This window comes from Pseudomonas sp. O230, assembly GCF_045447035.1.
Classification (GTDB): Bacteria; Pseudomonadota; Gammaproteobacteria; order Pseudomonadales; family Pseudomonadaceae; genus Aquipseudomonas.
Window position 1 is genome coordinate 283,694 of sequence record NZ_JBJGXN010000011.1, and the last position, 55,785, is coordinate 339,478.

At 59.8% G+C, this 55,785-nt stretch carries 53 protein-coding genes, 4 tRNA genes and 1 pseudogene (2 of these 58 only partly in view); 23 read left to right on the plus strand and 35 right to left on the minus strand.

Features of this window, described 5'->3' with window-relative positions:
* The 3 genes from ACI77H_RS24695 to ACI77H_RS24705 form a co-directional block, all read right to left on the minus strand.
* Positions 1-290: the 5' portion of a sensor histidine kinase gene (locus ACI77H_RS24695; protein ID WP_407014308.1), read on the minus strand. Its footprint begins 1,300 nt before the window's first position; only the first 290 of its 1,590 coding nucleotides appear in the window; it begins with the start codon at positions 288-290; the stop codon falls past the left edge of the window.
* Positions 280-513 carry a PP0621 family protein gene (locus tag ACI77H_RS24700; RefSeq protein ID WP_407014250.1) on the minus strand — a complete coding sequence of 78 codons (234 nt, stop codon included), beginning with the start codon at positions 511-513 and terminating at the stop codon, positions 280-282. The genes ACI77H_RS24695 and ACI77H_RS24700 overlap by 11 nt, the downstream gene beginning before the upstream one ends.
* A 135-nt stretch (positions 514-648) precedes the next feature.
* A complete protein-coding gene (locus tag ACI77H_RS24705; RefSeq protein ID WP_407014251.1) occupies positions 649-1,671 on the minus strand; it encodes an outer membrane protein assembly factor BamD in 1,023 nt (340 codons plus the stop codon).
* Positions 1,672-1,822: 151 nt separating this feature from the next.
* On the opposite strand from ACI77H_RS24705, the gene rluD reads away from it, so the two are divergent.
* The 8 genes from rluD to ACI77H_RS24745 all read left to right on the plus strand — a co-directional run bounded on the left by rluD (position 1,823) and on the right by ACI77H_RS24745 (position 8,691).
* Positions 1,823-2,785, plus strand: coding sequence for a 23S rRNA pseudouridine(1911/1915/1917) synthase RluD (gene rluD / locus ACI77H_RS24710; protein WP_007942311.1), 963 nt, complete (start codon positions 1,823-1,825; stop codon positions 2,783-2,785).
* Entirely contained in the window at positions 2,782-3,507 is a 726-nt protein-coding gene (pgeF, locus tag ACI77H_RS24715) for a peptidoglycan editing factor PgeF (RefSeq protein ID WP_407014252.1), read from the plus strand. The genes rluD and pgeF overlap by 4 nt, the downstream gene beginning before the upstream one ends.
* A gap of 130 nt (positions 3,508-3,637) precedes the next feature.
* Positions 3,638-6,202, plus strand: coding sequence for an ATP-dependent chaperone ClpB (gene clpB, locus ACI77H_RS24720; protein WP_407014253.1), 2,565 nt, complete (start codon positions 3,638-3,640; stop codon positions 6,200-6,202).
* A gap of 298 nt (positions 6,203-6,500) precedes the next feature.
* Positions 6,501-6,576, plus strand: a tRNA-Asn gene (locus tag ACI77H_RS24725).
* A gap of 9 nt (positions 6,577-6,585) precedes the next feature.
* Positions 6,586-6,662 (plus strand) — tRNA-Pro (locus ACI77H_RS24730).
* 5 nt (positions 6,663-6,667) lie between these two features.
* Positions 6,668-6,743, plus strand: a tRNA-Lys gene (locus ACI77H_RS24735).
* 94 nt (positions 6,744-6,837) lie between these two features.
* Positions 6,838-6,914 (plus strand) — tRNA-Pro (locus ACI77H_RS24740).
* A 151-nt stretch (positions 6,915-7,065) separates the two neighbouring features.
* A complete protein-coding gene (locus ACI77H_RS24745) occupies positions 7,066-8,691 on the plus strand; it encodes a methyl-accepting chemotaxis protein (protein ID WP_407014254.1) in 1,626 nt (541 codons plus the stop codon).
* 61 nt (positions 8,692-8,752) lie between these two features.
* Here ACI77H_RS24745 and ACI77H_RS24750 read toward each other — a convergent pair whose 3' ends face one another.
* The 5 genes from ACI77H_RS24750 to ACI77H_RS24770 form a co-directional block, all read right to left on the minus strand.
* On the minus strand, positions 8,753-9,151 hold the full coding sequence (locus ACI77H_RS24750; RefSeq protein ID WP_150654468.1) for an EF-hand domain-containing protein: 399 nt from the start codon (positions 9,149-9,151) through the stop codon (positions 8,753-8,755).
* 316 nt (positions 9,152-9,467) lie between these two features.
* Positions 9,468-10,766 carry an NAD(P)/FAD-dependent oxidoreductase gene (locus tag ACI77H_RS24755; protein WP_407014255.1) on the minus strand — a complete coding sequence of 433 codons (1,299 nt, stop codon included), beginning with the start codon at positions 10,764-10,766 and terminating at the stop codon, positions 9,468-9,470.
* A gap of 60 nt (positions 10,767-10,826) precedes the next feature.
* A complete protein-coding gene (locus tag ACI77H_RS24760; protein WP_008028730.1) occupies positions 10,827-11,000 on the minus strand; it encodes a DUF3094 domain-containing protein in 174 nt (57 codons plus the stop codon).
* A gap of 54 nt (positions 11,001-11,054) precedes the next feature.
* A complete protein-coding gene (locus tag ACI77H_RS24765; protein ID WP_407014256.1) occupies positions 11,055-11,582 on the minus strand; it encodes an MOSC domain-containing protein in 528 nt (175 codons plus the stop codon).
* Positions 11,579-12,205: a DUF1780 domain-containing protein gene (locus ACI77H_RS24770; protein ID WP_407014257.1), complete on the minus strand. Its 627-nt coding sequence runs from the start codon at positions 12,203-12,205 to the stop codon at positions 11,579-11,581. Before ACI77H_RS24770 ends, ACI77H_RS24765 begins: the two co-directional genes overlap by 4 nt.
* 195 nt (positions 12,206-12,400) lie before the next feature.
* Between ACI77H_RS24770 and ACI77H_RS24775 the strand changes: the two genes are divergently transcribed.
* From ACI77H_RS24775 to ACI77H_RS24795, 5 genes and pseudogenes are all read left to right on the plus strand, one after another.
* Positions 12,401-12,868, plus strand: coding sequence for an FAD/FMN-containing dehydrogenase (locus ACI77H_RS24775; protein WP_407014258.1), 468 nt, complete (start codon positions 12,401-12,403; stop codon positions 12,866-12,868).
* Between the two features lie 310 nt (positions 12,869-13,178).
* The gene (locus tag ACI77H_RS24780) at positions 13,179-14,546 is read left to right on the plus strand and encodes an MFS transporter (RefSeq protein WP_407014259.1); all 1,368 of its coding nucleotides are present in this window, start codon (positions 13,179-13,181) and stop codon (positions 14,544-14,546) included.
* Positions 14,543-15,748, plus strand: coding sequence for a benzoate/H(+) symporter BenE family transporter (locus ACI77H_RS24785; RefSeq protein WP_407014260.1), 1,206 nt, complete (start codon positions 14,543-14,545; stop codon positions 15,746-15,748). Before ACI77H_RS24780 ends, ACI77H_RS24785 begins: the two co-directional genes overlap by 4 nt.
* 17 nt (positions 15,749-15,765) lie before the next feature.
* Positions 15,766-17,034, plus strand: coding sequence for an OprD family porin (locus ACI77H_RS24790; protein ID WP_407014261.1), 1,269 nt, complete (start codon positions 15,766-15,768; stop codon positions 17,032-17,034).
* 266 nt (positions 17,035-17,300) lie between these two features.
* Positions 17,301-17,678: pseudogene (locus tag ACI77H_RS24795) on the plus strand (methyl-accepting chemotaxis protein); the annotation flags it as partial.
* A gap of 18 nt (positions 17,679-17,696) precedes the next feature.
* Here the strand turns inward: ACI77H_RS24795 and ACI77H_RS24800 are convergent.
* On the minus strand, positions 17,697-17,939 hold the full coding sequence (locus ACI77H_RS24800; RefSeq protein WP_407014262.1) for a DUF2790 domain-containing protein: 243 nt from the start codon (positions 17,937-17,939) through the stop codon (positions 17,697-17,699).
* Between the two features lie 197 nt (positions 17,940-18,136).
* On the opposite strand from ACI77H_RS24800, the gene ACI77H_RS24805 reads away from it, so the two are divergent.
* Entirely contained in the window at positions 18,137-18,826 is a 690-nt protein-coding gene (locus ACI77H_RS24805; protein WP_407014263.1) for an energy-coupling factor ABC transporter permease, read from the plus strand.
* A gap of 63 nt (positions 18,827-18,889) precedes the next feature.
* The gene (locus ACI77H_RS24810; protein WP_008033212.1) at positions 18,890-19,105 is read left to right on the plus strand and encodes a hypothetical protein; all 216 of its coding nucleotides are present in this window, start codon (positions 18,890-18,892) and stop codon (positions 19,103-19,105) included.
* A gap of 9 nt (positions 19,106-19,114) precedes the next feature.
* Here ACI77H_RS24810 and yacG read toward each other — a convergent pair whose 3' ends face one another.
* The 5 genes from yacG to pilB are packed head-to-tail and all read right to left on the minus strand — an operon-like array spanning position 19,115 to position 23,726.
* Positions 19,115-19,315, minus strand: a complete 201-nt coding sequence (yacG, locus tag ACI77H_RS24815; protein ID WP_407014264.1) for a DNA gyrase inhibitor YacG — start codon at positions 19,313-19,315, stop codon at positions 19,115-19,117.
* Positions 19,312-19,935 (minus strand): dephospho-CoA kinase, encoded by a 624-nt coding sequence (gene coaE / locus ACI77H_RS24820; protein WP_407014265.1) that lies wholly within the window; start codon positions 19,933-19,935, stop codon positions 19,312-19,314. Before coaE ends, yacG begins: the two co-directional genes overlap by 4 nt.
* Positions 19,932-20,804, minus strand: coding sequence for a prepilin peptidase (locus tag ACI77H_RS24825; protein WP_407014266.1), 873 nt, complete (start codon positions 20,802-20,804; stop codon positions 19,932-19,934). The genes coaE and ACI77H_RS24825 overlap by 4 nt, the downstream gene beginning before the upstream one ends.
* 1 nt (position 20,805) lies before the next feature.
* Positions 20,806-22,023 carry a type II secretion system F family protein gene (locus ACI77H_RS24830; RefSeq protein ID WP_407014267.1) on the minus strand — a complete coding sequence of 406 codons (1,218 nt, stop codon included), beginning with the start codon at positions 22,021-22,023 and terminating at the stop codon, positions 20,806-20,808.
* A 2-nt stretch (positions 22,024-22,025) separates the two neighbouring features.
* Positions 22,026-23,726, minus strand: coding sequence for a type IV-A pilus assembly ATPase PilB (gene pilB, locus ACI77H_RS24835; RefSeq protein ID WP_407014268.1), 1,701 nt, complete (start codon positions 23,724-23,726; stop codon positions 22,026-22,028).
* 225 nt (positions 23,727-23,951) lie between these two features.
* On the opposite strand from pilB, the gene ACI77H_RS24840 reads away from it, so the two are divergent.
* Entirely contained in the window at positions 23,952-24,362 is a 411-nt protein-coding gene (locus ACI77H_RS24840) for a pilin (RefSeq protein WP_201185584.1), read from the plus strand.
* 309 nt (positions 24,363-24,671) lie between these two features.
* Entirely contained in the window at positions 24,672-25,025 is a 354-nt protein-coding gene (locus ACI77H_RS24845; RefSeq protein WP_392891427.1) for a BON domain-containing protein, read from the plus strand.
* Between the two features lie 181 nt (positions 25,026-25,206).
* Here the strand turns inward: ACI77H_RS24845 and ACI77H_RS24850 are convergent, their stop codons facing one another.
* From ACI77H_RS24850 to dksA, 16 genes are all read right to left on the minus strand, one after another.
* Positions 25,207-25,503, minus strand: coding sequence for a DUF2845 domain-containing protein (locus ACI77H_RS24850; protein WP_407014269.1), 297 nt, complete (start codon positions 25,501-25,503; stop codon positions 25,207-25,209).
* Positions 25,503-28,451, minus strand: a complete 2,949-nt coding sequence (locus ACI77H_RS24855) for a DUF748 domain-containing protein (protein ID WP_407014270.1) — start codon at positions 28,449-28,451, stop codon at positions 25,503-25,505. Before ACI77H_RS24855 ends, ACI77H_RS24850 begins: the two co-directional genes overlap by 1 nt.
* Positions 28,452-28,544: 93 nt before the next feature.
* On the minus strand, positions 28,545-29,561 hold the full coding sequence (locus ACI77H_RS24860) for a class I SAM-dependent rRNA methyltransferase (RefSeq protein ID WP_407014271.1): 1,017 nt from the start codon (positions 29,559-29,561) through the stop codon (positions 28,545-28,547).
* Between the two features lie 169 nt (positions 29,562-29,730).
* Positions 29,731-30,603, minus strand: a complete 873-nt coding sequence (locus ACI77H_RS24865) for an oxygenase MpaB family protein (RefSeq protein ID WP_407014272.1) — start codon at positions 30,601-30,603, stop codon at positions 29,731-29,733.
* Positions 30,604-30,723: 120 nt separating this feature from the next.
* Positions 30,724-32,661, minus strand: coding sequence for an acetate--CoA ligase (gene acs, locus ACI77H_RS24870; protein ID WP_407014273.1), 1,938 nt, complete (start codon positions 32,659-32,661; stop codon positions 30,724-30,726).
* Between the two features lie 192 nt (positions 32,662-32,853).
* Positions 32,854-34,518, minus strand: a complete 1,665-nt coding sequence (gene pgi, locus ACI77H_RS24875) for a glucose-6-phosphate isomerase (protein ID WP_407014274.1) — start codon at positions 34,516-34,518, stop codon at positions 32,854-32,856.
* Between the two features lie 220 nt (positions 34,519-34,738).
* Entirely contained in the window at positions 34,739-35,119 is a 381-nt protein-coding gene (gene panD / locus ACI77H_RS24880) for an aspartate 1-decarboxylase (protein ID WP_003228271.1), read from the minus strand.
* 189 nt (positions 35,120-35,308) lie between these two features.
* Entirely contained in the window at positions 35,309-36,169 is an 861-nt protein-coding gene (gene panC, locus ACI77H_RS24885; protein ID WP_407014275.1) for a pantoate--beta-alanine ligase, read from the minus strand.
* Positions 36,166-36,966, minus strand: coding sequence for a 3-methyl-2-oxobutanoate hydroxymethyltransferase (gene panB / locus ACI77H_RS24890; RefSeq protein WP_407014276.1), 801 nt, complete (start codon positions 36,964-36,966; stop codon positions 36,166-36,168). The genes panC and panB overlap by 4 nt, the downstream gene beginning before the upstream one ends.
* Positions 36,967-37,316: 350 nt before the next feature.
* Complete coding sequence (gene folK, locus ACI77H_RS24895) at positions 37,317-37,802, minus strand: 2-amino-4-hydroxy-6-hydroxymethyldihydropteridine diphosphokinase (RefSeq protein WP_407014277.1); 486 nt, start codon at positions 37,800-37,802, stop codon at positions 37,317-37,319.
* 2 nt (positions 37,803-37,804) lie between these two features.
* Entirely contained in the window at positions 37,805-39,208 is a 1,404-nt protein-coding gene (locus ACI77H_RS24900; protein WP_407014278.1) for a polynucleotide adenylyltransferase PcnB, read from the minus strand.
* A gap of 690 nt (positions 39,209-39,898) precedes the next feature.
* Positions 39,899-41,335: a sigma-54-dependent transcriptional regulator gene (locus ACI77H_RS24905; protein WP_407014279.1), complete on the minus strand. Its 1,437-nt coding sequence runs from the start codon at positions 41,333-41,335 to the stop codon at positions 39,899-39,901.
* Between the two features lie 22 nt (positions 41,336-41,357).
* Complete coding sequence (locus ACI77H_RS24910) at positions 41,358-44,312, minus strand: sensor histidine kinase (RefSeq protein WP_162556248.1); 2,955 nt, start codon at positions 44,310-44,312, stop codon at positions 41,358-41,360.
* The gene (locus tag ACI77H_RS24915) at positions 44,296-44,472 is read right to left on the minus strand and encodes a hypothetical protein (protein ID WP_003176118.1); all 177 of its coding nucleotides are present in this window, start codon (positions 44,470-44,472) and stop codon (positions 44,296-44,298) included. The genes ACI77H_RS24910 and ACI77H_RS24915 overlap by 17 nt, the downstream gene beginning before the upstream one ends.
* A gap of 77 nt (positions 44,473-44,549) precedes the next feature.
* On the minus strand, positions 44,550-45,437 hold the full coding sequence (gene gluQRS, locus ACI77H_RS24920) for a tRNA glutamyl-Q(34) synthetase GluQRS (RefSeq protein WP_407014280.1): 888 nt from the start codon (positions 45,435-45,437) through the stop codon (positions 44,550-44,552).
* Between the two features lie 183 nt (positions 45,438-45,620).
* On the minus strand, positions 45,621-46,061 hold the full coding sequence (gene dksA / locus ACI77H_RS24925; protein ID WP_007902025.1) for an RNA polymerase-binding protein DksA: 441 nt from the start codon (positions 46,059-46,061) through the stop codon (positions 45,621-45,623).
* A 335-nt stretch (positions 46,062-46,396) separates the two neighbouring features.
* Between dksA and ACI77H_RS24930 the strand changes: the two genes are divergently transcribed.
* Entirely contained in the window at positions 46,397-47,569 is a 1,173-nt protein-coding gene (locus ACI77H_RS24930; RefSeq protein ID WP_407014281.1) for a pyridoxal phosphate-dependent aminotransferase, read from the plus strand.
* A complete protein-coding gene (gene sfsA / locus ACI77H_RS24935) occupies positions 47,569-48,282 on the plus strand; it encodes a DNA/RNA nuclease SfsA (RefSeq protein WP_407014282.1) in 714 nt (237 codons plus the stop codon). Before ACI77H_RS24930 ends, sfsA begins: the two co-directional genes overlap by 1 nt.
* On the opposite strand, the gene ACI77H_RS24940 is transcribed toward sfsA, so the two are convergent.
* Positions 48,279-48,596: a Rieske (2Fe-2S) protein gene (locus tag ACI77H_RS24940; protein WP_407014283.1), complete on the minus strand. Its 318-nt coding sequence runs from the start codon at positions 48,594-48,596 to the stop codon at positions 48,279-48,281. The genes sfsA and ACI77H_RS24940 overlap by 4 nt on opposite strands.
* A gap of 166 nt (positions 48,597-48,762) precedes the next feature.
* Between ACI77H_RS24940 and ACI77H_RS24945 the strand changes: the two genes are divergently transcribed.
* From ACI77H_RS24945 to ACI77H_RS24960, 4 genes are read left to right on the plus strand one after another with little or no spacing between them, the layout of a single operon-like run.
* Entirely contained in the window at positions 48,763-49,635 is an 873-nt protein-coding gene (locus ACI77H_RS24945; RefSeq protein ID WP_407014284.1) for a hemin ABC transporter substrate-binding protein, read from the plus strand.
* Positions 49,636-49,685: 50 nt separating this feature from the next.
* Complete coding sequence (locus tag ACI77H_RS24950; RefSeq protein WP_407014309.1) at positions 49,686-50,669, plus strand: FecCD family ABC transporter permease; 984 nt, start codon at positions 49,686-49,688, stop codon at positions 50,667-50,669.
* The gene (locus ACI77H_RS24955; RefSeq protein WP_407014285.1) at positions 50,669-51,436 is read left to right on the plus strand and encodes a heme ABC transporter ATP-binding protein; all 768 of its coding nucleotides are present in this window, start codon (positions 50,669-50,671) and stop codon (positions 51,434-51,436) included. Before ACI77H_RS24950 ends, ACI77H_RS24955 begins: the two co-directional genes overlap by 1 nt.
* A gap of 22 nt (positions 51,437-51,458) precedes the next feature.
* Positions 51,459-52,307: a ChaN family lipoprotein gene (locus ACI77H_RS24960; protein WP_407014286.1), complete on the plus strand. Its 849-nt coding sequence runs from the start codon at positions 51,459-51,461 to the stop codon at positions 52,305-52,307.
* A 223-nt stretch (positions 52,308-52,530) separates the two neighbouring features.
* On the opposite strand, the gene ACI77H_RS24965 is transcribed toward ACI77H_RS24960, so the two are convergent.
* From ACI77H_RS24965 to ACI77H_RS24980, 4 genes are all read right to left on the minus strand, one after another.
* A complete protein-coding gene (locus ACI77H_RS24965) occupies positions 52,531-53,340 on the minus strand; it encodes a Crp/Fnr family transcriptional regulator (RefSeq protein ID WP_407014287.1) in 810 nt (269 codons plus the stop codon).
* Between the two features lie 15 nt (positions 53,341-53,355).
* Complete coding sequence (locus ACI77H_RS24970) at positions 53,356-53,628, minus strand: TfoX/Sxy family protein (RefSeq protein WP_007971093.1); 273 nt, start codon at positions 53,626-53,628, stop codon at positions 53,356-53,358.
* Positions 53,629-53,872: 244 nt separating this feature from the next.
* Positions 53,873-54,217 carry a pentapeptide repeat-containing protein gene (locus tag ACI77H_RS24975; protein ID WP_407014288.1) on the minus strand — a complete coding sequence of 115 codons (345 nt, stop codon included), beginning with the start codon at positions 54,215-54,217 and terminating at the stop codon, positions 53,873-53,875.
* A 91-nt stretch (positions 54,218-54,308) separates the two neighbouring features.
* A protein-coding gene (locus tag ACI77H_RS24980; RefSeq protein ID WP_407014289.1) for an AAA family ATPase crosses the window boundary here: on the minus strand, positions 54,309-55,785 show its 3' portion. It continues 80 nt past the right edge of the window; the window shows 1,477 of its 1,557 coding nt (coding positions 81-1,557); its start codon lies beyond the right edge, outside the window; it ends in the stop codon at positions 54,309-54,311.

Genomic DNA, 55,785 nt, shown 5'->3' on the forward strand with positions numbered 1-55,785 from the left:
GCAGCGTAGAACAGGCCACATAGCAGCAACACATCAATCAGCGCCAGACTGAACAGTTGCGCCGGGCGGTGGGTGTTCTCGAAGAAGACCACCAGCAAAATGTTCAGCACCAGGTACAACCAGCTGCCACTGCGCAACAGGTTGTCATTGGCGAATGTCAGCAACTGGTTGTCCAGGTTGCTGGAGATCAGCAGCACCAGGGTGATGCCAACACTTAGACGGTAGAGGTGATAAAGGCGCAGCAGTCGCTGGGCCTGTTTGCTGCTGGAGCTGGACGCTTCAGCGATCACTGGAGCCCGGGCCTTGCTCAAGGTGAGCCTGGCTGCAATACCACTGTTGTTGAAGGCCCAGGGCGCGGTCGCGGGGCAGGTGTACGCCGCAATGGGCGCAACGGACCATGGGTGCTGCCTCCAGCTCGGCAGAGGACCTGGGCGCAGAAGCCTGGCCCTTGAACTTGCGCCAGAACCATACTGCGGCGGCAATCAGGGCGATCCAGAACAGTAAACGAAGCATGGTGAGCTGCTTTATGACGAGTGATTCAGCAGTTTAGCCAAGGACATGACAGGCGCACAGCCTATTAGCGCTGCAATAAGATCCGGCCATAAAAAAAGGAGCCTCGAAAGGCTCCTTCTTGTACCACCGGTCGTATCAGTCAAACACGCCGAAGGTCATGTAGCTGAACCACGAGCGGTCGCTGTTGTTGCCTTCCGCTTCGTGTTCCTCTTCTTCGATCACGTCGCCATTTTCATCTTTAGGCTTGAGATCGTTCGGGATCGCGTCCTTGGCGTCCTGGAACTGCTTCTGCACGTCCTGGTTGGCGCGGGTTTCACCCGGTGGCAACGGTGGACGGGATTCGATAAGGCCGAGAGTGGCCTTGCTCAACCACGAACGGTTGTCGGCTTCGGCGACCGATGGCTCGAACTGACCGTCCACCAGGGTTGGATGGTTCGGGTAGTTGAGCTTCAGGGTTTCGAGGCTGGTGGCCGCGAGGTCGTCCAGGTGCAGACGCTGGTAGGCTTCGGTCATCACTGCCAGGCCGTCGCCGACCGATGGGGTTTCCTGGAAGTTTTCCACCACATAGCGACCACGGTTCGCGGCGGCGACATAGGCCTGACGGGTCAGGTAGTAGTCGGCAACGTGAATTTCGTAGGCCGCCAGCAGGTTGCGCAGATAAATCATGCGCTGCTTGGCGTCCGGCGAGTAGCGGCTGTTCGGGAACCGGCTGGTCAGCTGGGCGAACTCGTTGTAGGAGTCGCGGGCAGCGCCCGGGTCACGCTTGGTCATGTCCAGCGGCAGAAAACGCGAGAGCAGGCCGACGTCCTGGTCGAACGACGTCAGGCCCTTGAGGTAATAGGCGTAATCCACGTTCGGATGCTGAGGGTGCAAACGAATGAAGCGCTCGGCAGCAGACTTCGCAGCCTCAGGCTCGGTGTTCTTGTAGTTGGCGTAGATGAGATCGAGTTGAGCCTGATCGGCGTAGCGACCGAACGGATAACGCGACTCCAGCGCCTTCAGCTTGGCTGTGGCGGCGGTGTAGCTATTGTTGTCCAGGTCGGTCTGAGCCTGCTGGTACAGCTCGACTTCGCTAAGGTTTTCGTCTACGACTTCCTTCGATGAGCAAGCAGCGGTCAATGCGAGGATGGCGATCAGCAGCAGGTGTTTCACTTGCATGGCGGCTTGCGTCCCTATGACGGCCGCTGTCTTGGGCGGGGCCGTCCTGTTATGATGAGCGCCCCGTTGAATAGCCTCGGGGCAAAAGACGCCGTATTTAACCACAAGCGCGCAGCCGAAACCAAAGGCTGTGCCGACGCCTAGTCTGAGCATGTCCGATAAAATTGAACTTCGCGCAGAGGTGCCGTCCGAATTGGGCGGCCAACGCCTCGATCAAGTCGCCGCACAATTATTCGCTGAGCACTCGCGCTCGCGCCTTTCCGCCTGGATCAAAGACGGCCGCCTGACTGTGGATGGGGCGGTTATCCGCCCGCGAGACATCGTTCACGGTGGCGCCATTCTTGAGTTGACTGCCGAGCAGGAAGCTCAGGGCGAATGGATCGCTCAGGACATCGAGCTGGACATCGTCTATGAAGATGACGACATCCTGGTGATCAACAAGCCTGCGGGCCTGGTGGTGCATCCGGCTGCCGGTCACGCTGATGGCACCTTGCTCAACGCGTTGCTGCACCACGTGCCGGACATTATCAATGTGCCCCGCGCCGGTATCGTGCATCGCCTGGACAAGGACACCACCGGTCTGATGGTGGTGGCCAAGACCATTCAAGCGCAGACGCAGCTGGTTACACAGTTGCAGAGCCGCAGCGTCAGCCGCATCTATGAGTGCATCGTGATCGGTGTGGTGACGGCGGGCGGCAAGATCAACGCGCCGATCGGTCGTCACGGCCAGCAACGCCAGCGCATGGCCGTGATGGAAGGTGGCAAGCAAGCCGTCAGCCATTACCGCGTGCTCGAGCGTTTCCGCTCCCACACTCACGTGCGGGTGAAGCTGGAAACCGGTCGTACGCACCAGATTCGCGTGCACATGGCCCACATCAATTACCCGTTGGTCGGAGATCCAGCCTACGGCGGTCGTTTCCGTATTCCGCCGGCAGCCAGTGTGACCATGGTCGAATCGTTGAAGGCTTTTCCGCGTCAGGCGCTGCATGCGCGGTTCCTCGAGCTGGATCACCCGACCACCGGTAAGCGCATGAGCTGGGAATCGCCACTGCCGGACGACTTTGTCTGGTTGCTGACCCTGCTCAAGCAAGACCGCGAGGCATTCATCGGATGAGTGACTGGCTGATTCCCGACTGGCCTGCGCCTGCCGGGGTGAAAGCCTGCGTGACCACCCGTGCGGGCGGCGTCAGTCTGGCGCCGTTCGACAGCCTCAATCTAGGCGATCACGTCGACGACAGCCCCGAAGCTGTTGCCGAAAACCGCCGTTGTCTCACCGATCACTTTTCTATTCAGCCGGCCTGGTTAAAGCAGGTTCACGGCATCACCGTGGCCCTCGCGGAACCAAGCCTTGTGGCCACCGCCGACGCCAGCTGGACGGCAACGCCCGGTATCGCGTGTGCGGCGATGACGGCCGATTGCCTTCCGGTGCTGTTTTGCGACCGTGCCGGCACTCGCGTCGCGGCGGCTCATGCCGGTTGGCGCGGGTTGGCGGCGGGTGTGCTCGAAGCGACGCTCGACGCGCTGGCCTTGCCACCGGAAGACGTGCTGGTCTGGCTCGGCCCTGCGATTGGCCCGCAAGCCTTTGAAGTTGGCCCGGAAGTGCGCGAAACTTTCATCGAGCAACTGCCTGAAGCCGACAAAGCCTTTGTGCCAAGTGCAAATGCCGGCAAGTTCATGGCCGATATCTACGAGCTGGCGCGCTTGCGTCTGGCTGTTCGCGGCGTTACCGCTGTTTATGGTGGCGGTTTCTGTACCGTGACCGATCCACGCTTCTTTTCTTACCGCCGTAGTCCTCGCACCGGTCGGTTTGCCTCCCTGATCTGGCTCGAACGCTAGACTTCGCTGATCTACATCAACTGTACGACGCTTGAAACTCCCAGAATCGACCGCATCTATAACGGTATCCGGCAGGTTTCTTCATTCAGGATGTTTTATAGGTCCGGCCTGCTCAAAAGGAAGGTGACCCATGCGTATCGATCGTTTAACCAGCAAATTGCAGTTAGCACTCTCCGACGCCCAATCGCTGGCCGTCGGTCTTGACCATTCCGGCATTGAACCGGCGCACTTGATGCAAGCCATGCTTGAGCAGCAGGGTGGTTCGATCAAGCCCCTGCTGATGCAGGTCGGTTTTGACGTCAACAGCCTGCGTAAAGAGCTGACCAAAGAGCTCGACCAGCTGCCAAAAATCCAGAACCCGACTGGCGACGTCAACATGTCGCAGGACTTGGCGCGTCTGCTCAACCAGGCGGATCGTCTGGCGCAGCAGAAGGGTGATCAGTTCATTTCCAGTGAGCTGGTGCTGCTCGCCGCCATGGACGAGAACAGCAAGCTCGGCAAATTGTTGCTCGGTCAGGGAGTCAGCAAAAAAGCCCTGGAAAACGCGATCAACAACCTGCGTGGCGGCGAAGCGGTCAATGACGCCAACCATGAAGAGTCGCGTCAGGCGCTGGATAAATACACCGTCGACCTGACCAAGCGCGCCGAAGAGGGCAAGCTCGATCCGGTGATCGGCCGTGACGACGAAATTCGCCGAACCATTCAGGTGCTGCAACGCCGCACCAAAAACAACCCGGTGCTGATCGGTGAGCCTGGCGTGGGTAAAACCGCCATTGCCGAAGGCCTCGCTCAGCGGATCATCAACGGCGAAGTGCCGGATGGCCTGAAAGGCAAACGCCTGCTGTCCCTCGACATGGGCGCGCTGATTGCCGGTGCCAAGTACCGTGGCGAGTTCGAAGAGCGCCTGAAATCCCTGCTCAACGAATTGTCGAAGCAGGAGGGGCAGATCATTCTGTTCATCGACGAACTGCACACCATGGTCGGTGCCGGTAAAGGCGAAGGCTCGATGGATGCGGGCAACATGCTCAAACCTGCGTTGGCCCGTGGCGAGTTGCATTGCGTCGGCGCAACCACGCTCAACGAATATCGCCAATATATAGAGAAGGACGCGGCTCTTGAGCGGCGCTTCCAGAAAGTATTGGTGGACGAGCCGAGCGAAGAAGACACCATCGCCATTCTGCGTGGCCTGAAAGAGCGTTATGAAGTTCACCACAAAGTGGCGATCACCGACGGCGCGATCATCGCTGCGGCCAAGCTCAGCCATCGCTACATTACCGATCGGCAGTTGCCGGACAAGGCCATCGACCTGATCGACGAAGCCGCCAGCCGCATTCGCATGGAGATCGACTCCAAGCCGGAAGTGCTGGACCGTCTGGAGCGTCGCCTGATTCAGCTGAAGGTGGAATCCCAGGCGCTGAAGAAAGAGAGCGACGAAGCGGCGATCAAACGCCTGGAAAAACTCCAGGAAGAAATCGTTCGTCTTGAGCGTGAGTATTCGGACCTCGAAGAAATCTGGAACTCGGAAAAAGCCGAAGTCCAGGGCTCTGCGCAGATCCAGCAGAAAATCGAACAGTCCCGTCAGGAACTGGAAGCCGCGCGCCGTAAAGGCGACCTGAATCGCATGGCCGAGTTGCAGTACGGGGTGATCCCGGACCTGGAGCGCAGTCTGCAAATGGTCGACCAGCATGGCAAAAGCGAAAACCAGTTGCTGCGCAGCAAGGTGACCGAGGAAGAAATCGCCGAAGTCGTGTCGAAGTGGACCGGTATTCCGGTGTCGAAAATGCTCGAGGGCGAGCGCGACAAGTTGATGAAGATGGAAAGCCTGTTGCACCAGCGTGTGATTGGTCAGGACGAAGCGGTGATCGCGGTTTCCAACGCGGTGCGTCGTTCGCGGGCCGGGTTGTCCGACCCGAATCGTCCGAGCGGTTCGTTCATGTTCCTCGGCCCGACCGGTGTCGGTAAAACCGAGCTGTGCAAGGCGTTGGCCGAATTCCTCTTTGATACTGAAGAGGCGATGATTCGCATCGATATGTCCGAGTTCATGGAGAAACATTCCGTGGCCCGGTTGATCGGTGCGCCACCAGGCTACGTAGGCTATGAAGAGGGCGGTTACCTGACCGAGGCGGTGCGCCGCAAGCCTTATTCGGTGATCTTGCTGGATGAGGTCGAGAAGGCCCACCCGGACGTCTTCAACATCTTGCTGCAAGTGCTCGAAGATGGCCGACTGACTGACAGTCATGGTCGCACGGTGGATTTCAAAAACACGGTGATCGTCATGACCTCTAACCTGGGGTCGGTGCAGATCCAGGAATTGGTCGGTGATCGTGAAGCGCAACGTGCGGCGGTGATGGATGCGATTTCCACGCACTTCCGTCCGGAGTTCATCAACCGGGTCGACGAAGTGGTGATCTTCGAGCCATTGGCGCGGGATCAGATCGCGGGCATTACCGAGATTCAGTTGAGTCGTCTGCGCAGCCGTTTGACTGAGCGCGAACTGAAACTGGAACTCAGCCCTGAGGCCATGGACAAGCTGATCGCGGTCGGCTACGACCCGGTATACGGCGCACGGCCGCTGAAACGAGCGATCCAGCGCTGGATCGAAAACCCGCTGGCACAGCTGATTTTGTCGGGTCGTTTCATGCCCGGCGATACCGCCAAGGGTGTGGTGGAAAACGACGAAATCGTCTTTGCCTGATCCACGTCGGCAGTAAAAGTGAAGAGGCCTCGCATTGCGAGGCCTTTTTTTCGTCAGGTTGTTGAACTGAAAGGAAAAGGCTTGTAAAGTGCGCCCCGCAGTAAGTCACCCGGAAGGGTTTCTGCTCCCCAAGCAGGAATCTGAAATAAGTTGCAAATCATTAACTTGAATGCAATTTAAGGGGTTGACAGAGGTGCTTAAGATTGTAGAATAGCGCGCCTCAGACACACGAACGCAGCGATGCGAACGGGTCGAAGAGGTGAAGAAAGCTTCACAGTTGTAAATTGAAATATGTAGTTCCGTGATAGCTCAGTCGGTAGAGCAAATGACTGTTAATCATTGGGTCCCAGGTTCGAGTCCTGGTCACGGAGCCAATTTCAAACCGGGGTATAGCGCAGTCCGGTAGCGCGCCTGCTTTGGGAGCAGGATGTCAGGAGTTCGAATCCCCTTACCCCGACCATTTTTGGGTCGTTAGCTCAGTTGGTAGAGCAGTTGGCTTTTAACCAATTGGTCGTAGGTTCGAATCCCACACGACCCACCATTTTTGAAACCAGTTAACGCTGGGATCAGATCTTAAGATCAGAGGCCAAAAGCACTGATCGAAGAAGGCGACTTGTAAAGGTCGCCTTTTTTTCCGGGGTATAGCGCAGTCCGGTAGCGCGCCTGCTTTGGGAGCAGGATGTCAGGAGTTCGAATCCCCTTACCCCGACCATATTAAAAATCCTCGTATCGAAAGATACGGGGATTTTTTTTGCCTTCGACAAAGTGAATCACTTCAAGTCATCGTACAACTTGCCGATAACGAGCTGTCGGGGCGCAGACGCCGCCTCCCATTCAAGCCAGCAATAAGAAAGGCGCTCGTTATGTTTCTTCGTCAGCTGAATATTGCCCCTCGTGCTGCGCTGGGTTTTGCCTTGATCGCCGTACTGGTGGCGTTGCTCGGAATCTTTTCCCTGGGACAAATGTCGAGCATTCGTGAGAGTGAAGTGGCGGTGGAGAAGCAGTGGCTGCCGAGCATTCGCGGAGGCGACGAGATCCGCGAACTCATGCTGCGCATCCGCACCATTTCCTTGCGCATGGCCCTGGATCAAGACCCAAAGAACATTACAACCTACCGTGGCCAGATGGACACGCGCGACAAGGAACTGAGCGAGAAGATTGCGGCTTACGACAAGCTGGTCGACACCGCTGAAGGTCAGGCCTTGTATGACCAGTTCAAAACCACCTTCGCCGCCTATCGCACCGGCATTGCCCAGTCGTTCACCCTGGCCGAGCAAGGTCGCCGTGACGAGCTGACCAAACTGCTGTTGATCGACATGAAAACCGTGGTCGATGGTTCCGGTAAGCAGCTCAATGACCTGGCAGACCTGTTCGCCAAACAGGTCGCCGTGGAAAGCCAGAAATCCGCAGCACATTACGAAACTTCGCGATCCATCGTCAGCCTGTTCATCGCGCTCGCGGCGTTGGCAACTGTCGGCCAGGCGCTGTTGCTGACTCGCAGCATCGTCCATCCACTGAACGAGGCCCTGTCGGCAGCGGAAAGCGTGGCCCAGGGCGATTTGACCCGGCCTATTGCGACCCATGGCAATGACGAAGTGAGTCGTTTGCTCAAGGCGCTGGCGACCATGCAGCAGAACCTGCGTGAAACCCTGCAAGCCATCAGTGGCTCGGCAACGCAACTGGCCACGGCGGCGGATGAGTTGAACGCCGTCACCCTCGACAGCACCCAGGGCCTGCAGCAGCAGAACAAAGAGATTGAGCAAGCCGCCACGGCAGTCAACGAAATGACCAGCGCCGTCGAAGAAGTCGCGCGCAACGCAGTGTCGACGTCCGATGCCACTCGCCAGTCCAGTGAGTCGGCGCAGCTGGGGCAGGAGCGGGTCAGCGAAACCGCGAGTGCCATCAGCGCCTTGGCCAGTGATGTGCAGCACACCGGGGAGTTGGTGCAGTCGCTGGCCAACCAATCCCAGGACATCGGCAAGGTGCTGGATGTGATTCGGGCCATTGCCGAGCAAACCAATTTGCTGGCGCTCAACGCTGCGATTGAAGCGGCGCGCGCGGGTGAAAGCGGGCGCGGCTTCGCGGTGGTGGCTGATGAAGTGCGTGCACTGGCACATCGCACGCAGCAATCGACCCAGGAAATCGAACAAATGGTTCAGGGCATGCGCAGCGGTTCGAGCCTGGCGCTGGACTCGATGAATGCCAGCGCTTCCCGTGCCGCCAGCACGCGGGTGCTGGCTGAGCGGGCGGGTGATGCGTTGCAGACCATCACCGCCTCGGTTCATGAGATTCACGAGCGCAATCTGGTGATCGCCAGTGCCGCTGAAGAACAGGCTCAAGTGGCCCGGGAAGTGGATCGCAATCTGGTGAACATCCGCGATTTGTCGGTGCGCTCCGCCACAGGCGCCGACCAGACCAGCGCCTCCAGCCATGAGCTGTCAAAGCTGGCCAATGTATTGCAAGGCCTGGTGCAGCGCTTTCGCGTGTAAAAAAACGGACTAAAAAAAGCCGCGTCTCTCGATGAAGAGGCGCGGCTTGGTGCCTGGATACTTAGGCGCCGTCTTGATCTTTCAGGTGTTCGAACAGGCCTTTTGGCATTTTTTTGCCGTTGGCTTCGTAGTTGGCTTTCACGTTATCGAACGCTTCTTGTTCGTCGATGAAGCCGTCATGGTTGGTGTCGATCTTGTCGAAGTTGGACTTCGGCGCGACTTTCAGGAATTCAGCGCGGGACACCTTGCCGTCGCCATCAGTGTCGGTTTTTGCCATCGACGCATCGCCACACTTGCCTTCGCCACATTTGCCTTCAGGGGTTTTCACTACCTGTTCGGCGGAGGCCAGCAGGTAGCCCTGGGTCAGAGGCTGCGAAGCGAAAACGGAGCCGGTCAACATCATGCCGCCAGCGAGGACAGCGCCGAGCAAACCGATAGTGTTCTTGGTGGTACGGGACATTTCAAATCTCCTGGGTTGCACGACACAACCACTCGATAAAGGTTGCCACGTAAGTGCGGCGTTAACCGAAGCTGGCGGGGTGCCTTGCTCGGATGTGGCCATTTAACGGGCTGGGTGTATCGCTACTGTGTCGCGCAAGGGGGGAGTTTGTAAGCGAAGGGGCGAAATCGCGGGGGGAGATACAGTGAGACACAGAGCTTTTGAGTGGCGAAAAACTGATGTAGGAGCAAGCTTGCTCGCGATGGCATCGGCGCGGTGTATCTGAATAACCGCGTCGCCTGCATCGCGAGCAAGCTTGCTCCTACAGAAGGCGGTGTCAGTGAAGTTTCAGGCGCGGTTCGGTACCGCGTCCGATCTTGCTGCCCAGCATCAACATCGCCGTGCGGAACGCGCCATATAGCGCCATCTGGTGCATGCGGTACAGCGACACATAAAACATCCGCGCCAACCAACCCTCAAGCATCACGCTGCCGGTCAGGTTGCCCATCAAGTTACCCACAGCCGAAAAACGCGACAGCGAGATCAGCGAACCGTAGTCGGTGTACTTGTACACAGGCAACGGCTTGCCTTCGATCCGCAGCTTCAGCGATTTGGCCAGCAACGATGCCTGCTGATGCGCAGCCTGGGCACGCGGTGGAACATTGCGATCGGTGCCCGGTTGCGGGCAGGCCGCGCAGTCACCGAAGGCGAAGATGTTCTCGTCGCGGCTGGTTTGCAGGGTCGGCAGCACTTGCAACTGGTTGATGCGGTTGGTTTCCAGGCCGTCGATGTCCTTGAGGAAACCCGGTGCACGAATCCCGGCGGCCCAGACTTTCAGGCTCGCATTGATCACTTTGCCATCGGCGGTGATCAGGCTGTCGGCGGTCACTTCACTGACCGCCGCATTGGTCATGACATTGACCCCGAGTTTCTCCAGGGTTTTATGCACAGGCCCGCCGATCCGTTCCGGCAAGGCTGGCAGCACCCGCGGGCCGGCTTCGATGAGGGTGATGTGCATGTTCTCCGGTTTGATTCGGTCCAGACCGTAAGCTGCCAGCTCATGCGCGGCGTTGTGCAGCTCGGCGGCCAGCTCGACACCCGTGGCACCGGCGCCGACGATCGCCACGCTGATCTGCTGCACCACATCCGTCTGCCCGGCGTGCGCGCGCAAATAATGGTTGAGCAGTTGCTGGTGGAAGCGCTCAGCCTGTTTGCGGGTGTCGAGGAACAGGCAGTGCTGCGCCGCACCTTGGGTACCGAAGTCGTTGGTGGTGCTGCCGACCGCGATTACCAGTGAGTCGTAACCCACTTCGCGGGCCGGCACCAGTTCAATGCCGGCTTCGTCGTAGGTGGCGGCCAACTGGATTTTTTTCGCCGCGCGATCGAGCCCGCTCATGCGCCCCAGCTGGAACTCGAAGTGGTTCCATTTGGCCTGGGCAACATAATTGAGTTCGTCTTCGGAAGAGTTCAGCGACCCGGCCGCCACTTCATGCAACAGCGGTTTCCAGATGTGGGTCAGGTTCGCGTCGACCAGCATCACACTGGCCGTGCCGCGCTTGCCCAGAGTCTTACCCAGACGGGTAGCCAACTCCAGACCGCCGGCGCCGCCGCCAACGATGACAATACGATGAGTCATGGGGATATCTCGCAAGGCTAAAAGAAATCGGTGCAGTCAACCGAGCGAGCGCGATGCAGCTCATAGCGTCAGGTAACTGATAAATCGGCTCAACAGGCCCAGGCCAATGGTCACTGCCAGTACCACCACCAGGAGCATCCACGGCCGGAAAGGCCGGCGCTCGACTCGGTGCTGGGACAGGTGCAGGTACTCTTCGACATGCTTCTGGTCGTCGGGGTTCAGGCGGCTGGTCATATCGGGCCTCGTCAGGGGTAGACGTTGCTGAGTGTTTAGAAGCTACAGGGGTTTTTACCCCACGTTGAACGGAGCATAGCCGCTGGCCGGAATCGGCTCGACGCTCACCCTGTCGTCCAGGCGAATGATTCCACTTTGTAACACTCGGGCGGTGATTCCGCCATGTCCGCGAACGGCCTGAAAAGTGCCGGGGCCGAGGTTGTGTTGCAGGCGTGCGCAGGGCTGACACCAACCGGTGGTTTCGAAAATCGCCTGGCCGATTTTGAAGCGGCGACCCTTGAGGCTGAACAGGTTGATCCCACTGATAACGAGGTTGCGCCGCAAATCATTAGGTAACACCGGATTATCTTCCGGCCGGCCCATCAGCGAGTTGATCACCGCCAGATGCTCCCACTGAATCAGCGTCACTTGCCGCGCATTGCGCACGCCGGGACGGGCGCGATCACCGGTCAAACCGGCCTCGAGCCGCGCTTCCACGGCCTCCAGCTCGATCATCGGCACATGTGGCTGCGGGCGCACGCCGATCCAGCGGACGCGGCCGGTTTGCGGGACTTCAGCGATCAGTTCCTGCAGCGGACTCACAGGCTGATCCCGACATCGAAGACGATGCTGCGACCGAGGTTGCTGCGCAGGAAATCCGGTGCGTCGGGGTGCGCAAACAACACACGGGCAAAGGTCGGCCCCACCAGCGACAACGACCGCCAGCCCTGACGCAAGTATTCGGTGGGCGGTGGGAAATGGCTGTTGAGGTCCAGTACTTCGCGCTTGAGGCTGGCGAACGCGATGATGTCCAGTTCGCCCAGGTCCATGCCGCGTTCTTTGTAGTTGTGCGCTTTTTTGCGCAGGGTCGGCGCCAGTCTCAGCAGGAACTCATTGGCCGGAATGCGCTTGGGCTTGGCTTCGCGGCGCACCAGCGAGCTCAGCGAAAACGCACTGCGTCGCCGCTGCAGTTCATCGCGCCACTCATCATTGAGGCGCCGGCCTTCGTCGAGCACGAAAAACACTTCGAAATTCGCCTCGCGAAACAGCACGTCCGGCGGTTCCCCGGCGGGGGCGAATTCGTCGGTGCGGTAGGGAATGTTCAGCCCTTGCAGCAGGCGCTGGCACACCCAACGCTCACGCTCCCATTTGCGGGCATTGGAAAGGAACGCGTTGGCTTGCTCGGCCGCAATGGTCAGCAGGCGCAGATAATCTGAGTCATCCATAGGCCCAAGCTTAGCGTTCAAATGCGACAAGCTGAAAGCTTTGCGTTGAAACAAAGGCGTAAGGGCCCGGCAGGCGTCATCGGCGGTCGGGTACCAACGATGTTTCTGTGATCGTTGTTGCGGCAACTGGGTGTGCAATTCAGGCGGTGTAGACTGGATTCATTGCGCTCAAGCGCCTCAACGAAGGGGAATGTCGTGAAATTATGGCCCGTGTTATTGCTCAGTCTTCTGCCTCTTTGGGCTCAGGCGCTGGAGGTGGGAGAGCGGCTGGCGCCGTGGACCTTGCTGGATCAGTTCGATCAGGCGTTCACGCTCGACAACCAGACTCAGACGCTGCTGGTGGCGCGCAGCATGGACGCCGCGAAACTGGTCGACGCCGCACTGCAGGGCCAGCCCAAGGGCTATCTGGAGGCCCGGCACACGGTATTTGTCGCGGATATCCAGCGCATGCCTCGGCTGATCGCGAAGATGTTCGCTGTGCCGGCCATGCGCGATTATTCCTATCGCGTGATGCTCGACCGTGAGGGGCGCGTGGCGCCGCGCTACCCCGGGGCCATGGATAAAGTCCTGTGGCTGAAGCTCAAGGACGGTCAAGTGGTCGGTGAGCACGAATACGCCACGGCGGCGCAACTGCGTGAGGCACTGGAGAAGGCCCGGCCGTGATCGGGGCGTTAGTAAGGTTTGCGTTGGCTTGTTCGGCCGCAACGGTCAGCAGGTGTAAGTAGTCGGGGTCATCCATAGACCCCGGCTTGGCGTCCAAAGGTGATCGCCAGAAAGACTGTTTGTCGCGCAGGAGCAAAAGCCTGCCGCGACATCCCTCCCTTCCGCGCCCGATTCAGGGTCCTGCACAAAACGGATAGCGATCTGCGCAAAGCGGATATTGCCCCGCGCCTGGCAACTTTACCCTCGGCTTTACGGGACGTTAGCCGCTTTACCGACGCTCTGAAAAAAACAACAACAAGAGATAAATGCCATGCGCAAGATTGACGTACATGAGGTTATCGACAACGCACGATTCAACCGCTTCCACTGGATGGTGCTGTTCTGGTGTGCCCTGATCATCATTTTCGACGGTTACGATTTGGTGATCTACGGGGTGGTGTTGCCGATGCTGATGAAAGAGTGGGGGCTCAGTCCCTTGCAGGCCGGCGCGCTGGGTAGTTACGCGTTGTTTGGAATGATGTTCGGCGCGCTGTTTTTCGGCCCGCTCTCGGACAAAATCGGCCGCAAGAAAGCCATCACGATCTGCGTGATGCTCTTCAGCGGTTTTACCGTGCTCAATGGTTTTGCCCGCAACCCCACCGAGTTCGGCTTGTGCCGATTCATCGCCGGCCTGGGCATCGGCGGGGTGATGCCTAACGTCGTGGCGCTGATGAACGAGTACGCGCCGAAGAAAATCCGCAGCACGCTGGTGGCGATCATGTTCAGCGGCTACTCCGTGGGCGGCATGCTCTCGGCGGGGCTGGGCATCGTGCTGATCCCGAGTTTCGGCTGGCAATCGGTGTTTTACGTCGCGGTGCTGCCGTTGGTGATGTTGCCGCTGATCATGTATTTCCTGCCCGAGTCGGTGGGTTTCATGCTGCGTCAGGGGCGCAATGAAGAGGCGCGCGCCATTCTTCAGCGGGTCGATCCGGCGTACGTCGCGCAGTCCGGCGATCAACTGCACATGAGCGAAGTGAAGGGCACCGGCACCCCCGTGCTGCAACTGTTTCGCGAGGGCCGGGCACTGCGCACGCTGATGTTGTGGCTGGCGTTTTTCTGCTGCTTGCTGATGGTCTACGCCTTGAGTTCGTGGCTGCCGAAACTGATGGCCAACGCCGGTTACAGCCTGGGTTCGAGCCTGTCGTTCCTGCTGGTGCTTAACTTCGGCGCGATTTTTGGCGCGGTCGGTGGTGGCGTGCTGGGTGACAAACTGAACCTGCCGCGGGTGTTGGCGGTGTTCTTCGCCGTGGCCGCCGTGTCGATCACCTTGCTCGGTTTCAACAGCCCGATGCCGCTGCTGTACCTGCTGATCGCCATTGCCGGCGCCACCACCATCGGTTCGCAGATTCTGCTGTACGCCTGCGCCGCGCAGTTCTACTCCATGACCATTCGCTCCACCGGCCTGGGCTGGGCCTCGGGCATCGGGCGCAACGGCGCGATTGTCGGGCCGCTGCTGGGCGGTGCCTTGCTCGGGATCAGCCTGCCGTTGCAACTGAACTTCATGGCATTCGCCTTGCCCGGCGCGGTGGCCGCGATTGCCATGACCGTGTTCGCCATCAGCAGTCAGCGCAGTCACAGGCAAGCGCTGTCGGGCCTGCGCCACGGTTCGCCAGACGGGTCTGTTGGCGAAGCTTCGTGAAAGCGTTCGTCCGGGATTTTTCCCTGTCGGCGGCCGTCGCCGGATTTATCGCCACGGTGATTTCCTACGCCGGCCCGTTGGTGATTATTTTCCAGGCGGCCGAAACCGCACAGCTGTCGCGGGAAGTGCTGTCGTCGTGGGTCTGGGCGATTTCCATCGGCAGCGCGGTGCTCGGTATCGGTTTGAGCCTGCGCTACCGCGTGCCGGTGATCATCGCGTGGTCGGCGCCGGGCTCGGCGCTGCTGGTGGCGCTGTTGCCGGGGATCTCGATGCCGGAGGCGGTGGGCGCTTACCTCGTCAGCAGCCTGATCATTTTCCTGGTCGGGGTGTCGGGGGCGTTTGACCGGATCATCGGCAAACTGCCGGCGGCGATTGCGGCGGCGATGCTGGCGGGGATTCTGTTCAGTTTCGGCACCGGGTTGTTTGTCTCGTTGCAGGGCAAACCGTGGCTGGTGCTGGCGATGTTTGCCACGTACCTGATCTGCAAACGGCTGATGCCGCGTTATGCGGTGTTGATGGTGCTGCTGGTGGGCTGCTCGATGGCGTTTCTCGCCGGCGATTTGCACAGCGAAGCGTTGGTGATCGGCTTGGCCACGCCGGTGTGGATCACGCCCGAGTTCAGCCTGAGCGCGACGCTGAACATCGCATTGCCGTTGGTGATGGTGGCGCTGACCGGTCAGTTCGTGCCCGGCATGGCGGTGCTGCGGGCCAGCGGTTACACGACGCCGTCGGGCCCGATCATCGCCAGCAGCGCGTTGGGCACGGCGCTGTTGGCACCGTTCGGTTGCCACGGGCTGAATCTGGCCGCGATCACCGCGGCCATTTGTACCGGTCGCGAGGCCCATGAAAATCCCGGCAAGCGCTACGTGGCCGGGGTGGTCGGTGGGCTGTGTTACCTGCTGCTGGGCATCTTCGGCGCCACCCTGGTTTCGTTGTTTTCGGCGTTCCCCAAAGAGCTGATTGCGGCGTTGGCCGGGCTGGCGCTGTTCGCCGCGATTGCCGGGGCGCTGGCTGGTGCAATGGCGGTGCCGAGTGATCGCGAAGCCGCGCTGGTGACCTTTCTCACCACCGCCTCGGGCATGTCGTTGTTGGGTTTGTCCGCGGCTTTTTGGGGACTGATTTTCGGCATGGTCACCCATGTGTTGTTAAACGCCCGTCGCGACAGCGCGGCGGCTGAAGCTCTTCCAACTGTCGATCAATAAAAATAAGAGAACAAACGATGAAACAGATTTTCCCAACAACCGGTTCCGTGTTGTCCATGGCGGTCGTCTCGGGTTTCTCCGCCGGGGCGATGGCGGCCGAGGGCGGCTTTATCGAAGACACCACGGCCACCTTGCAAGCACGCAATTACTACTTCAGTCGGGACTTCTCCGACATCGTCGGGGCGAACAAACAGTCGAAGGCCGAAGAGTGGGCGCAGGGCTTCATCCTCAACGTCAAATCCGGTTACACCCAAGGGCCTGTCGGATTCGGGGTGGATGTGATCGGCCTGCTCGGCCTCAAGCTCGACAGCAGCCCGGATCGGGTCAATACCGGTTTGCTACCCGTTAAAGATGACGGGCGCGCGGCGAATGATTACAGCCGTCTCGAAGCTGCGCTGAAGATGCGTTACTCAAAAACCGAGCTGAAAGTAGGTGAGTTGCAACCCAATCTGCCGGTGCTCGCTTTCAGTGATATACGCCTGCTGCCGCCCAGTTATCAGGGCGCAAGCATCAGTTCCAATGAGATCAATGGCCTGACCTTGCAGGGTGGCCACTTGAATACGACCAGCCTGCGCAACGAGGCGGGCGACGAAAAAATGCAGGCCATGCTCGGCCACGTGCCGCAGCGCCAGGTCAGCAGTGATGGCTTCAACTTTGCCGGCGCCGATTACGCCTTCAACGATAAACGCAGCTCGGTCAGCGCCTGGTTCGGGCAACTGGAAGATATCTACAACCAGCGCTTTCTTGGTCTCAAGCACAGTCAGCCGCTAGGCGACTGGACCCTGGGCGCCAACCTCGGCTACTACGATTCGCGCGAAGACGGCAAGAAGCTGCTGGGTAACATCGATAACCAGGCGTTCTTCTCGCTGCTGTCGGCCAAGCGCGGAGGCCATACGTTTTATGTCGGTTATCAGGGGATGTTCGGTGACAGCGCATTCCCACGCGTCTTCGCCAACGTCTCGCCGCTGGGCAACGAGGTGCCGACCTACGAGTTCGCCTATACCGACGAACGCTCGTGGCAGGCGCGTTACGACTACGACTTCGCCGCGCTCGGTGTACCTGGGCTGACCAGCACCGTGCGTTACATCTCCGGTAATAACGTCGACACCGGGAAGGGCTTCGAGGGCAAGGACCGCGAGCGGGATCTCGACCTCGGTTACGTGCTGCAAAGTGGCAGCCTCAAAGGCCTCGGGATTCGGGTGCGCAACGTGATGGCCCGTTCCAACTACCGCAGCGATATCGACGAAAACCGCCTGATCCTCAGTTACACCTGGACGCTGCTATGACCCTTGAAAAAGAACAACCGCCGTACACCATCGGCCTGCAGGCCAAACTGGAGCAATTGACCGAATCGGTGCTGCAAACCGAGGAAGACATGCGCTTTGCCAATCAACTGGCGCGCGCGGCCGGCGACCGGGTCAAGGCGAGTGCGCAGAGCATGCAGTCTTCGGCCGCTGTGCTGGAGGATCTGAACCTCTACATGCAGCGTCTGGATCAGGTGTTCGATGAGCTCGGCAGTCAGTCGATGCGCATCGGCGCGATTGTCGGCAGCATCCAGGACATCGCCCGTCAGACCAATCTGCTGGCGCTCAACGCGGCCATCGAGGCGGCGAGGGCGGGTAGTCATGGCCGAGGGTTTGCGGTGGTCGCCGATGAGGTGCGCAATCTCTCGCGTCAGGCGGCGGATTCCAGTGCGCAGATCCGGCAAATCGCCACGGGGCTGGAACAGTCGGCGGAGCAGGCGCGCCAAGGGCTTCAGCAGCTATCCGGTTCCACTCGTCTGGGGCTGGAAAAGGCTGGAGTGGCTTTGCACTCGATGGGTGAATTGCAAAGCGGTGCGGTGGCCCGGGTCGAGGTGGTTGAACGGATCATGGCCCGTTTGGCCGGTCTGCATGATTTGGCGTTGCAGGCGAAACGGCTGATCGTGTGAGTCGCGGGTTACCCGGTGTTACAGGCTGCTCGTGCAATTGCCCATGACTGAGTAGGTCACGCGATGGGTCTGGCCTTGATGATCGATGTAAACCATGGTTGCCGGCACGACGTCGCACGAGGTTGCGGTGTCGGTGATGGAAACCACCTTGGCGATGTCCAGCGGTTGCGCCGGGTTGTAGGGGGTGGCGGCTGGCTCGTTGGTGGCGGCCATGGCGGAGGTGGCGAGGAGGGTCAAAAGCAGGGCGGTCAGGGTTTTCATTTTTGTTTGCTCGGTGTTGGTTTTGATGCTTTGAAGTTTAGTCCTTGGCTCGGAGTGATAAAGGGGCCGGGGGCTGATTCAGCTTTGCAGGAAACGTAACAATCGCCGGATAAGCCCCCCCATCGTAGGGCGCACAAACGGCGGTGTAGACTGACAACCTGTCCTCTCCTGGCAAAGAAAAAGGAGCAAGCCCAGCCATGATCGGCGCCGAACTACTGTCCCCCGAAACCCTCGCCGTCGGATGGCTGATCTACATCCCGGCACTGATCTGGGCCGTCGCCCGTGCCCCGTGGGTCGAGCTGTTCAGCGACAGCCGCCGCCAGCATCTGTTGTTCGGCACCGTGTTCGCGCTGTTCATGCTGTGGCTGGTACGGCGGGATTTCGACACCGGCGTGTCCTATCACTTCATCGGCATGACCGCCGTGACCCTGCTCCTGGACTGGCCGTTGGCAATCGTCGGCGGCCTGGTCGCGCAAACAGGCCTGGTCCTGCTCGGACGCCAGGACCTCGCCGCCGTCGGGGTCAACGGTGCGTTGTTTATTCTGTTGCCCGTGCTGGTCACCGAATGCTGCGCCATCCTGGTCGAGCGTGCACAACCGCGTAATCCCTTCGTTTACATCTTCGTTTCCGGTTTCTTCGCCGCGGCGCTATCGGCCTTGTTGTGCCTGCTGCTGGCGCTGTGGCTGCTGTGGTTCAACGAGCTTTTCGTCATGCCCTATTGGCTGGAGGATTTCGTCGGTTACCTGTGGCTGATCATCTTTCCCGAAGCGTTCATCAACGGCATGGTCGTCAGCGCACTGGTGGTGTTCAGCCCGGAATGGCTGGAGACCTTCAACCGCACACGCTACCTTTCGGCACCCTGGAAGGACGACGACCCGAAATCTTGATCCACATCAAATCCAAATAACGTCGACGAATCCATGCTCCGCAAAACCTTCAGGAGCATCGAAATGAGTGTCTACGAATGGGCAAGGCAGGAGTTGCGCCACAGTCTGGATGCAGCGCAGGAAGTCGGGTTTGATCCGGGGTTGAGCCTGCGCGCCTTGCTCAGTGCAGTGGTGCAGCAGAGCAAGGCGGTACGCAGTGTCGAGGATCTGGCGGATGAGTTGCAGTTTCTTGCCGAGAACCTCGATGACGGTCAGGACTACGGCTTCATGCGGCCCTGACCCGCGGCCTCAGTGGCGTGGTTCGAAGTCTTCGCTGAACAGCTCGTCTTCGGCATCCGGGCTCACCGGAATCTTGTGTTCTTCCGACGCCCAGGCGCCCAGGTCGATCAGTTTGCAGCGGTCCGAACAGAACGGTCGGAATGTGCTCTCGGGGGTCCATTCGACAGGGGCGCCGCAGGTTGGGCATTCGACGGTTGGGGTTTGGCTCATGACTGGCCTCCACGCAATTTAAGGTAAAAGTGATGCAGGCGTTCGACCTCGCTGTGCAGCCAGGCGAGGTCGCGGTCGTTGACCACCACATCGTCGGCATGGCTCACGCGATCCTGGCGACTGGATTGCGCCTTGAGGATCGCCTGGACCTGTTGTTCGCTGGTCTGGTCACGCTGCAGGGTGCGTTCGATCTGTAACTGTTCGGGCGCATCGATCACCAGGACCCGTTGGGTCATGGCGTACTGGCCAGATTCGATCAGCAACGGCGACACCAGAATCGCGTAAGGCGATTGTGCCTTGCCCAGGTGGTCGGCGATTTCCCTGGCGATCAGCGGATGCAAAAGCGCCTCGAGCCAGAGGCGTTGCTCAGGTACTTCAAAGATCAGTTTGCGCAACGCCGCGCGATCCAGTTGACCGTCGGCTTGCAGCACGCCAGGACCGAAATGTTCGGCTATCCGGGCCAGTGCCGGGCGCCCCGGCTCCACCACCCAGCGCGCCGCATGATCGGCATCGACCACGTGTACGCCCAGGTCGATAAAGTGCTGGGCGGCCGCACTTTTGCCGCTGCCGATGCCGCCGGTCAGACCGAGAATCCAGGGTTTATCCACAGGGGTATTCATTTCAAACCGACAAACTGCCAATAGAAGTCGGTTATTTGACCACCCCAGAGCAATGCAATCCAGCCGGCAATCGCCAGATAGGGGCCGAAGGGGATCGGGGTCGAGGTTTTTGCGTTGCGCAGGCGCAGCACAATCACGCCGATAATCGCGCCCACCAGGGACGACAACAGAATGGTCAGCGGCAAAATCTGCCAGCCGCCCCAGGCGCCCAGCATGGCCAACAGCTTGAAATCGCCGTGTCCGATGCCGTCCTTGCCGGTGATCAGCTTGAACAGCCAGAACACCGACCACAGCGCCATGAAGCCAGCAATTGCGCCCCACAGCGCCTCGTGCAACGGCACGAACAATTCGAAGCTGTTGATGATCAGCCCCAGCCACAGCAACGGCAGCACCAGCACATCCGGTAACAGTTGATGCTCGGCGTCGATCAGGCTCATGGCCAACAGGCCCCAGCTCACCACCAGCGCCATCACGGCTTGCCATCCGAAACCGAAATGCCAGGCGATGAACGCGGACAGCAGGCCGCAGGCCAGTTCGGTCAATGGGTAACGTTTGCTGATGGGCGTTGCGCAGCTTGAGCATCGTCCACCTAAAAACGCATAACTGAGCAGCGGAATGTTTTCCCAGGCGCGGATCCGGTGCCCACAGTGCGGGCACTGGGAGTGAGGCAGCATCAGGTTGTAGGTCGGCTGCGGCGTTTCGACCGGCAGGCCCAGGATGTCGTAGGCCTGCAATCGCCATTCGCGTGCGAGCATTTTCGGCAGGCGCCAGATCACCACGTTGAGAAAGCTGCCGACCAGCAAGCCGACCACCAGTGCAAGGAGGACAAACGCCAGCGGGTACAAGGTCAGGATTTCGTTCAAGGGCATGTCAGATCGCATTGCCGAGTTGGAAGATGGGCAGGTACATCGCAATGACCAGACCGCCGACGATAACACCCAGCACCACCATGATGAACGGTTCCATAAGGCTGGTGAGGTTGTCGACCATGTTGTCGACTTCTGCCTCGTAGAAACTGGCAACCTTGTCGAGCATGTCGTCCAGCGCGCCGGACTCTTCACCAATGGCCGCCATCTGAATCGCCATGTTCGGAAAGATTCCGGAGGTGCGCATGGAGAAGTTCAGCTGCATCCCCGTCGACACATCCTGCTTGATGCGCAGCACCGCTCGCTTGAACACGATGTTGCCGGTCGCGCCCGCCACCGATTCCAGCGCCTCGACCAGCGGCACGCCAGCGGCAAAGGTGGTCGACAGCGTACGGGCGTAACGGGCCACGGCGGACTTGTACATCAAGGTGCCAATCAATGGCAGCTTCAGCAGCCAGATGTCGGTCCGGTCGCGAAAGCCTTGCGATGTCTTGAAGGCGTGGCGCACACCGAAGATCGCCGCGATCAACACGCCAAGTATCAGCCACCACCAGTCCTGCATGAACTGCGACAGGCCGATGACCATCACCGTGAAGGCCGGCAATTGCGCACCTAATCCTTTGAATACCGACTCGAATTGCGGCACCACCTTGACCAGCAGAATGCCGGTGACGATGATCGCGACGAACACCACGGCCAGCGGATAGGTCATGGCTTTCTTGATTTTGGCCTTGAGGCTTTCGCTCTTTTCCTTGTAGGTCGCGACCCGCTCCAACAGGGTGTCGAGGGCACCGGCCTGTTCGCCGGCATCCACCAGGTTGCAGTAGAGCTCATCAAAATATTGCGGTTTTTTGCGCAGGGCCGCAGCGAAGCTGTTACCCGCCGCGACTTCCTGTTTCACCTCGTCCACCAGTTTGCGCATGGCCGGGTTATCGAAGCCTTCGCCAATGATGTCGAACGACTGCAACAGCGGCACGCCGGCTTTCATCATCGTCGCCATCTGCCGGGTGAACAGGGCAATGTCTTGCGCCTTGATACGGTTGCCGAAGCTGAATATCGAGGCGGACTTCTTGCGCACCTTGCCGGGGTTGATGCCTTGCTTGCGCAGTTGCGCCTTGATCAAGGCCGGGTTCTGACCGCTGAGCTCGCCGGTCATCTTCGTGCCTTTCTTGTCGGTGCCTTCCCAGGCATACACACTGATTTTCGCTGCTTTGACCGCCATGTTCAGTCCTTGGTGACCCGGTTGATTTCTTCAAGGCTGGTGATGCCTTGCATGGCCTTGATCAGCCCGGAGGTACGCAGGTCGTTGAAGCCGTCCTTGCGCATCTGGATGTCGATTTCCAACGAGTTGCCTTCGGCCATGATCAGCCGTTGCAGATCCGGTGTGTTTTTCACCACTTCATAAATCCCCACGCGCCCCTTGTAGCCGCCGTTGCACTGATCGCAACCGACCGGCTCATAGATCGTGAACGTGCCAATGCGTTCCTCGGGGAAGCCTTCCTTGATCAATGCCTCGCGGGGAATATCGATGGGTTTCTTGCAATGGCTGCACAGTTTGCGCGCCAGGCGCTGGGCGATGATCAGGCTGACCGACGTCGCGATGTTGAACCCCTGAATGCCCATGTTGTGCAGGCGGGTCAGGGTTTCCGCTGCGCTGTTGGTGTGCAGGGTCGACAGCACCAGGTGACCGGTCTGGGCGGCCTTGATCGCAATTTCGGCGGTTTCCAGGTCGCGGATCTCGCCGACCATGATCACGTCCGGGTCCTGGCGCAGGAACGAGCGCAGCGCCTGGGCAAAACCCAGTCCCTGCTTGGCATTGACGTTGACCTGGTTGATGCCTTCCATGTTGATCTCCACCGGGTCTTCGGCGGTGGAAATGTTGATGTCCACGGTGTTGAGAATGTTCAGCCCGGTGTAAAGCGACACAGTCTTGCCCGAACCGGTAGGGCCGGTCACCAGGATCATCCCCTGCGGCTGCTTCAGCGCGGCCATGTACAGGTCTTTTTGCTCAGGCTCGTAACCGAGGGCGTCGATGCCCATTTGCGCGCTCGATGGATCAAGGATCCGGATCACCACTTTCTCGCCCCACAGGGTCGGCAGGGTATTGACCCGGAAGTCGATGGACTTGCTCTTGGACAGGCGCATCTTGATCCGCCCGTCCTGCGGTTTGCGCCGTTCGGAGATGTCGAGGCTGGCCATGACTTTCAGGCGGGCGGCGATGCGGTTGGCCAGTTGAACCGGCGGCTTGGCGACTTCACGCAGTATGCCGTCGGTGCGCATCCGTACGCGGTAGGTTTTTTCGTAGGGCTCGAAATGCAGGTCGGAAGAACCGCTCCTGATCGCGTCGAGCAGCATCTTGTGGACGAAGCGCACCACCGGCGCGTCGTCGGCATCCTGTCCGGCGATGGCGTCCTGATGGGAGTCATCGATCGACTCGATGTCCACGCCATCAAGGTCGACGTCGGCCATGTCTTCGAGGCCGCTGGCATGGCTGTCGAAGAACTTTTCGATGGCGTTGCTGAGCTTGTCGTCCTCCACCAGGATGGCTTCGGTGTTCAGCCCGGTGCTGAACTGGATGTCGTTGATGGCCTGGTGATTGGTCGGGTCGGAAACCCCGACGAACAACTTGTTGCCCCGGCGCCAGAGGGGCAGGGCATGGTGCTGGCGAATCAGTTTTTCGCTGACCAGGCCCTTGGGTTGGGTGTCCTTGTCCAGGCAGTTGAGGTCGAGCAGCGCCATGCCGAAATGCTCGGAGGCGATCTCGGCGACCTGGCTGCTTTTCACCAGTTTGTTCTGCACCAGATAACTGACCAGGGAGATTTTTTGGCGTTGGGCCTGTTGATACGCCTGTTGCGCGCTTTTGTCAGTGAGCAGTTCGGCCAGAACCAATTGCTTGGCCAGACCGCTAAGGGCGATGTCATTCATGGGGATACCGGACGCAGACAGTTCATGACTTATAGCCTAGTCAACCGGTGGAGCCAAACCAGCGCTGTTCTGGTGACAAAAAGTGTCAGTTAGTGCGGATCCTGGGGACGGGAATAGCCGTCGCGTCGTTCCCGCGCCCCGCTAACAGGGGGCGGCGGGCTTGGCATGGGCTGTGCTGCGGTTAATTCAGATCATGAGATTTCGACTCATGCATGGAGCTTGTCTATGAATACTCAGAAAGGTTTTACGCTTATCGAACTGTTGATCGTGGTGGCGATCATCGGGATTCTGGCGACGTTTGCGTTGCCGGCTTATTCGAAGTATCAGGCACGAGCCAAGGTCACGGCCGGGCTGGCTGAGATTTCTGCTTTAAAGGTGAATTTTGAAGATGTGCTGAATCAGGGGGTCAACCCGGATTTGACCAAAGTTGGCGGCACTGCAACGACCACCAATTGCACGATCTCTGCTTCGGGCACTGCCTCTGACGGCAAAGGCACTATCGGTTGCACGATTCTTAATGCCCCAGCGCCAGTTCTTAGCAAGACCATTACGCTGACCCGCGACCCGACAACCGGCTGGTCTTGCACGACCAAGGTCGCTGCCGATTATGCCCCAGGCGGCTGTGTTGCCAACTAAAAGCCTGTTCTACATCGTTTGAAATATGCCCCGTTTAGAAAAAACGGGGCATTTTTTTTGTTAATCCAAAGGTGAACCGGAAAATCCCGAAATTTCATGGCCTTAGGCCCACGTTAAAACCTGCAACTTGCATGTAGAGAATGTCGAAGTCATGCAATTTGCATGATTACGAAAGTCGGTGTGTTTTTTAAGTTATTGATTTATAACGAATTATTGCCTGTCTCGGAGTTGGCACAGCGTTCGCAATATACCCAGTAACCCTGCTGACAAGACACGCAGCAGACTTTATGAAAAACAGGAGTTACTCGTATGAAGAAGTTCGCTATCGCTGCCGCTGCTGCTACCGCGCTGACCCTGACCATGGCCAACGCTGCATTCGCTCAAACCCAAGCCACTCAAGCGCCAATGACCTTGGCAGCCGGTGAAGTGACCAAGGCCAAGGAAGCTACCTCCGATACCTGGATCACCACCAAAGTCAAAAGTGACCTGGTAACCGAAAAAGGCATTCCTGGTACCGATATCAAAGTCGAAACCAACAAAGGTGTTGTATCCCTGTCGTCCACCGTCGCGGTGACTGACGCACAGAAAGCCACCGCTGTGGCGATCACCAAGAAAATCAAAGGCGTCAAAGCGGTCTCCGCTGACGGCCTGAAAGCCGAGTAAGGCAAGACTTCTCGCCTGAACGGGAGAAGGCGCGGTAGACGAGCCGAGTCATACGTCTGCCGCTACTTGAGAGTTCATGCGACGGCCATAAGGATGTGGCCATTACAGGCCCCGGACATTCGTGTTTGGGGCCTGTTCTATTGTGGGCACTGCAAAACCAAACGGTAGGAGGGCGTGTGTGTCAGTTACCGCGTTTGCTGGTGATCTGCCTAAGGCGATTACCTTCAAACCGCAGGTACTGGTACATCCCGCCGTTGGGCCCGTAGGTCCATTCCTCGACCTGGAATTCTTCCCGCCGGTTGGCGCTGCGCTTGTAGCCCAACAGATCACGACTGACCGGCTCTCCGCATTTCTGCAGCACTTCGCTGGACCTGTCCCCCACGCTGATCAATTGACTGCCACAGCGCAGGGTTTCGGCGGCCGAGGCATGACTGGCTGCCATGGCCAGTGTCAGGCTGATCAGCAATCGCCTGATCATCACTCGGCATCCAGGTGCAATGGCGTCACTACCCGGCCGTCACTTTCGGCTTCGCCGAGGCTGGCATCGATGAAGTACACGCGGTCATCGGCCAACTGAGCCTTGTCGACCAGATAATCCTTGATGCTGCTGGCGCGATCCTGGCCCAGTTGGCGTAACAGCACGTCGCTGGTACTCCAGAACTTGATCACGTCCGCACGCATTTTTGCGGTGCGTTCTTCCTTGCCCAGATCCTTCCATTCGACGGGTGGCTGGGTTTTCAGGCGGATGCGGTAGATGCCTTCCAGCAGCGGGCCTTTCTCGCCGTCCGGTACTTGAAGCAACGAAGCCTGTGCCGGCACTTTGTCGCCGCGACGCTGGAGCATCTTGTAGTAGTTGTACTGGTATTCCCGTTCCAGGCGTTGCTCGGCGATCAGCGGGCCATCACTGCTGGCGGCGGCGGTGCCTTCGATTTCCAGGCGCAGGGCCGGGCGTTCCTTGAGCGCATTGGACAGTTTGACCAACGAACCCTCGGCGTCCTTGCTCAGGTCGCTGGAACCCGGTGCGAACGACACCGTGCCCAGATCTTCCGAACCACCGCCACTGATCAGTCCGCCGATCATCTTGAATGGCGCGGCGGCGGCCTTGACGATCAGGTTACGCAGGGTCTGCCAGACAATCGGCATGACGCTGAACTGTGGATTGTTGAGGTCGCCTGTGACTGGCAGCTCGATGGAAATCTTGCCGTCGACGTCCTTGAGCAGGGCAATCGCCAGTTTCAACGGCAGGCTGACAGCATCCGGGCTGTCGACCTTTTCACCGAGCTGCAATTGTTCGACCACCACTTTGTTTTCAGCCTTGAGCTGGCCTTTGGTGATCAGGTAATGCAGGTCGAGATTGAGTCGGCCCTTGCGGATACGGTAACCGGCGAACTTGCCGGAGTAGGGCGTCAGTGTGGTCAGTTCCACCCGTTTGAAACTGGTGGCGATGTCGAGGCTGGCCATCGGGTCGAACGGGTTGACCGAGCCTTTGATGGTCACCGGTGCGTAGCGATCGACCTTGCCCTTGATGTCGACGGTCGCCGGTTTCGCCTGACGGCTGTCGATGGTGCCGATCTGGCCGTTGAGTTGTTGCACGGCGGTAGCGAAGTTCGGGGTCAGGCTGAAGTCGGCGAAGTTGGCTGAGCCGTCATTGATGGCAATACCGCCGATGTGGATGCCCAGCGGTTTGTCCTTGCTGGCGGGTTTGGCCGCTGCAGTTTTTGCGCCGGAATCGGGCGGCTGCGGGATCAGCAGGTCATCGACGTTGGTGGTGCGGTCATCGTTGATCATGAAGCGCACATAGGGCTGGAACAGGTTGACCTTGTCGATCGACAGGCTGTCGCCGTGCTGATAATTCAGGCCTTCGACCACCACCTGTTGCCACTTGAGAAAGTCGCGGGTTTTCAGGGTGTCGAGGGTGTGCAACTGATCGATCTGCGCACGTCCTGTCACGCTGAGCGCCAACGGCTCGGTGCTTTTCAGGTTGACCGCCAGGTCGCTGCCGAGCATGCCGCTGCGCAGTTCGAGGCGAATGAACGGGTTGATGTAGGACTGGGCGACCCGCAGGTCGATGTCCTTGGTCTTCACGTTCAGTCTGGCGCTGACCGGGGCCAGGTTGACCTCGCCCTCGGCGGTGATCTTGCCTTGCTTGCCCACGCCGGTATCGAGCTTGAGGGTAAATGGCGAGCCATTGAGGCTGTCGAAATTTTGCAGGTCCAGGTTTAGCGGCGTCAGATCAAGCGTCACCGCGGGTTGCGCTTTGCGGTCAGCCAGGTGCACCTGGTAATCGCGCAGTTGCACGTCTTTGAGCAACACCTGCCAAGGCTTGCTCGGCGCGACAGGGGCTTTCGGCGAGTCGGCTGCCGCTGGCGTGCTGACGGGTTCGGCTTTGGCTTTGGCGGCAGCCTTGGACGGTTGGCCAGCAAACAGCTTCTGCCAGTCGAGTTGCCCGTCGGCTTCAAGTGCTGCCCAGGTTTCCAGTTTCTGGCTGCGAATCTTGCCGACCACCACTTGCTGCTTGGCCAGGTCCACGGTGGTGTCGGTGATGTCCAGTCGAGCGAGTTTCGCCAGCGGTCGGCCGTCCGGTGCATTGATGGCGAAGGGCGCGACGCTGACCGCGACGTTGCTCAGCAGCAGTTCGGTTTCCTTGGACAGGTTGAGTTTGTAGTCGGTGCTCAGGTTCAGCACGCCGTTTTCCAGCACCAGCGGCAGCGCGTCGCGCACATAGGGCCAAAAGGCTTTCATCTGGCCGTCGGTGACTTTCAGCTTACCTTCGGAGGCGATCGGGATCAGGCTGAAATTGCCGGTCCAGTCGATCTGCCCACCGTTCGGGCCGATGGCCACAAGGGTCATGTCGGCGCTGTCTTCGGGCAGGGTGCTGAGGTTGTTCAGCTCGAAATCGAGTTTGTCGTAGAGGAATTCGATGGCTTCGCTGGGACGTTCATCCTTGAAGTGCACGGCACCGTCAGCCAGTTTGATCCGCTCTATGCGTAGCGGAAACGGTTTGGCGTTCGGGTCGGCCGGGGTCGGTTCGCTGGCGGGGATTTTGAACAGACCGAGCAGATTGAGTTTGCCGTCCTTGCCGAAGAGGATTTCGGTCTTGGGTTTGTCCAGTTCGATATCGGACAGGTGCAGCGCTTTGGTCCAGAGGCTGTCGATCTGCAGGTTGGCGTAGAGGCGTTCGAAGCCGACCTGCTCCTTGCCCGGTTCGCCGATGATCAGGCCCCACAGGGTGACTTCAAGGCTGAACGGGTTGAGTTCGATTCGCTGAATCGTGGCGGGCATCGTGGCGTAGTTGGCCAGTTGCTGGTTGGCCACCCGCAATGCGATACCCGGCAAAATCAGAAACCCCAGCAGGCTGTAGAGGGCCAGAGCGGTCAACAAGGCGCCGATAGCGCGGATCAATCCTTTGGGCATGTGCGGCTTCATCTGTCTGAATCGGAGTGCCTTGGAGTATGGCACGCGAATCCGGTTCCGAAGTAATCGCTCAGCCCAGGATTTTTCAGATTTATCTGGCGTGAATCAGAGCTGCAGGATCAGGGTTTTCAGCGGCGGCTGTTGATCCATGGACGGGAAATCGCCGCCCGGTTTCATCACGGTCCACTCGCGTACCGGGCGGCCGGCTTTCTCCGCGCAGCGCAAAATCTGTTCGCGCCAGTCATCCATGCTGACTTTTGCCAGGTTGTTGCAGCAGATCAGCACGCCATTGTCAGCGGTGGTCAGCAGCGCGGGTTTGAGCAGGCTCTGGTAGTCGCGCAGCAGGTCGACGGTGCCGAAGGCGCTCTTGGCCCAGGCCGGTGGATCCAGCAACACCAGGTCGTATTGACGTTGCTCCAGGCGTTGATAGCTCGGCAGTTTCTGCCCGCGACGCTGACTGATGGGCAGGCCGGCGAGTTGGCGGATCGCCGGGAAATAATCGGACTGGATGAACTGCATCGTCGGCAACTGCGGATTGAGCAGACCGTTTTCGCGGCCGACCGCCAGATTGCCCTCGGCGAAGTCCAGGTTGCACACCTCGCTCGCGCCACCGGCCGCAGCGCTCAGGCCGACGCCGCAGGTATAGGCAAACAGGTTGAGTACGCTTTTGTGCTGGCTGTGTTCCTTGACCCAGCCGCGAGTGTTGCGCAAGTCGAGGAACAGCAACGGATCCTGGCCGGCATGGCGGCCGCGAACCCGGTAATTGAGGCCCCATTCGTGACCGATCAGGTCTTGCAGGGCGGCTTCGTCGGCGTGGTAGACCGTGTCTTCACGGTCGATGCGCGAGTTGCCCCGGGAGCGGTCGTTGTAGACCAGCAGGGTCTCGAGGCCCAGATGTTGGTTAACCGCCTCATGCACTTGCAGCAGGGCGTCGCGCTCCAATGACTGGTGAAAACTCTGCACCAGCAACTGCGGGCCGTAGCGGTCGATGGTCAAGCCGCCCGCGCCTTCCTGGCTGCCATGGAACAGGCGATAGCAATCGGTGCCTTGCTGATGCAGTTCGGCAAGCAGGTCCTGGCGATGTTCGAGGGCGGCGCGCAGCGCCTGATTCAAGGAAGACATGCTGGGCGCCTTGCAGGAGGGAATTTGGCGCGGGAGTTTAACAGCTTGCGTGGCACCTGTAGGAGCCAGCTTGCTGGCGATGGGCGCAATACGGTTCATCCTGACGAACCGCGTTATCGTTCATCGCCGGCAAGTCGAATCGTCGCACCGCAGCTCCTACAAATATGAGTCAAGTGAGCAACCCCATCCGCCGTTTCGCCCGATGCACCGAGCCATTACGCACTGCCCAGCGCAGCATCGGCGCGCTGCGGTTGACGCTGGCGCGGATCAGTTTGCGTTGCAGCGAACTCTGGCGGACGCCCAGCATGTCGCTGGCCCAATCCGGCAGCAGGTCGATACCGGCCTGCATCATCAAACTGCCGAACGGCTTGGCCAAACGGCTCGGGGAGGGTGCGTTCAACAGCAGTCGCAACACCTCGCGACTGCGCTCGTCGCACAGCAGGTGCGGGCGAATGCGCTTAAGGTATTCGGCCATTTCCTGTCGCGAACGGGGCACATCACGAGCACCGAGTCGTTCGGCGACCAGAGCAATTTCGTGGTAGTAACGGTCCTGATCGGCCGCAGACAGGTGCGGATTGCGATAACGCAAATGCGCAGCGAGGAAGTTGCTGACCTCGGCCACGTGCACCCAGGTCAACAGATCGGGATCGCTGGCGGCGTAAGGCCGGCCATCCGGCGCGGTGCCGGTCACTTGCAGGTGAATGGTGCGAACTTTCTCGATCAGCCAGTCGGCATCTTTGCGCGAGCCGAAGGTGGTGCCGGAAATGAACTGCCCGGTGCGGCGCAGGCGACCGAGCATGTCCTCGCGAAAATTCGAATGGTCCCAGACCCCGGCCAGCGCCAAGGGGTGCAGGGCTTGCAGCATCAGCGCGCTGATGCCACCGATGAGCATGCTGCTGAAGTCGCCGTGGACTTGCCAACTGACCGAGTCGGGGCCGAACAGGCCGGGATCACCCTTGGGGTTTTCCAGGTCGAGCTGACCGAGGGACAGACCGGTGAGGCTCATGACCTGGGTTTCGATGCGGCTGCGGATGAATTCCATGGCGACTCGTTGGAAAAAAAGGGGGGGCATCGCACATTCCCCTGTAGGAGCCAGCTTGCTGGCGATTGCGGTGTGTCAGTCGCCATTGCCAGCAAGCCGGCTCATACAGAGGGCAGTGCGTTATTGGTTCAGGCGTTTATCGACCAGGTCCTGAACCACGCTCGGATCGGCCAGGGTCGACGTGTCGCCCAGACTGTCCAGCTCATTGCAGGCGATCTTGCGCAGAATCCGCCGCATGATCTTGCCCGAACGGGTTTTCGGCAAGGCCGGGGCCCACTGGATCAGGTCCGGTTTGGCGAAACTGCCGATTTCCTTGCTGACGTGGGCCAGCAGTTCTTTCTTCAGTTCGTCATTGGGCTCGGTGCCGTTCATGGGCGTGACAAAGGCATAGATGCCCTGGCCTTTGACGTCGTGAGGGTAACCGACCACCGCCGCTTCGGCGATGCTGTCGTGCAGCACCAGCGCGCTTTCCACTTCGGCGGTGCCGATGCGGTGGCCGGAAACGTTGATCACGTCGTCGATGCGCCCGGTGATCCAGTAATCGCCATCCTCGTCACGCCGCGCGCCGTCGCCGGTGAAATAGTAGCCGGGGTAGGGTTTGAAATAGGTGTCGACCATCCGTTGCGGGTCGCCGTAGACGCTGCGGATCTGCGCTGGCCAACTGGATTTGATCGCCAGCACACCGCTGCCGGCGCCTTTGATCTCCTTGCCCGTTTCGTCGAGCAACACCGGTTGCACTCCGAACATCGGTTGCGTGGCACAGCCGGGTTTGATCCGCTGCGCGCTGACCAGCGGGCTGAGCATGATGCCGCCGGTTTCGGTCTGCCACCAGGTATCAACGATCGGGCAACGCTGCTCGCCCACAACATTGAAGTACCAGTCCCACGCTTCCGGGTTGATCGGCTCACCGACGCTGCCGAGTAATCTGAGGCTCGCGCGGGACGTTTCCTTCAGCGGTTCGGCGCCTTCACGCATCAGCGAGCGCAGGGCGGTGGGGGCGGTGTAGAAAATGTTCACGTTGTGTTTGTCGATCACCTGCCAGAAGCGCGAGCTGCTCGGGTAGCTCGGCACGCCCTCAAAGATCAGTGTGGTCGCGCCGTTGGCCAACGGGCCGTAGACGATGTAACTGTGGCCGGTGACCCAGCCGACATCGGCGGTGCACCAGAAGACTTCGTTGTCGCGGTAGTCGAGCACGTATTTGAAGGTCATCGCCGCTTGCAGCAAATAACCGCCGGTGGTGTGCAACACACCTTTGGGTTTGCCGGTGCTGCCGGAGGTGTAGAGGATGAACAGCGGGTCTTCGGCATCCATGGGTTCCGGCGGGCAATCGTCGCTGACGTCGCGCAGGGCCTGGTGATACCACAGATCGCGGCCTTCGACCCAGTCGACATCGCCCTGAGTGCGCTCGACCACGATCACGGTGCTGACGTTCGGGCAACTTTGCAGCGCCTGGTCGACTTTCTGTTTGAGCGGGACGAATTTACCGCCGCGCACGCCTTCATCAGCGGTGATCACGGTGCGGCAGTCGGCGTCGAGAATGCGGTCGCGCACCGAATCCGGGGAGAACCCGCCAAACACCACCGAATGCACCGCACCGATTCGCGTGCAGGCGAGCATGGCGTAGGCGGCTTCGGGGATCATCGGCATGTAAATGCACACGCGATCGCCTTTCTTCACGCCACGGCTTTTGAGCACGTTGGCCAGTCGGCAGACGTTGTGATGCAGTTTTTTGTAAGTGATCTGGGCGGACTCGGCGGGGTCGTCGCCTTCCCAAATGATTGCAATCTGGTCGCCGCGCTGTTCCAGGTGGCGGTCGATGCAGTTGTAACTGACATTCAACTTTCCACCCGTAAACCAGCTAGCTTCACCGGTTTTCAGGTTATAGCGCTGGACGATGTCCCAGGGTTTGCTCCAGTCGAGAAAGCGTGAAGCCTGCGCGGCCCAGAATTCGGTGGGGTGTTCGATGGATTGGCGATACAGGCGCTTGTAGTCGTCTTGACTGAGTTGCGCGGCCCGGCGGACGGCATCGGCTTTGGGGAACGTGCTGATATCGAACATGACGGTTCCTTATTCTTGTTTGCACGACAAGATCTAAAGATGCGCCCTGAGAATATCGAGTTCAAGGTGTACATAGAACCAATGTGGGAGCGAGCTTGCTCGCGATGGCGTCGTATCAGTCAACATCAATGTTGAATGACTAACCGCTATCGCGAGCAAGCTCGCTCCCACAGGGATCGGGTCTTGAGTGACTTAACCGCGGTGACGACCGCGGAAGTAGTTGATCAGGCCTTGGGTGGAGGCGTCATCAGCCGGGGTTTCTTCGCTGCCGACCAGGCGGTTGTAGACGCCTTTGCCCAACTCTTTACCCAGTTCCACGCCCCACTGATCGAAGGCGTTGATGCCCCAGACCACGCTTTGCACGAAGACTTTGTGTTCGTACATCGCCACCAGTGCGCCGAGACGACGCGGGCTGATGCGTTCGACCACCAGGGTGTTGCTCGGGCGGTTGCCCGGGATCACCTTGTGCGGCGCAAGTTTCTGCACCTCGGCTTCGGCCATGCCCTTGTCACGCAGCTCGGCTTCGGCCTCGGCGCGGGTCTTGCCGAGCATCAGTGCCTGGCTTTGCGACAGGCAGTTGGCGTACAGCCACTGGTGGTGATCGGACACCGGGTTGAAGCTGACGATCGGCACAATGAAGTCGGCCGGAATCAGTTGGGTGCCCTGGTGCAGCAACTGGTGATACGCGTGCTGACCGTTGCAACCCACGCCGCCCCAGATTACCGGACCGGTGTCGGTGGACACCGGCGTGCCGTCCTGGCGCACGCTCTTGCCATTGGATTCCATGTCCAGCTGTTGCAAGTGCTTGGTGATGTTGCGCAGGTAGTGGTCGTACGGCAGGATCGCGTGGCTTTGCGCGCCCCAGAAGTTGCCGTACCAGACACCGAGCAAGGCCAGCAGCACCGGCATGTTCTGCTCGAACGGTGCGCTCTGGAAATGCTGGTCCATGGTGTAGGCACCGGACAGCAGTTCCTTGAAGTTGGACATGCCGATGGCCAGGGCAATCGGCAAGCCGATGGCCGACCACAGCGAGTAACGGCCGCCAACCCAGTCCCACATCGGGAAGATGTTTTCTTCGCGGATACCGAACGCCACGGCGGCGGCGTTGTTGCTTGAGACCGCGATGAAGTGACGATACAGCTCGGCTTCCGAACCGCCCTGAGCCAGGTACCAGGCGCGAGCGGCCTGGGCGTTTTTCAGGGTTTCGAGGGTATTGAAGGATTTCGACGAGACGATGAACAGCGTGGTCTCGGCGCGCAGCTTCATGGTCAGTTCGTGGAACTCACTGCCATCGATGTTCGCCAGGTAGTGGCAGCGCACGCCTTTCTGGGCGTAGGACAGCAGCGCTTCGGACACCAGCTCCGGGCCGAGGAACGAGCCACCGATGCCGATGTTCACCACGTCTGTGATCGGCTTTTCGGAATAGCCGCGCCACAGACCGTCGTGGATGCGGCCCACGAGGTCGGTGATCTGGTTCAACACCTTGTGTACTTCCGGCATCACGTTGACGCCGTTGACCGACAGTTTTTCGCCCACTGGACGGCGCAACGCGGTGTGCAGGGCCGGACGCCCTTCGGAAGAGTTGACGATTTCGCCTTCGAACAGCGCCTTGATCGCGCCCTGAAGGTCGACTTCGTTGGCCAGGCCCACCAGCAGGTTGCGGGTCTCGGCGTTGATCAGGTTCTTCGAGTAGTCGAGAAACAGGCCGCAGCTGCTGAGGGTGAATTGGGTAAAGCGCTGCGGATCGGCATTGAAGGCTTCGCGCATGCTGAAATCCTGCATGGCTTGGCGGTGGTCATTCAGCGCCTGCCAGGCGGGCAGAGCGGTCACGTCTTGAGGAGTGCGGTAGTACGCCATCGCTGCGGGTTTCCTTTTTACTTGAACGGCCTTTTGAACACTAAAAATCCCGGAGCGCTGCGGGTGGGCGTCCGGTCAACTGCGTCGACACGATTTCATGGCACAGGGCGAATACAGTAAACCTCGCGCTGCGATCTGTCTTGACTTTGTCTGACCCGTTCCCGGTACTTTTTTGTACATGAAGCAGGGAACGGTCCGACAAACGGAAGAGAAGATTCGGTCAGGCGACCTGAACCGGAATGGCATTGCTGGTGTGGCTCAACTCGTTACCCGGCGCCATGTAGAGCATGCGCGGCTTGAAGTTGAGCAGTTCGGCTTCGCTGTAGTGAGCGTAAGCACAGATGATCACGCGGTCGCCGACCTTGGCCTTGTGGGCGGCGGCGCCGTTGACCGAGATCATGCGCGAGCCTTCTTCGCCACGAATCGCGTAGGTGGTGAAGCGTTCGCCGTTGTCGACGTTGTAGATCTGGATCTGTTCGTATTCACGGATGCCGGACAAGTCCAGCCATTCGCCGTCGATGGCGCAAGAACCTTCGTAATCGAGTACTGCGTGGGTGACTTCGGCGCGATGCAGCTTGGCCTTGAGCATGATGGCGTGCATGAGTGTTTCCCAGGTCGGAATCGAACGGCGGGCAGTTTGCCCGAAGGCAATGTGGGCAGCAATACAGGGGGGCGGGAGCAGCCCTCTGTAGGGGCCGGCTTGCTGGCGATGGCATCACCTCGGTCTGGCAGATGCACCGCAGTGATGCCATCGCCAGCAAGCCGGCTCCTGAAAGGGAGTTGTGGTGTTTTATGCGGTGGCGTCGAGACTCAGGTGCAGGTTGTCGATCAACCGCGTGGTGCCGAGGAACGCCGCGACCAGAATCACCAGGTCGCGATCTTGCGCAGTCGCCGGACGCAACGTCAGCGCATGGCGGATTTCCAGGTAATCGGTGCGCAAACCCGCTGCCTCAAGCTGCTTGGTCTGTGCGTCGATCAACGCAGGATAATCGCGTTCACCTTGTTTAATGGCTTCGGCAATCGACGACAGCGTGCGATATACAACCGGCGCCACGGCCCGCTGTTCTTCACTGAGAAACCCATTGCGCGATGACAGCGCCAGCCCATCGGCCGCACGCACCGTCGGCTCGCCGATGATCTGGATCGGCATGTTCAGGTCATGCACCAGCGCGCGAATCACGGCCAGTTGCTGGAAGTCTTTCTGGCCAAAGATCGCCAGGTCCGGCTGGACCATGTTGAACAGTTTGCTGACCACCGTCGCCACACCTTCGAAGTGCCCCGGACGGCTGGCGCCGCACAGGCCTTCTGACAGTTGCGGAACGCTGACGCGGGTCTGGCCGGTCATGCCGTCGGGGTACATTTCTTCAACGGTCGGCGCGAACAGCAAGTGGCAACCGGCCTGGAACAGTTGTTCCTGGTCCGCTGCCAGGGTGCGCGGGTACTTGTCGAGGTCTTCGCCGGCGCCGAATTGCAACGGGTTGACGAAAATGCTCGCAACGACGAAATCTGCGCGCTGGCTGGCTTTGGTGATCAGCGCAATATGGCCGCTGTGCAGGTTGCCCATGGTCGGTACGAAGGCAATGCGCTTGCCTTCACCGCGGGCGCGGGCCACGGCGGCCCGCAGTTCGCGTACGGTTTTTACGGTGTTCATGCAGAGAATCCGTGTTCGATACCAGGGAAAGTCGCCGCTTTGACTTCAGTAACGTAAGCGCTCAGGGCCGCTTGAATACTGGTTTGGCCGTTCATGAAGTTCTTCACGAATTTTGGCACTCGGCCAGTGATCGACAGGCCGAGCATGTCGTGCAGTACCAGGACCTGGCCGTCGGTGCTGCTGCCGGCGCCGATACCGATTACCGGAATCCCCACCGCCTGGGTAATTTCCTGGGCCAGTTCGCTCGGTACGCATTCGAGCAGCAGCATGGCGGCACCGGCCTGTTCCAGGGCGATGGCGTCGGCGCGCATCTGCCGGGCCTGGTTTTCGCTACGGCCCTGGACTTTGTAACCGCCCAGAATGTTCACCGATTGTGGCGTCAGGCCCATGTGCGCGCACACCGGGATGCCGCGCTCGGCCAGCAGACGGATCGAATCCGCGAGCCACAATGCACCTTCGACCTTGACCATGTGCGCACCGGCCTGCATCAGCAGGGCGCTGTTGGTCATGGTTTGTTCGAGAGTGGCGTAGGCCATGAAAGGCAGGTCGGCGAGGATCAGCGCGTCGGTGTTACCGCGTTTGACGGCGGCGACGTGGTAAGCCATCTCGGCAGTGGTCACCGGCAAGGTGCTGTCGTGACCTTGCAGAACCATGCCGAGGGAGTCGCCCACCAGCAGCACTTCGACGCCAGCCTCATTGCAGGCGTGGGCGAAGGTTGCGTCATAGCAGGTCAGCATGGTGATTTTTTCACCTTTTTGCTTGAGACCTTGCAGAGTGGTCAGGGTGATGGCTGGCATGAAAAGTTCCTCATTCAGGCGCTGTGGAAACTACTGCGAGTAACGCGCGTGATTCTTCGTTAAATACAGGCGCACGGTCTGTTGTCGTGCTTTTAAGGCCTGGATTGCGCCCTTTAACGCCGTGTTGGTGGCAGCGGGACGCCTATAGTCGTGAGGAGAACTCGGGAAGTCAATTGCGTGTGTTACCGCATTGTTACGCGTGGGGTGTTACCGGGGTAACTGATGCGATTCAGCAGCCGCAGAACGTGTGCCCGACACAAAAACCTGCTCGCGATGGCATCGATGCGGTGTTGCAGAACGACCGCGTCGTCTGCATCGCGAGCAAGCTTGCTCCTACAGGGGGGGCGGCGTTAATTCGGCGGGAGGCGTTCGAGCCCGACAAACGGGCAGGCCGCGAGCAGTTCGGCCAAGGCACGGCCATCCGCCAAGCGCAAATCCTCCGGCGCCAACTCGGCCAGCGGATACAGAACGAACGCGCGTTCCTGCATATGGTAGTGAGGCACCTTGAGGCGAGGTTCGTCGATCAGCCGATCACCGAACAGCACGATGTCAAGATCCAGTGTGCGTGGCCCCCAGCGTTCGAGACGCTCGCGGCCCTGTCCGTTCTCGATGGCTTGCAGCGCATCAAGCAGCGCCAGCGGCGCAAGCATGCTGTCGAGGGCGGCGACCGCGTTGGTGTAACGCGGTTGGCCCGGCAGCAGCGAGTCGCTTTGATAAAACGCCGAAACCCCGACCAGTTTGCTTTGCGGCAACTGCGCCAGCGCATCGATGGCGCTGCGCAATTGTTCGGCGGGGTCAGCCAGATTGCTGCCCATGCCGATGTAGATGCGTTCCATGCTTACTCGCCCGTAGCGCTCGGTGCGCCAGCCGCGCGTTTGCGCTTGGCACCGCCGCTGCGGCGACGTTTGCGCGGCGCACCGCTGGCGCCTTCGTCCTTGCCGCTGAGGTCGCGGATCATGTCACGACGTTCGCTATCGTTAGCGTCCTGATAATCCGTCCACCATTCGCCCAGGCCATCGGTCTGCTCACCGGCGCTTTCACGCAACAGCAGGAAGTCGTAACCGGCGCGGAACCGCGGGTTGTCCAGCAACAGGTCGGCACGTTTGCCGCTGCGGCGCGGCAGACGTTCCTGCATGTCCCAGATCTCGCGGATCGGCATGGTGAAACGTTTTGGAATCGCGATCCGCTGGCACTGTTCGGCAATCAGCTCGTGCGCCGCTTCCTGCATCGCCGGAATCGGTGGCATGCCACGTTCCTGCAAGCGCAACACGCGGGCGGGCAGGGCAGGCCAGAGCAGGGCCGCAAACAGGAACGCCGGGGTCACCGGTTTGTTCTGCTTGATGCGCAGGTCGGTGTTGATCAGCGCTTCGCTGATCAGGGTGTGGGTGTAAGTCGGGTTGTATTCCAGCGCCTCGGCACTGGCCGGGAACAGCGGATCGAACAGCTGCAAGTCGACCAGCATCTCGAAGGTGTCCGCGGCGTGGCCGGAGAGGAACAGCTTGAGCACTTCTTCGAACAGGCGGGCCGAGGGGATCTCACGCAGCATCGGCGCCAGATCGCGGATCGGCAGAGCGCTGTGTTTTTCGATACCGAAATTCAGCTTGGCGGCGAAACGCACGGCACGCAGCATCCGCACCGGGTCTTCCTGGTAGCGTTGTTTCGGATCGCCGATCAGGCGGATCAGGTGGTTGCGGATGTCGTGTACGCCGTTGGCGTAGTCGAGAATGCGCTCGCTGACCGGGTCGTAATACAGGGCGTTGATGGTGAAGTCGCGGCGTTGCGCGTCTTCTTCCAGGGTGCCGTAGACGTTATCGCGCAAGATGCGTCCGCTCTCGTTGCGGGAAGACTGGTTGCTGTCTTCCTCTTCATCGTTTTGCGGGTGATTGGCGCGGAAGGTCGCGACTTCAATGATTTCGCGGCCAAAGTGGATATGCACCAGTTTGAAGCGGCGGCCGATGATCCGCGCATTCCGGAACTCGGCGCGCACCTGTTCAGGGGTGGCACTGGTGGCGACGTCAAAATCTTTCGGTGTGATGCCGAGCATCATGTCACGCACACAACCGCCGACCAGGTAAGCCTGGTAACCGGCGTTCTGCAGGCGTTCGACGATATTCACCGCGTAACGGCTGAATTGCGCCTTTTGCAGCGAATGTTGGCCGCTGTTAAGCACTTCAGGCGTGCTGCGGATGTGTTGCGTATGACGCTTGGGAGAACGGAATGACTGGAACAACTTCTTCAGCATGGGATGCACTGTTTGAAGGAATGTTCGGCCATAACGAAGAATGACCGCATGATGGGCGGGGATTCTAGCATTTAGTCAGGGGATGGTGTAGGAAGCTGCGCAAGCGCTTGAAGGGCATGTCTGGCACGGGGGTAAACGCCAGAAACTACAAGGGGAGCCGAAGCTCCCCAAGAAGTAGTTGCATGTTCTATTTTTGTTATTGGTTTCGGGCTTCTTGTTTTTGTTGAGTGCCCGCGTCATGAAGTTTTCCTTCATGACCCTCCCAATCGGGAGCCAAGAGCAAACGGATTGCTTTGGTCGCTGTGCTGTAGTGATCTTGCGATCCAACCAGTTCAGGCTCTGTCTCAAGACAGTTTTTGTTGTTCTCGGCCTGGTCGTGGGGCTAGCCCCAAATACAACGCCTCTCCAAAAGAATCAGTTAGCTGCGCCTCATGCCGTCTTGTTTTTATTGTGCGTGAGTCGATTCGTCTTATTTTTATTGTCTTGTACATTGCTTGTTATTGTTCTTGTACCAAACATATAGCAGGGTGCGTGCCAACTTTTGCGATGCCCAGCAAAACAAGGGGTTACGTCACTTGATCGGCTTTTTAGAGGCCCAAAAAAACCGGGGCTTCGTTACCGTAAGCCCCGGTTTCTGTTACGTGAAAAAACTGAGGTAACAGTTTTTTCACACAGTCATGTGTTACCCGCTCAGCTCTCGCTGGCCACCCCGGTCTTGCGCCGCGGAATCCCCAGGCGCTGACGGCGTTCCCACAGGCATTTACGACTGACGCCGAGTTTGCGTGCCAGCTCGGTTTCGGTCATGTGGTCCTGATGCTCGAGAACGAAGTGCTGGAAGTAATCTTCCAGAGACAGGTCTTCGGTCGGCTCATGATTGTTGTTGCCGGCGCCGTTGCCCTGTTGCGGAGGCAGGCCGATGAAATCGTCGTCTTCCAGGTCGCTCAGCTCGATGTCGATGCCCAGCAGCTCGGCGGAAATTTCCGGGCTCTCGCACAGGATGACTGCGCGTTCGACCGCGTTTTCCAGCTCACGCACGTTGCCCGGCCAGGAGTAATGACGAATCGCCTGCTCGGCGTCCGCGGCGAACTTCAGATCAGTGCGGTTGACCCGCGCGCTCTGGCGTGCGAGGAAGGCATTGGCGATTTCGTTGACGTCGGCACCGCGCTCGCGCAGGGCCGGCAGTTTCAGGGCAATCACGTGGAGGCGGTAGTACAAGTCTTCACGGAACTGGCCGATCTTGGCCAGGCTCTTGAGGTCGCGGTGAGTTGCCGCGATCAAGCGCACATCGACTTTCTGCGACTGCACCGAACCGACCCGGCGAATTTCGCCTTCCTGCAACACGCGCAGCAAGCGAGCCTGCGCTTCCAGCGGCAGTTCGCCGATTTCGTCGAGGAACAAGGTGCCGCCATCGGCCGCTTCCACGAGGCCGGCACGCCCGGCGCTGGCGCCGGTGAACGCGCCTTTTTCGTGGCCGAACAGTTCGGACTCGATCAGGCTTTCCGGAATGGCTGCGCAGTTCACCGAAATCATCGGTGCCTTGGCACGTCTTGAGAGGTTGTGCAGCGCGCGCGCCACCAGTTCCTTGCCGGTGCCGGACTCGCCCTGGATCAAGACATTGGAATCGGTCGGCGCGACTTTGCGGATCTTGCTGTACAGGTCCTGCATCGGTGGGCACGAACCGATGATGCCGATTTCGCCGTTGCTGTTGTCGACACCCGGTTTCGTCGCACCATTGGCGGCTTTGCCGACGGCAGGTTCACCGCTGGCCTGCACCGATTGCCGGTCACGCAGGATGCGCGCGACAGCCTGAAGCATTTCGTCATGGTCGAAAGGCTTGGCGATGTAATCCACCGCGCCCATCTTCATCGAGTCGACCGCCGAACGCAGGCTGGCGTAGCTGGTCATGATCAGCACCGGAGTGCCTTGGCCGAGTTTGATTAACTCGGTGCCCGGCGCGCCAGGCAAGCGCAAGTCGCTGACGATCAGGTCGAACGTGGGAATGGTGAAGCGTTCTTGTGCTTCCTGCACTGAACCGGCTTCGCTGACCTGGTACTGGTTGCGTTCCAGCAGGCGGCGCAAGGCGGAGCGGATAATTGTTTCGTCTTCGACGATCAAAATGTGCGGCATTGATTCGATACTCTCGACGGTCTCAGTTCACAGCGGACGTCGCTTCGACATGACGCGGCAAGGTCACCCGGATACGGGTGCCGCGTTGGCTTTGAACATCAGCCGGGCTGTCGATGGTGATTTGTCCATAATGCTCTTCAACGATGGAATAGACCAGTGCAAGGCCCAGACCGGTGCCTTCGCCAGGATCCTTGGTGGTGAAGAAAGGTTCGAACAATCGGTCCATGATGTTCTTCGGAATACCGCTGCCTTCGTCCTCCACGATCAGATCGACCGTGTGTTCGCCGGCTTCACTTTTGACCCGTACCGCACTGCCGGGAGGCGAGGCGTCACGGGCGTTTGAGAGCAGGTTGATCAACACTTGGGCGAGTCGCTGCGGATCGCCTTCGACCCAGTGATCGGGGTCGCACAGGTTGTAGAACTGCACTTCGAAATTGCGTCGGTTCAGGGCCAGCAAACCGATGGCATCCTGCGCCACTTCGGCCAGACAGACGGGCTCGTCGCTGTGCTGATGACTGCCGGCGTGGGCGAAACTCATCAGCGACTGCACGATGCGCGATACGCGTTTGGTCTGCTCCAGAATCTGCCCGCTGATTTCCTTCAGCTCGCCATCGTCTTCGCGTTCTTCGCGCAGGTTCTGCGCCAGACAGGCGATGCCGGTGATCGGGTTGCCGATTTCATGGGCCACGCCTGCAGCGAGGCGGCCAATGCTCGCCAGACGCTCGGAGTGCACCAGTTTGTCTTCGAGCATTTGCGTTTCGGTCAGGTCTTCCACCAGCAATACCAAGCCACTGTTGCCCGGCGCGAGCGGTTCGTCGATCGCTGCTTTGTGCAGGTTCAGCCAGCGGGTCTGGCCATCGAGGGCCAGGTGTTGCTTGTGCAAATGCTCGTCCGGCAGATTGATGAAGCCTTGCAGCAGCTCCTTCCACGGATCGGCGATGGTGCTCAGGCGCGAACCGACCACGCGCTGCGCGGCAATGCCGGTCAGCTCCTCCATGGCTTTGTTCCACATGAGGATTTCCTGATCCTTGGCCAGCGAACAAACGCCCATCGGCAATTCTTGCAGGGTCTGGCGGTGATAGCGGCGCAGGGCATCGAGTTCAGCGGCGAGGCCGGTGAGGCGCGAGTGGTAGTCCTCGAGTCGGCTTTCGATGAAGTGGATGTCCTCGGTGACGTAGTTTTCGCCGCCGGCCTTATAGGGCAGGAAGGTCTCAACCATGTCCTGGGCGACGCTCGGCCCCATCAGGCCCGAGAGGTTGGCCTCGATCCGGTCACGCAAGCGGCGCAAGGCGTAAGGCCGGCGCTCGTCAAACGGCAGATAAAGATCGCGCAGCGCTTGTTCGACTTCCTTTTGCGCAGCCTTGGCGCCCAAGGGTTTGGCCAGTTGCGTGGCAAACTCTTGGGGCGAGGCCGCGTGCAGTTCGCGGCGTTGCGGGCGACGCACGTTGTCCACGGCGCAGGCTTCGGCAGCGCTGGCCTCCTCGGGACTGGCGTTGGTGAACAGCGAAATCAGGGTGAACATCAGCACGTTGGCGGCCAGCGAGGCGATTGCCGCCATGTGCCAACTGGTGTCGTCCAGCACGTAGATCATGTTCAGCAGCGGGATGTAGAAGCCTTGCAGATTGCCGACCAGCGGCAACAGCATGGTCACCAGCCACACCAGAATCCCGGCCAGCAAACCGGCGATGAAGCCGCGACGATTGGCGGTCGGCCAATACAGGACAGACAGTACGCCGGGCAGGAATTGCAGCGTCGCGACAAACGCGACGATGCCGAGGTTGGCCAGATCCTGCTCCGCGCCCAGCAGCAGATAGAAGCCGTAACCGGCCATGATGATCGCGACGATCAGCGCCCGACGCGTCCACTTCAGCCAGCGGTAGATGTTGCCTTCGGCCGGTGGCTGATAAAGCGGCAGCACCAGGTGGTTCAGCGCCATCCCGGACAGTGCGAGGGTGGTGACGATGATCAGGCCGCTGGCTGCGGATAACCCGCCGATATACGCCAGTAGCGCCAGGGCTTTGCTGTTGGCGGCGATGCCGATGCCCAGCGTGAAGTATTCAGGATTGGTCGTGGCGCCCAGTTTCAGTCCGGCCCAGAGAATCAGCGGCACCGCCAGACTCATCAACAGCAGGAACAGCGGCAAGCCCCAGCTCGCACTGACCAGCGAGCGCGGGTTGAGGTTTTCGGTAAACGTCATGTGGTACATGTGCGGCATCACAATCGCCGAGGCGAAGAACACCAGCAACAGCGTGCGCCACGGGCCTTCTTGCAGCGGTGTGTGCAACGCGGCGAGGGCGGTCTGGTTTTGCAGCAACCAAAGCTCAAGCTGTTGCGGGCCGTCGAACACGCCGTACAGCGCATACAAACCAACGCCGCCAATCGCGATCAGCTTGATCACCGACTCGAATGCAATCGCGAACACCAACCCTTCGTGTTTCTCACGGGTGGCGATGTGGCGTGAGCCAAAGAAAATCGTGAACAGCGTAATCAGCGCGCAGAAGCTCAGGGCCACGCGATGCTGCACCGGCTCGCGGGTGAGGATGCCGATGGAGTCCGCCACGGCTTGAATCTGCAATGCCAGCAATGGCAGCACGCCAATCAGCATGAAAATCGTGGTCAGTGCGCCGGCCCAGGTGCTGCGGAAACGGAACGCGAACAGGTCCGCCAGTGACGACAGCTGATAGGTGCGCGTAATTTTCAGGATCGGATACAGCAACACCGGCGCCAGCAGAAATGCCCCGGAAACCCCGAGGTAGCTGGAGAGAAAACCGTAGCCGTACTGATAGGCCAGGCCCACCGTGCCGTAAAACGCCCAGGCACTGGCGTAAACACCCAGCGACAGGGTGTACGTCAGTGGGTGGCGAATGATCGCCCGGGGGATCATGCCCCGTTCGCTGATCCAGGCCACGCCGAACAGCACCGCCAGGTACGCGGCGCTGATCAGGATCATCTGGGTCAGGCTAAAGCTCATCGGCATCTTTTTGGCTCTGCAGGATGAAGGTCACGACGATCAGAATCAGCCAGAGCAGATAAGGGCGATACCAGGCGCCAGTGGCGTCGATCCACCAATCCATGATGGCCGGGGAGAACAGGTAAATCCCCACTACCAGGAGCAGGACCAAGCGATAGATGTACATCCCGGCCTCTCTTTTTTAGGCGCGTGCCCGAAAACGTGCGGCGATGGTAACGGATGGGCGCGCCACTGCAAGTCTGATCACTGTAGTTGCGCTTCGGGCAAGGTGAGTGTGCGCGGGATCTTCAGCGCATCCCAGTGTGCGATGCCCCAGTTCAGCACTTCACGTGGGGTGGCGTACGCCAGTTCGGTGCCCGGATTCTGCCCGAGCGCGCGCAATGCACGCAGTAATAAAGGCGTGGCCTGATCTTCGGTCAGCGGCGGCGAACGATAGGACTTGCCGAGCTTGTTGCCGTCAGGCTGGGTAATCAGTGGGATGTGCAGATAGCGCGGCTGCGAGAAACCCAGCAGTTCCTGTAGATAGAGCTGACGTGGCGTGGAGTCGAGCAGGTCGGCGCCACGGACGATGTCGGTGATGCCTTGCCAGGCGTCATCGAGCACCACTGCCAGTTGATAGGCGTAGAGCCCGTCGCGACGGCGGATCACGAAATCGCCGACATCCCGCCCCAGGTGCTGGCGATATTCGCCCTGCACGCGGTCGATGAAGTGGTATTCCAGCTCGGGCACACGCAGGCGAATCGCGGCGTCTTCAGTGCCATGGCCAGCATTGCGACACAAGCCCGGATAAATGCCGTGATAGGGCTCAAGCTGTTTGCGCGAACAGGTGCAGGCGTAGGCCAGGCCGTGATTGAACAGGCGATTGAGTACTTCGGCGTAGGCGTCGTGCCGGTCGCTTTGTCGGACCATTTCGCCGTCCCACTCGAAGCCGTAGCTTTCCAGTGCCTTGAGGATGGCCGCTTGGGCGCCGGGTTCTTCCCGTGGCGGATCGAGGTCTTCCATGCGCATCAACCAGCGCCCGCCCACCGAGCGCGCGTCAAGGTACGAGGCCAGCGCGGCAACCAGCGAACCGAAATGCAGGTGGCCACTGGGCGTGGGGGCGAAGCGTCCGATGTAGGAGGTGGCAGTCATATAGGCGATGTTACTTTTCCAGGCTTGCGCCAGACCTTGTGGGAGCGAGCCTGCTCGCGAAAGCGGGGTATGAAGCTGAAGGCCTCTTCGCGAGCAGGCTCGCTCCCACAGTTTTGCTGTCGGGGCAAATATCAGAAACAAAAACGGAGCGTTCGCACGCTCCGTTCTTCGTTCAAGTCGAGATTACTTGCCGACTTGCTTTTCCTTGATTTCCGCCAGGGTCTTGCAGTCAACGCACATGTCGGCGGTAGGGCGGGCTTCCAGTCGCTTGACGCCGATCTCGACGCCGCAGGACTCGCACCAGCCATATTCTTCGTCTTCGATCAATTGCAGCGTCTTGTCGATTTTCTTGATCAACTTGCGCTCACGATCACGGGCGCGCAATTCAAGGCTGAATTCTTCTTCCTGGCTGGCACGATCTGCCGGGTCAGGGAAGTTGGCCGCTTCGTCTTTCATGTGATCAACCGTGCGGTCGACTTCCTGCATCAAGTCCTGTTTCCACTTATTCAGGATCTTGGTGAAGTGAGCGCGCATGGGTTTGCCCATGTACTCCTCGCCCTTAACTTCTTTGTAGGGTTCGAAGCCGCTGATCGACTGATTTTGCTGCTTTGCTTGGGTGGGCATGAAATGGACCGCCTCTACTCTTGTAATCCATCTGCGCAGGATTGCTCCATCACCGACACCTGCCGGCCCTGCGGCTGCAAGCGGGCGAACTTACCAGATCAAATCGGGCCGCGCTACTCCCGGATGTCGAGGTAGTGGCCCGAAGGGCTTGCAAATGATTGCAAAGCCTTATCTGGTGGTGCTGGAGGCCTGATCAATTAATGATTTTAGTCAAACCTTGCGTACTCGCATGAGTCGTTTGTGGCCAGGGTCTTACCGCGTCTGACCGCTTTAGGTTCTCGCTCGTTCCTGCGCTTGGGTAGAATCGGTTTTTTTCCCTCGTTGAAGGAAGGCTAATGGCTCAGTCCTACAGTGCCCGCAGTCGCGCAATCGAACCGTTCCATGTCATGGCGCTGCTGGCGCGGGCCAATGAGCTGCAAGCTGCCGGCCACGATGTGATCCATCTGGAAATCGGCGAACCGGACTTCACCACCGCCGAGCCGATCATCCAGGCCGGCCAAGCCGCACTGACGGCGGGAAAAACCCGTTACACCGCTGCCCGTGGCATTCCCGAACTGCGTGAGGCCATTTCCAGCTTCTATCAGCAGCGTTACGGTTTGAACATTGATCCGCAGCGAATCCTCATCACCCCCGGCGGTTCCGGCGCATTGCTGCTGGCCAGCGCCTTGCTGGTGGATCCGGGCAAACACTGGCTGCTGGCGGACCCGGGTTACCCGTGCAACCGGCATTTCCTGCGGCTGGTGGAAGGTGCGGCGCAGCTTGTCCCCGTCGGTCCGGAGGTACGGTATCAACTGACACCGGACCTGGTTGAACGTCATTGGGATCACGACAGCGTCGGCGCGCTGGTGGCATCGCCGGCCAACCCGACCGGGACCATTCTGACCCGCGACGAGTTGGCGGGCCTGTCGACCGCGATCAAGGCACGGCATGGCCATCTGGTGGTGGACGAGATCTACCACGGCCTGACCTACGGCACCGATGCCGCCAGCGTGCTGGAAGTCGATGACAGCGCCTTCGTGTTGAATAGTTTTTCAAAGTATTTCGGCATGACCGGCTGGCGACTCGGTTGGCTGGTGGCGCCGGAAGCGGCGGTCGGCGAACTGGAAAAGCTCGCACAGAATCTCTACATCAGCGCGCCGAGCATGGCCCAACATGCCGCACTGGCCTGTTTCGAGCCTGCGACCATCGCCATTCTTGAGGAGCGTCGCGCCGAGTTTGGTCGGCGCCGGGATTTTCTGCTGCCCGCCCTGCGAGAGTTGGGTTTCGGCATTGCCGTTGAACCCGAGGGCGCATTCTATTTGTATGCCGATATCAGCAAGTTCGGCGGTGATGCCTTCGCGTTCTGTCGGCATTTCCTTGAAACCGAACATGTGGCAATTACGCCGGGCCTCGACTTCGGGCGTTATCAGGCTGGCCATCACGTGCGGTTTGCCTACACCCAAAGCCTGCCGCGTTTGCAGGAAGCGGTCGAACGCATCGCTCGCGGCTTGAAGAGCTGGCAAGGCTGATGCGTTTCAATCCTCCCCTCGAAGAAGGTCGCTTGATCCGACGTTACAAGCGTTTTCTCGCCGATATCGAAACCGTTCATGGCGAGTTACTGACCATTCACTGCCCCAACACCGGCTCGATGCTCAATTGTCAGGTGGAGGGCGGGCAGGTTTGGTTCAGTCGCTCCAATGACCCCAAGCGCAAGTTGCCCGGCACCTGGGAAATCGGCGAAACCCCTCAAGGACGCCTGTTCTGTGTGAACACCGGGCGAGCCAACGGTTTGATCGAAGAGGCGCTGCGGGCTGGCGTGATTACAGAGCTCAACGGCTTCACCGAACTGAAGCGCGAAGTGGCCTACGGTCAGGAGAGCAGCCGCATCGACTTCCGTCTCGATTACCCGGACGGGCCGGCGTATGTGGAAGTCAAAAGTGTCACATTGGGCTTCGATGGCTCATCAGTCGCGGCGTTTCCCGATGCGGTAACCCAGCGCGGTGCCAAGCATCTGCGCGAATTGGCGCATCTGGCGCGGGACGGCATTCGTGCGGTGCAATTGTACTGCGTGAACCTCAGCGGCATCGATGCCGTGCGTCCTGCGCAGGAAATCGATTCGGCCTACGCGGCCGCTTTGCGAGAAGCGGTGGCGTGCGGGGTCGAAGTGTTGGCTTACGGCGTGCGGTTGAGCCATGAAGAAATGCTTGTCGAGCGGCGTCTGGAGGTGTTGCTCAACGGTTAAAGGCTGACCCAGACCCCTTGCTCGTCTTCGCGACTTTCAATCGCGGTCAGGGATTGCCCGGCGCATGGGCCGGCGACGCACTCGCCGTCTTCGATCAAGAACAGTGCGCCATGGGTGGCGCACTGGATCAGGCTGTTGCTGGGGTCGAGAAACCGGTCGGGTGTCCATTCCAGACCGACGCCACGGTGCGGGCAACGGTTCAGGTAGACGTAGACCTGGCCTTCGCGGCGCACGGCGAAGAGCTTTTCGCCGTCGACCTCGAAACCGCGGCTGCTGGATTCGGCCAGCTCAACGCCTGCGCAAAGAAACTTCATGTCTATCCTCAAGTGCAGCGGCTCGTGACTGGAGATGTCCGAGCTTGACGTTCAAATGCAAACAATTATCAAATGGCCGCTTCGCCCGTCGGGGGCAGGTGCCGGATGCCGAGGATACTTGGCCTGTCATCTCGATGCCTGGGAAAACCTTTCAAGGAAGCTGTTTATGCGCCTGATTAACCGCGTTGCTGCGCTCTGTGCCGGACTCCTCGTCAGTCATCACGCCGCAGCGGCCGAGTTGCCACAACGCTGGGTGAGCGCCGGTGGGGCTTTGGCGGAGTGGGTCAGCGCACTGGGCGGCGAATCGAAACTGGTCGGCGTCGACACCACCAGCCAACACCCGGAATCGCTCAAGGCGTTGCCGAGTATCGGCTATCAACGGCAGCTGTCGGCGGAAGGCGTCTTGAGCTTACGCCCGCAGATCCTGGTCGGCACCGAAGAAATGGGACCGCCGCCGGTGATTTCGCAAATTCGCACGGCGGGGGTGCAAGTCGAACTGTTCTCGGCCCAACCGGATCTGCCGACGTTGCAGGCCAACTTGCAGCATTTGGGCAAGTTGCTTGGCGCCGAGGACAAGGCTGCTCAACTGTTTCAGGCCTATCAACAGCAACTCGATCAGCAAAAGGTTCGGGTGACCAAAGCGCAGCTGACGCAACCCTCGCCGGGTGTGCTGGTGCTGCTCGGTCACGCGGGCGGCAAGCCGCTCATTGCTGGCAAAGATACCGCCGCAGATTGGCTGATCCAAAAGGCCGGAGGGCACAACCTGGCGACACACACCGGTTACAAACCTTTTTCCAACGAATCCTTGATCAGCCTGGACCCAGAGGTGCTGGTGTTTGCCGACCGCGCACTGACCGGCGAGACGGCGCGCGCGGCGCTGTTCAAGGAAAATCCGATTCTGTCGTCAACCCGCGCCGCCAAGGACGAGCGCGTCATGGAACTGGATCCGACGCTGCTGGTGGGTGGGCTCGGCCCACGGTTGCCCGAGGCGTTGAAAAAGATCAGTGACAGCTTTTATCCCGGTACTGGCGCCCAATGACCGTCCTGGTAAAGCCCCGTGCTTTATTCATGGGGCTGAGTGTTCTGTGTTTGCTGGCGATCTGGCTGTCGTTGGCGCTCGGACCAGTGAGCCTGCCCTTGCTCGATACCTTGCGCGCGGCGTTGCGCATGGTTGGCCTGCCCATCGCGCCTGACGGACTGGAGCAGGCCGAGCTGATCCTCGGGCAGATTCGCCTGCCGCGTACCTTGCTGGGATTGGCGGTCGGTGGCGTGCTGGCGTTGTCGGGCGTGGCGATGCAGGGGTTGTTTCGCAACCCACTGGCTGATCCGGGCCTGGTGGGTGTTTCCAGCGGCGCGGCATTAGGCGCGGCGATTGCGATTGTTGGCGGTTCCCTGTTGGGCGGTTTGCCAGAATCCTTCGGGCCTTATCTGCTTTCGCTGTGCGCATTTCTGGGTGGCCTCGGCGTGACCGCACTGGTGTATCGACTGGGCCGACGTAACGGACAAACCAATGTCGCAACCATGCTCCTGGCGGGTATCGCATTGACGGCGCTTGCAGGTTCGGCAGTGGGACTGTTCACCTATCTGGCGGACGACGCGACCCTGCGCACGCTGACCTTCTGGAACCTGGGCAGTCTCAATGGCGCCAGCTATTCGCGACTCTGGCCATTGCTGCTGATCAGTGTCGGCGTGGCGCTGTGGTTGCCGCGTCGAGCCAAGGCCTTGAATGCGTTGCTGCTGGGAGAGTCGGAGGCCGGTCACTTAGGGGTCGACGTCGAAAGGCTCAAGCGCGAATTGGTGTTCTGCACCGCGCTGGGAGTCGGGGCGGCGGTGGCGGCGGCGGGGATGATCGGGTTTGTCGGATTGGTGGTGCCGCATCTGGTGCGTCTGCTGGCCGGTCCCGATCATCGGGTGTTATTGCCGGCCTCGGTGCTGGCGGGCGCCAGTCTCCTGTTGTTCGCTGATCTGGTGGCGCGACTGGCGCTGGCACCGGCCGAACTGCCGATCGGGATTGTCACCGCGCTCATCGGCGCACCGTTCTTCCTCTATCTACTGCTCCGAGGGCGTGCCTGATGTTGCGAACGCAAAATCTGCAAATTCTTCGCGGGCGCAAGGTCATCCTGAGCGACATCACGCTGGAGCTCAATCCGGGGGAGGTCCTCGGTGTGCTGGGGCCTAACGGTGCTGGCAAAAGCACGTTGCTGGGTGCTTTGTGCGGAGAGTTACCGGCGAATCATGGCAGCGTATGGCTGGATGAACGCGAGTTGCATGACTGGACAGGTGCCCAGCGAGCCCAGCGTCTGGCGGTATTGCCGCAAGTTTCGACCCTGGACTTCGCGTTTCGCGTCGAGGAGGTCGTCGGTATGGGGCGCTTGCCGCACCAGACCGGCCGGATCCGCGACGACGAAATCATCGCTGCCGCGTTACAGGCCGCCGATGCCGGGCATCTGATGGGTCGCAGCTATCTGGCCTTGTCCGGCGGCGAACGTCAGCGCGTGCATCTGGCGCGAGTGCTGGCGCAACTCTGGCCGGGCGCGGCGGGGCAAACGCTGCTGCTCGACGAGCCGACTTCGATGCTTGATCCGCTGCATCAACACACCACGTTGCAAGCGGTGCGCGAGTTCGCCGATCGCGGCGCGTCCGTGTTGGTGATCCTGCATGATCTGAACCTGGCGGCACGCTATTGTGATCGCCTGTTACTGCTCGAAGGCGGGCGCCCGGTGGCGCTCGACACCCCTGAGCAGGTGTTGCGTCCTGAGCCGCTCAAGGCAGTATTCGGGCTGGAGGTGCTGGTGCAACAGCATCCGGAGCGCGGGCATCCTCTGATCATCGCCCGCTGAGTCATTCATTGAGGGGGTGAGCATGCGTTTGATGGTGATTCTGGCAGTACTGATGTTGAGTGCCTGCCAACATGTTTCAACGCCGCCGGTCGTCGGCGAGATTCGTGACCTGCACAGCGGTCAGACGCTGACGGCGCAGGAACTGCTGGCGCGTCTGGCCAAGCCGTCGCGATTGATCGTTGGGGAGCAGCATGACAATCGCGATCACCATGAACTGCAACGCTGGTTGCTGCAGGCGCTGGGAGAGCAGCGTCCGCAAGGCAGCCTGCTGCTGGAAATGCTCACGCCGGATCAACAGCTGCGCGTCGAAGACCTTCGCCACGCCTCGACGCCGCCCGCCGATTTGCCCGGTGCGTTGGCGTGGCAACAAGGTTGGGACTGGAATCTGTATGGGCCGATCGTCCGTTTCGCCCTGACCCAACCGTATCCGTTGCTGGCCGCCAATCTGGACACGGTCGAAGTGCGTGCTTTTTACGCCCGGCCACCCACGTTGAGCGGTACTCGCTCCAATGCCACCCCGGTCAAGGATGAGTTGCTGGCACAGATCAGCGATTCCCATTGCGGACTGCTACCCCAATCGCAAATGCCGGCGATGCTCGCCGTCCAGCAACAACGTGACCGGCGCATGGCCGAGCGATTGTTGGCGGCACCCACCCCTTCATTGCTGTTTGCCGGCGCTTACCACGCGCGAAAGGATGTCGGCGTGCCGATCCATGTGCTTGATCTGGGCGCGCCCGAAGCACCCATGGTTTTAATGCTGGCGCAGCAGGGCGGCGAAGTCACAGTGGCGATGGCCGATTACGTCTGGTACACGCCTGCCACGCCGGCACCGGATTACTGTGCAGAGATGCGCAAGCAGTTCGGCCGGTAAGCCAGGGACTTTTTCACCGGCAAAAAAAGACCCGGCAAGAGCCGGGTCAAATAACCGTGATTAGCCTGATGAGGAGATATCTGAGAGTCCGAACCAAGGGCTTTTCAAATATCGACCAGTCTCGCGACCAGTTGTGCTAATCATAGCGATTCTCATTATCAAGTCAACTGCTGATTTTTAATTTCCTTGGGAATTGTCAGTCGGTTGGCGAAGAGCCCCGTAATCATCGGGCTTCAGTCTGTTTTTTTGGTGAGCTCAATTGCGTGATCTGCTTGTTCAGCAGGTCAATGCGTCGGGCCATACTCTCGATCAGGCTGTGGGCGATCTTCGGATTGCTTTGAGTGAGGCTGAGAAACTGCTCCTTCGGGATCAGCATGACGGTGCTCGGTTCGCTGGCGATCACGCTGGCATTGCGCTTCTCGCCGGTGAACACCGCCATGGCACCGAAAATCTCGTCGCGGGGCACGTCGCCGACTTTATATCCGTCGACGAAGGCTTCCGCGTGGCCTTCGATGATGACAAACACGTGATCGGCCTCATCGCCCTGATGGATCAGCACGTCGCCCTGCGCCACCCGTTGAAAGCCATTGGTGGTGCGGAACTCGGGTTGTTTCAGGCGCGCAACCGCGTCGGCTAGCAGCGCCGTCTGGCCGGCCAGGTATTGCAGGAACAGTTCCGAGCGCTCCGGGTCGGCATAGATGTGCTGAAAAACTTCGGAACGCAAGTAAGGCGTCAGTGCCAGCGGGCTGTCACTGCACAAGCGACAGCGTGGCAAGTCCATGTCCTGGCGCAAACCGACCAGATCGCCCTCATGCAGATAAAACAGGGGGCGCTCGTCGACACACCCATGCAGCAGCCCACTCTTCAGCACAAACAGTTGATCGCCCGGCAACAGGGGCGTCAGGTCCTCCACGGCGGAAAACTGCAAGGCCGGGCCACAAGGCGACAAACGCTCCAGCAATCGGGCGGGAATGTTTTGCAGTCGGTTGATCAGTGCATCGGCATAAGCCGGTTGTTCCCCAAGCAAATACATGGCGGCGGTGCCCGTTCAATTTTTGTGGCGTGACGAGATCGCTTCCAGCTGTTTATTCAGGGCTTCCTTGCGCTCGGCGGGGATGTCGTTCCAGTGCACATCCATCAGCGCGCCTTCGATTGCATACAACAACACCTTGGATGCCCGAAAGCCGCGTGTGCGCACGGCCCGATAAGCATCCACCGCTCCCAGGCGACGCAAGTCCGAAGCGCTGTGGATGCCCACGGCATGCAGCCACTGCGCCGATGTCTTGCCAAGATTTTTCAGGTGCTGCAGTTCATCATTCATCAAGCCTCCTTGCGACGGCCGAACGGTGCGTGGGCAAGCTTCTGAGGAGTGTAGCCATCAGTAGGAAAAGCGTGATTGTTTGGTCGGTTTCGGAGCAAATGCTTCTAAGAGGCATGCGAGATGAACGTCGGAAAAGTCCGCGAGTTCGGCCAGAAAAGAAGGGGAGTAGGTCGGGATTACGGGCAAAAAGTGCCCACAGTCCAGCGCAAGGCGGGGGCGCTGGACCTGTCAGTCAACGTCGGTTTTAACGGGTGCGATAACGCAGGCGTGTTCCGAAATTCATCGACATCAGAATTTCGTCGGCACTCAGCTCTGGCGGAAAGTAGGCGCCGGAGATCTGCGCGTGGGCCAGGCTCGCGCCTTCCAGGTTTGAGTTGCTGAAATCGATGCCGCGCAAATCGGCGGAGCGGAAATAAGCATCGGTGAAGTTGATGCCATCGGCATTCAGTTCGCGCAGGTCCAGGCCTCGGAAGTCACCACCGACCATGTCGATAGGTCCGCTGGATGGACGTTCGTTGTTGAAACCTGTGATGTCGTCTTTGTGCAGCAAGGCATAAAGCGGGGTGTCGAGAAGTTTCGGCTGGCTCATGTCACATCACCTGTTGGTTTTATGACGCCAGTATAGTGCCACTATTTGACAGCCGTGAAGCCGGCGAAGGCTTCACGGCTGAAATACTTTTTTACAGGCCCGGCAGGCGTTGCCGAATTTGCGCAACGACGGTGTCGAGGGTCCCGCTTTCATTGGTCTGCACACGCTTGCTGCACAGAATCTCTTCGGGTGTCAGGGCTTCACGACTGGCTTGCTGAGCGGCGATAACGGCCAGGTTGGCGTCGGAAGGATCCTTTTTGTCTGCCTGACGCAGCGCCAGCCAGTTTTCGATTACGGCTTGTGGTGCGTTGCAATCAAGAATCAGGAACGGCGCGCCAGTGGCTTCGGCTATTTTCGCCGCGCCGTCGCGCTGGTCGCGCTTGAGGTAAGTGGCGTCGACCACCACCGGGAAACCGGCACGCAGGATGACTGCGGCGATTTCATGCAGGCGGGTGTATGTCGCGGCGCTGGCGTCGGCACTATAAATGCCGGCCTGCGGATCGTTGGCAACGGTTTGTTCGCCGAACAGGCGTTTGCGCTCGACATCGGAACGCAGGCGAATCGCGCCCAGCGCTTCCACCAGACGCATGGCCACGTGGCTTTTGCCAACGGCGGAAACGCCGTGGGTGATGGCCATGAAGCGCGAAGGAATGGTGCTGTAGCTTTCCGCCAGATTCGCATAGTTGCGGTACTGGCGCAGGGTAGTGGCGCGCTGCACCGGGTCGGCCTCGGCCGGCATGCTGAACAGGCTGACCTTGGCGCGAACCAGCGCGCGATAGGCTTTATAGAAGTTCAACAGTTCCAGGCCCTGGTAGTCGCCGGTCAACTCCAGGTATTGGCTGATGAAGCGACGGGCCAGGCTTTTCAGGCCGCGGTCTTCAAGGTCCATTGCGAGGAAGCCGATGTCGGCATAGACGTCGGTAAAGCGGAACGGCTCATTGAATTCGATGCAGTCGAAGATCACGACCTTGCCGTCGATCACGGTGGCATTACCCAGGTGGATGTCACCGTGGCACTCACGGATGAAGCCCTCGGCCTTACGCTGGGTAAACAGGGGCTTGAGGCGTTCGAAGCTGCTTTCGGCCCAGGCTTGCAAGGCATCGAGTTGCAACAGGTCCGCCTTGTCGCTGAGGAACGGGCGGATCTGTTCGAAGTTCTGCCGCACCGGCGCCATGACGCTGTCCGGGGTGCCGGCTTCGTGTTCGGCGGGCACTTTTGGCGCGGTGAGGTGGAATTGCGCAATCTGTGCGGCCATCTCGTCGATGTGCGCGGTGGTCAATTCGCCGTTGGCCTGCAGCGTGCTGAGCAGTTGGCTCTGTGGGAACTGACGCATTTTCAGCGCGTAGTCGACGACCGGACCGTCGCCACCCAGTTGTGGTGCTTCGGCGCTGCCGGTAATCGGCAACACTTCGAGGTACAGATCATTGGTCAGACGCTGGTTCAGGCGCAGCTCTTCGCCGCAGAAATGCTCGCGAGCATCGAGGCTGGTGAAGTCGAGGAAGCCGAAATTGACCGGTTTCTTCACTTTATAAGCAAAGGGGCCTGTGAGAATTACCCAGGAGATGTGG

What these genes read in the sequence shown, in the direction of transcription:
- ACI77H_RS24700 (WP_407014250.1), bottom strand. Translation starts at nt 513, where the DNA reads ATGCTTCGTTTACTGTTCTGGATCGCCCTGATTGCCGCCGCAGTATGG.
- ACI77H_RS24705 (WP_407014251.1), bottom strand. Translation starts at nt 1,671, where the DNA reads ATGCAAGTGAAACACCTGCTGCTGATCGCCATCCTCGCATTGACCGCT.
- rluD (WP_007942311.1), top strand. Translation starts at nt 1,823, where the DNA reads ATGTCCGATAAAATTGAACTTCGCGCAGAGGTGCCGTCCGAATTGGGC.
- pgeF (WP_407014252.1), top strand. Translation starts at nt 2,782, where the DNA reads ATGAGTGACTGGCTGATTCCCGACTGGCCTGCGCCTGCCGGGGTGAAA.
- clpB (WP_407014253.1), top strand. Translation starts at nt 3,638, where the DNA reads ATGCGTATCGATCGTTTAACCAGCAAATTGCAGTTAGCACTCTCCGAC.
- ACI77H_RS24745 (WP_407014254.1), top strand. Translation starts at nt 7,066, where the DNA reads ATGTTTCTTCGTCAGCTGAATATTGCCCCTCGTGCTGCGCTGGGTTTT.
- ACI77H_RS24750 (WP_150654468.1), bottom strand. Translation starts at nt 9,151, where the DNA reads ATGTCCCGTACCACCAAGAACACTATCGGTTTGCTCGGCGCTGTCCTC.
- ACI77H_RS24755 (WP_407014255.1), bottom strand. Translation starts at nt 10,766, where the DNA reads ATGACTCATCGTATTGTCATCGTTGGCGGCGGCGCCGGCGGTCTGGAG.
- ACI77H_RS24760 (WP_008028730.1), bottom strand. Translation starts at nt 11,000, where the DNA reads ATGACCAGCCGCCTGAACCCCGACGACCAGAAGCATGTCGAAGAGTAC.
- ACI77H_RS24770 (WP_407014257.1), bottom strand. Translation starts at nt 12,205, where the DNA reads ATGGATGACTCAGATTATCTGCGCCTGCTGACCATTGCGGCCGAGCAA.
- ACI77H_RS24780 (WP_407014259.1), top strand. Translation starts at nt 13,179, where the DNA reads ATGCGCAAGATTGACGTACATGAGGTTATCGACAACGCACGATTCAAC.
- ACI77H_RS24790 (WP_407014261.1), top strand. Translation starts at nt 15,766, where the DNA reads ATGAAACAGATTTTCCCAACAACCGGTTCCGTGTTGTCCATGGCGGTC.
- ACI77H_RS24800 (WP_407014262.1), bottom strand. Translation starts at nt 17,939, where the DNA reads ATGAAAACCCTGACCGCCCTGCTTTTGACCCTCCTCGCCACCTCCGCC.
- ACI77H_RS24805 (WP_407014263.1), top strand. Translation starts at nt 18,137, where the DNA reads ATGATCGGCGCCGAACTACTGTCCCCCGAAACCCTCGCCGTCGGATGG.
- ACI77H_RS24810 (WP_008033212.1), top strand. Translation starts at nt 18,890, where the DNA reads ATGAGTGTCTACGAATGGGCAAGGCAGGAGTTGCGCCACAGTCTGGAT.
- yacG (WP_407014264.1), bottom strand. Translation starts at nt 19,315, where the DNA reads ATGAGCCAAACCCCAACCGTCGAATGCCCAACCTGCGGCGCCCCTGTC.
- coaE (WP_407014265.1), bottom strand. Translation starts at nt 19,935, where the DNA reads ATGAATACCCCTGTGGATAAACCCTGGATTCTCGGTCTGACCGGCGGC.
- ACI77H_RS24825 (WP_407014266.1), bottom strand. Translation starts at nt 20,804, where the DNA reads ATGCCCTTGAACGAAATCCTGACCTTGTACCCGCTGGCGTTTGTCCTC.
- ACI77H_RS24830 (WP_407014267.1), bottom strand. Translation starts at nt 22,023, where the DNA reads ATGGCGGTCAAAGCAGCGAAAATCAGTGTGTATGCCTGGGAAGGCACC.
- pilB (WP_407014268.1), bottom strand. Translation starts at nt 23,726, where the DNA reads ATGAATGACATCGCCCTTAGCGGTCTGGCCAAGCAATTGGTTCTGGCC.
- ACI77H_RS24840 (WP_201185584.1), top strand. Translation starts at nt 23,952, where the DNA reads ATGAATACTCAGAAAGGTTTTACGCTTATCGAACTGTTGATCGTGGTG.
- ACI77H_RS24845 (WP_392891427.1), top strand. Translation starts at nt 24,672, where the DNA reads ATGAAGAAGTTCGCTATCGCTGCCGCTGCTGCTACCGCGCTGACCCTG.
- ACI77H_RS24850 (WP_407014269.1), bottom strand. Translation starts at nt 25,503, where the DNA reads ATGATCAGGCGATTGCTGATCAGCCTGACACTGGCCATGGCAGCCAGT.
- ACI77H_RS24855 (WP_407014270.1), bottom strand. Translation starts at nt 28,451, where the DNA reads ATGAAGCCGCACATGCCCAAAGGATTGATCCGCGCTATCGGCGCCTTG.
- ACI77H_RS24860 (WP_407014271.1), bottom strand. Translation starts at nt 29,561, where the DNA reads ATGTCTTCCTTGAATCAGGCGCTGCGCGCCGCCCTCGAACATCGCCAG.
- ACI77H_RS24865 (WP_407014272.1), bottom strand. Translation starts at nt 30,603, where the DNA reads ATGGAATTCATCCGCAGCCGCATCGAAACCCAGGTCATGAGCCTCACC.
- acs (WP_407014273.1), bottom strand. Translation starts at nt 32,661, where the DNA reads ATGTTCGATATCAGCACGTTCCCCAAAGCCGATGCCGTCCGCCGGGCC.
- pgi (WP_407014274.1), bottom strand. Translation starts at nt 34,518, where the DNA reads ATGGCGTACTACCGCACTCCTCAAGACGTGACCGCTCTGCCCGCCTGG.
- panD (WP_003228271.1), bottom strand. Translation starts at nt 35,119, where the DNA reads ATGCACGCCATCATGCTCAAGGCCAAGCTGCATCGCGCCGAAGTCACC.
- panC (WP_407014275.1), bottom strand. Translation starts at nt 36,169, where the DNA reads ATGAACACCGTAAAAACCGTACGCGAACTGCGGGCCGCCGTGGCCCGC.
- panB (WP_407014276.1), bottom strand. Translation starts at nt 36,966, where the DNA reads ATGCCAGCCATCACCCTGACCACTCTGCAAGGTCTCAAGCAAAAAGGT.
- folK (WP_407014277.1), bottom strand. Translation starts at nt 37,802, where the DNA reads ATGGAACGCATCTACATCGGCATGGGCAGCAATCTGGCTGACCCCGCC.
- ACI77H_RS24900 (WP_407014278.1), bottom strand. Translation starts at nt 39,208, where the DNA reads ATGCTGAAGAAGTTGTTCCAGTCATTCCGTTCTCCCAAGCGTCATACG.
- ACI77H_RS24905 (WP_407014279.1), bottom strand. Translation starts at nt 41,335, where the DNA reads ATGCCGCACATTTTGATCGTCGAAGACGAAACAATTATCCGCTCCGCC.
- ACI77H_RS24910 (WP_162556248.1), bottom strand. Translation starts at nt 44,312, where the DNA reads ATGCCGATGAGCTTTAGCCTGACCCAGATGATCCTGATCAGCGCCGCG.
- ACI77H_RS24915 (WP_003176118.1), bottom strand. Translation starts at nt 44,472, where the DNA reads ATGTACATCTATCGCTTGGTCCTGCTCCTGGTAGTGGGGATTTACCTG.
- gluQRS (WP_407014280.1), bottom strand. Translation starts at nt 45,437, where the DNA reads ATGACTGCCACCTCCTACATCGGACGCTTCGCCCCCACGCCCAGTGGC.
- dksA (WP_007902025.1), bottom strand. Translation starts at nt 46,061, where the DNA reads ATGCCCACCCAAGCAAAGCAGCAAAATCAGTCGATCAGCGGCTTCGAA.
- ACI77H_RS24930 (WP_407014281.1), top strand. Translation starts at nt 46,397, where the DNA reads ATGGCTCAGTCCTACAGTGCCCGCAGTCGCGCAATCGAACCGTTCCAT.
- sfsA (WP_407014282.1), top strand. Translation starts at nt 47,569, where the DNA reads ATGCGTTTCAATCCTCCCCTCGAAGAAGGTCGCTTGATCCGACGTTAC.
- ACI77H_RS24940 (WP_407014283.1), bottom strand. Translation starts at nt 48,596, where the DNA reads ATGAAGTTTCTTTGCGCAGGCGTTGAGCTGGCCGAATCCAGCAGCCGC.
- ACI77H_RS24945 (WP_407014284.1), top strand. Translation starts at nt 48,763, where the DNA reads ATGCGCCTGATTAACCGCGTTGCTGCGCTCTGTGCCGGACTCCTCGTC.
- ACI77H_RS24955 (WP_407014285.1), top strand. Translation starts at nt 50,669, where the DNA reads ATGTTGCGAACGCAAAATCTGCAAATTCTTCGCGGGCGCAAGGTCATC.
- ACI77H_RS24960 (WP_407014286.1), top strand. Translation starts at nt 51,459, where the DNA reads ATGCGTTTGATGGTGATTCTGGCAGTACTGATGTTGAGTGCCTGCCAA.
- ACI77H_RS24965 (WP_407014287.1), bottom strand. Translation starts at nt 53,340, where the DNA reads ATGTATTTGCTTGGGGAACAACCGGCTTATGCCGATGCACTGATCAAC.
- ACI77H_RS24970 (WP_007971093.1), bottom strand. Translation starts at nt 53,628, where the DNA reads ATGAATGATGAACTGCAGCACCTGAAAAATCTTGGCAAGACATCGGCG.
- ACI77H_RS24975 (WP_407014288.1), bottom strand. Translation starts at nt 54,217, where the DNA reads ATGAGCCAGCCGAAACTTCTCGACACCCCGCTTTATGCCTTGCTGCAC.